Consider the following 56,011-nt stretch of genomic DNA (forward strand, 5'->3'; position numbering starts at 1 on the left):
GTCAGGCGCACCGCACGGCGCGCCGCGATGGCGGCGGCCAACTCGGAGCGCCGGCCCGGGTCGGTCGCGGCCACGGCCACCTGGACCCGCTGCCCCTCCCTTCCGACTGCGGCCTCGAGCTTGGCCAGGGCGGAACGGGCGGCGTCCGATTCCCCCGCCACCTCCACCACGAGGCGCAGCGCGGCAAGCAGGCCCGCTGCCTCGACGGGCCGGAGGCGCAGTGGTCGACGGAGGACCTCGGCGTTGCGGAAGTAGACGTGCCCCTCCTCCCGAGCGGCCTCGATGTCGACGTCGAACAGGTCGTCGTAGTAGCCCCCCGGCAGCCCGCAGAACTGCAACACCTCCAGGTCCCTGACCACCTGGGCGGGTGTCGTGCCGAAGACCCGTGCCACCTCCGCCACGGCCACGCCCTGGTGGGCGGACAGGTAGGGCACCATCCGCAGCATCCGCGCAACCTGCTCCTCGGCCCTCACGACGCCATCCTCCTCAGCCGCTCGATGACCTGGCGGCGCAGGTCCGGGGGCGCGAGCACGATCGCATCTGTCCCGGAGGCCGCCACCTCGTCGACGATGGCGCTCTCACTGCTCAGTCGAATCCGGTGGGCGCTGAAACCCGGCGGCAGTTCGGCAGGCCACTCGACCGGCTCGATCGCCTGCCAGGCGTGCGCGGCGTCATTCCGGAGGCCGATCACCGCGGTCACCTCAAAGGTGGGTTCGAGGCGGGCCGCCCTGTCGTCGACGTCGTCGGGCACGACGAAGGAGCCGGGTTTCCCCGTGCGGCCGGCCGGGGCCGTCATCCGGCCCAGCTTGAAGAAGCGGTCAGCCTGCCGATCCGGGTCCAAGCCGAAGACGTACCACTGTCCGCGCCGCTGGATCAGCTTCCAGGGTTGGAGCCGCCGCGGCGCCCCGCCGTACCCGAAACTCACCTCGGTACGGGTGAGGACCGCCTCGTAGACCTCGTCGAAGTTGGGGTCGCGGACCGCCACGCGCGGCGCCACAGTGGGGACCAGAGCCGGGTCCGGGGCCGCCCCGCCGGCCTGGAGAGTCTCGAACGCCTGCGCGGTGTGCTCCGCGGCGACGGAGTCCTGCCAGACCTGCCCCGCCACCCCCAGGGACGCCAGTTCCTCCGGGGTGAACGTCAGCGGGGGGAGCTCGAACTCGCTGCGGATGATCCGGTAGCCGCTCTCCTCGTCGGAGTCGGGGTTGTTCGAGCCCGTCTCGATGGGCACGCCCAATCCGCGCAGGTCCTCCTTGTCGCGTTCGAACTGGCGCTCGAAGCCCACCACCGTCCCGCCGCGGTAGCCCTCCACCATGTGACGCAACTCGCGTTTGGTCAGGTAACGGCGGGTGCTGAGCAGCGCGATGAGCAGGTTCAGCAACCGCTCGGATTTCCTCGCCGACATGACACCTCCGCCACCCAGGCTATCTGCACCGGGGTCTCGGAGGCGTCAACCCGCCTAGGGGTGGCAGCATGGACGACGTGCCCCACGTCGACCGCTACGCGCCCAGCCCCACCTCGGACCTGCACGTCGGCAACCTGCGCACAGCTCTGGCTGGATGGCTGCTGGCCCGTCACGCGGGCGGGTCATGGCTGATGCGGATCGAGGACCTCGACGCACAGCGGGTGCGGGCCGCCGACGGCGTGGAGGCCCGGCAGCTTGCCGACCTCCGTGTCCTGGGGCTCACCTGGGACGGAGAGGTGCTCCGCCAGTCGGAGCGCCTGGACCTGTACCGGGACGCGGTGGCGTCGCTGCCCACCTACGAGTGCTACTGCACTCGCCGCGAGATCGCGGAGGCGTCCTCGGCGCCGCACGGGGCCCATCGACCATATCCCGGCACCTGCAGGGGGCTCACCGCCGCTGAGCGGGCCGAGCGAAGGAGAGCCCGCCCGCCTGCCATCCGGCTGGACTCGCGCGGGGAGAGCTACACCGTCGAGGACGCCACGGCCGGATCTGTCACCGGCCTGGTCGACGACTTCGTCCTGGTCCGCAACGACGGGCAGTTCGCGTACAACCTCGCCTCGGTGGTCGACGACATCGGCTCTGCCGTCACGCACATCACCCGCGGCGAGGACCTGCTGGCGTCCGCGCCACGTCAGGCCTGGCTCACCGAACGCCTGGGTGCGCGCCCCGCACGGTACGCGCACGTGGGGTTGGTGACCAACGAGCAGGGCCGCCGTCTCGCCAAACGCGACGGTGCGGTGTCGTTGGCAGACCTGGGAGACCACACCCCGGCCGACGTGATGGCCCTTCTGTGCACATCGCTGGGGCTGGACGGCTGCCGCACGGCGCAGGAAGCGCTGGCCGCCATGCCAGGCGACCAGCGCTTCTTCTCGTCCGCTGTGTGGGGAGGCGGGATGCTCCGCCCACTCAGCCCTGCACGTTGAGGATGTCGATCACGTAGACCAGCGTCTGAGCGGGTGCGAGTGTGGGCGTCGCCTGCGGCAGTCCGTCCGGGTAGGCCATGGCCGGGGGCACCACCAGCATGACGCGGGAGCCGCCGGTCTGACCCAGCAGGCCCTCGGTCCAGCCGGGGATCAGATTGGCCAGGGGGCCCTCCTGTGGCTGCCAGGCATCCTGCCAGAGCTGTCCGTCCGCGTAGGTCCAGGCGCGGTAGCGCACCTGGATGGTGGAGGCCTCGGTGATGGCCGCCCCGGGACCCTTGATCAGGGGCGCGACGGTCAGCTCAGCCGGGGCCGCGACCCCGTCCACCACTGTCAGCTCCGGCTTGCCGTCGGTCATGGTGACGGTGGGCAGACCAGCGGCCGGGGTGACAGCCTCGCCGGTGGCGTCGTCGAAGTTGGCCGAGAGGATGTCCACGACGAAGACGATCGAATCACCGGCGGAGATGCTGCCGTCCTGGGTGCCGTCGGGGTAGCCGTCCTCGCTGGGCATCGCGATGAGCACTCGCGAACCCACCGCCTGTCCCTCGAGTCCCTTCTGGAAGCCCGCCACGACCCCCTCGAGGGAGAAGGTGGCGGCCTCGCCGCGCTCGTAGGAGCTGTCGAAGACCTCACCCGTGGTGCCGTTGACGCCCACATAGTTCAGCGTGACCACCGAGCTGGCGGACAGCTTCTGCGCGCCGCCCTCCCGCAGTACCTGCGACTGGGTGGAGGAGATGCCCCACGGGGCCGGCACGGTGATCTCCGGGACGTCCCCGTCGCTGACCTCGATCAGGCTGAGATCAGCCGACGGGCTCACCGACACGGCCGGGCTGGCGCTTGCGCTCGGAGAAGCGCTTGCGGAAGCCACCGACGGCGAAGCCGAGGGCGAGTCTGTGCCCTCCGGGCTGGTGCAGGCGGTGAGGGCGATCAGGGACGCCGTGGCCGTGGCCAGGACGGCGCGGCGCAGCGTGCGGGCGGAGAATGTCACGCCGGAATGTTAACCCAGCGCCCCAAACCTGTTCACATCCCCACCAGGTCGAGCAGCGCCCCCAGCTCCTCGCGGGTGACGTCGCGGGTCTCCCCCGGGCGCAGGTTGCCGAGCCTAATCGGGCCGATCTCGGTGCGTGAGAGCCTGTCGACCGGGTGGCCGACGGTGTCCATCATGCGGCGGACGATGCGGTTGCGGCCCTCGTGCAACGTGATGGCCAGGAGGGTGCGGTCCTGGCCACGGGAGATGAGTTTGACCTTGTCCGGGCGGACCGGGCCGTCCTCGAGGGTGACGCCCTTCTCGAGGCGCCGGATGATCCTGTTGTCCATCACGCCCGCGGCCTGCACCGTGTAGGTCTTGGGGACCTGGTAGCTCGGGTGGGCCAGGCGGTGCGCGAAGTCGCCGTCGTTGGTGAGGACGATCAGCCCTTCGGTGTCGGTGTCGAGGCGGCCCACGTGGAACAGCCGTTCCTTGGTGGCCGGCAGGTAGTCGCTCAGCGTGGGGCGACCTTCGGGGTCCTCCAGCGTGGAGACCACGCCTCTAGGCTTGTTCAGGACGAGGTAGAGGTGCCTGCGGGGCGGGGGGATCCGGGAGCCGTCGACGCGGATCTGGTCTGTTTCCGGGTTGACCCGACGGCCCTGTTCGGTGACCACCTTGCCGTTGACTTCGACGCGGCCCTCGTCGATGAGAATCTCACTGGCGCGGCGCGACGCGATTCCCGCCGCCGCCAGCACCTTCTGCAACCGCGTGCCCTCGGTCTCCTCAGTCATCGCTGCCCTCGCTCTCAGGCCCGGCCCCGGCGGCCTCAACGGCGGCCAGCTGACCAAGCTCAGCCTCCAAGGCTACGGCGTCCGGCAGCAGCGGCGCCAAGTCGGGCAGTTCTTTCAGCGAGTTGAGCCCCAACTTCTGCAGGAACAGCGGCGTGGTAGCGAAGGTCATGGCTCCGGTCAGGTGGTCCTCGCCCGACTCGCGGATGAGGCCGCGCACGAGCAGCGTCTTCACGACGCCGTCGACGTTGACGCCCCGCACAGCCGAGATCCGACCCCTGGAGACGGGCTGCAGATAGGCGATGACCGACAGCGTCTCCAGCGCGGCCTGCGTGAGGCGCGCCCGCTGATCCGAGACCAGCCATGCCTCCAGCACATCGGAGAGGTCCTCCCTGGTGGCGAACCGCCAGCCCCCGGCGACGGCACGCAGCTGGATCCCGCGACCGTGCAGCTCGTAGAACCGCGCGATGGCCTCCAACTCGCCCTGCACCTCCGCCGACGGCGCCTCCAGCGCGGCTGCCAGTTCGTCGGCCGGCACGGGTTCGGTGGCCATCAGCAACATGGCCTCCAGCGCGGCTGCGATACTCATGCGTCCTCCAGTTCGGGTTGTGGGCCGTAGTCGTCGGTGACCTCGACGGCGGCCTGATCGCCGGCTGTCCACCGGACGGTCAGTTCGCCCAGCGGTGACATCTGGTCCAGGGACACCTGCTGGGCCCGGAACAGCTCGAGGATCGCCAGGAAGCGGACCACGACGGTGAGTCGGTCGCAGCCGCCGACGAGCACCCGGAACGAGGCGGAACCGTCGCGGCGGAGCCGGTCGGCGAGGAGGTTGGCCTGCTCGGCCAGGCTCACCGTGGAGCCGTGGAGGTGGGCCAGCTCCACCACGGGCTCTGGCCTGGGCGCCATGGCCGCCGCGGCCAGCCGTGCCACGTCGGCGGGGCTGAGGCCAAGCTCAACCTCGGGCATCACGCCGCGGAACTTGTCTTCGAGGCCTCCCGGGCGCCAGTGGATGGAGTCGGCGGCCGTCATGGTTTCGGCCAGCCACGTCGCGATCTGTTTGAACGCCCGATACTGCAGGAGCCGGGCGAACAGGAGGTCCCGGGCCTCGAGCGCCGCGTAGTCCTCCGGGTCGGTCACCTCGCCGCCGGGCAGGAGCCGAGCCGCCTTGAGGTCCAACAGCGTCGAGGCCACGACGAGGAAGGCGCTGGTCTTCTCCAGGTCCCACACTGCGCCCCCCAGCTTCACGTGGGAGATGAACTCGTCGGTCACCTGTGACAGCGCCACCTCGGTGACGTCCAGCTCACGGCGCGAGATCAGGTGCAGGAGCAGGTCGAAGGGCCCTTCGAAGTTCCTCAGGTGCACCTCGAAGCCGTCCACCCCATCGTGGCGCTCCATCGCAGTGGCGCGGCTCACTGCTGTGTGAGCTCGCTCACCAGGAAGCTGTCGCCGCCGTTGGCAGTCAGGTCCGCGATGGCCCGCGAGACCGCCAGCCTGACGATCCGCCCCCGGTCCACCCGGATACCGTGCTCGCGGCGTAGCTGCCCGTTGGCATCCTCCAGGGCGATGAGTTCATCATCGCTGAAGTAAACCGTGATCTTCTGCGAGTGCCGGACCCGTCCAGTGGCACGGGGCGTGGCCTCGCCGTCGTCCCGGGCCTCAGGCTCGGCAGCGGCGTTCTGCTGCGTCTCCGCCTGCACTGGCTCGCGGGTGGGTCGGAACAGCTCGGATGCTCCGGGCAGTGAGGCGCGTCGCTTCACTGGTCCTGGCATCGCAGCAGCACCTCCCGGGCGAGTTGGCGGTAGGCTTCCGCTCCCGGCGAGGCCGTCGCATAGGTGGTGATGGGCTCTCCCGCGACTGTGGTCTCGGGGAACTTGATGGTGCGGCGGATGACCGTGTGGAACACCTCGTCGCCGAACGCCTGCACCACGCGCTCCAGCACCTCGCGACCATGCAGCGTGCGGGCGTCGTACATCGTGCCGAGGATGCCGAGCAGCTGGAGGTCTGGGTTCAGCCGATCCTGCACCTTGGAGATGGTGTCGGTGAGCAGGGCGATGCCGCGCAGCGCGAAGAACTCACACTCCAGCGGCATGATCACGTAGTCGCTGGCCGTGAGCGCGTTGATGGTGAGCAGCCCCAGGCTGGGCGCGCAGTCGATCAGGATGAAGTCGTAGTGGGGGCGCAATTTGGACAGCACGCGCAGCAGGGTCTGCTCGCGGGCCACCTCGCTGACGAGCTGCACCTCGGCCGCAGACAGGTCGATGTTGCTAGGGAGCACATCGAGGCCCTCGACGCTGGTCTGGGTGATCACGTCCATCGCGTCGATGCCCCGGGTGAGCAGCAGGTTGTAGATCGACAGATTGAGGGTGTGGGGGTTCACGCCGAGCCCGACCGACAGCGACCCCTGCGGATCGAAGTCCACCAGGAGCACCGAGCGGCCGAGCTCCGCCAGCGCCGCACCAAGGTTGATGGTGGTGGTGGTCTTCCCTACACCACCCTTCTGGTTGCACATCGACACGATGGTGGCGTGCTTGCGTCCCGGCGCCACCGGCAGTGGCTCAGGAAACACGGGAAGGGGGCGCCCGGTGGGTCCCATGGTCCCCGAATCCACCAGCGTTGAAGGCCCGGGCGCGTCCGGGACGTTGAATGTGGGCGCCTCGAACAGCCCGTCTTCAGCCACCTGTCGGCCTCCTCGTCTCAGTGTCCGATTCAGCCTAGTATGCCGTGCCCTGCATCCCTGACGTGGGTCGCACCGTCAGCGGGCCCGCGGATGCGCTGCGGCATGGACCTCGCGGAGGTGCTCGATGGTGACCAGGGTGTAGATCTGGGTCGTCGCCACCGAGGCGTGGCCCAACAACTCCTGCACCACGCGCAGGTCCGCCCCGCCGTCGAGCAGGTGGGTGGCGAAGGAGTGCCTGAGGGAGTGCGGCGAGACATCCACTGCGATCCCGGCCGCCGCGGCCGCGCGCTGAAGGACGGCCCAGGCCGATTGGCGGCTGAGCCGCTTCCCCTGCTGGTTCAGCAGCAGCGCCGGGTCGTGTCGTGACGCCGCACCCGCGAGGACCGGCCGTGACCTCACCAGGTACGCGTCAAGTGCCTGAGCCGCGTAGGACCCGAGGGGGACGGCCCGCTCCTTGCTGCCCTTGCCGCGCAGCCGCAGCCCGGCGTCCGGGGCAGCGAGGGCGGCCGTCGCCTCGTCGACGTCCATTCCGCATACTTCGGAGACGCGGGCGCCCGTGCCGTAGAGGAGCTCCAGAAGCGCCGCGTCCCGGAGTCCGACCACCTCCGACCGGTCCGGTGCGTCGAGGATCCGCGTCACCTCGTCGACGCTGAGTGCCTTGGGGAGGCGCTGCTCGAGCTTGGGCGGGGAGATATCGGCGGCGGGGTTGGTCTCGGCCATCCCCTCGTCGGCCGCGAACTGGTGCAGGGTGCGGATGCTGGCCACGTGCCTCGCCACGGACGACCTGGCCTGCACGGCGCTGAGCTCCCGGACATAGGCGCTCACCTCGACGGGGGTGACCTCGCCGATGGCCTCGATGCCACGCCCCGCCAGGAAGGCGGCGTAGCCGGTCAGGTCGCGGCGATAGGCGACGATCGTGTTGGCCGCCAGCCCCCGCTCCACCCGCGCGTGGTTGAGGTAATCGGCCACCGCGTCGGTGATGCTACTCACTCCCGGATCGGCCACGGGGCGCTGGGGGCCCGCAGCCGGTCCACCGATCCGGTCAGGCGCGCCACCTCGAGGGCCAAGACGCCGGCGACGAGCGTGGGGCTCTGACAGCGGCCCCCCATCACCGCGGCGACCAGCTCGGCGCGCGGCACCCACTCCCATGTCATGTGCGCCTCCTCGCCCTCCAGGACGAAGCCGACGGGGCGCTCCGCCGGGGCAAGGTCGCGGGCGAGGAAGATCCTCAGCGACTCCTCACAGGCGCCCGGCGTGGTGCACATGTCCACCAGGACGTCCCATCGCGACGCCTGAAGCTCCGCCTCCTCGGCGAGCTCGCGCTGGGCCGCAACCACCCACTCCTCCCCGTCGAGGTCGAGGAGCCCGGCGGGGATCTCCACCAGCTCCATCCGTACCGGGTGCCGGTACTGGCGCAGGACCGCGATGTCGTCGCTGTCCTGCCTCCATGCCACCACGGCCACCGCTCCGGGGTGGGTGAGGTACTGCCTGTCCATCACCTCGCCCGACGGCGTGGTCACCTGTTCGTCGACGAACGCGGACACCCGCCCCTCGCCCAGGACGGTGCGGGACCGGACCGGCCAGCTCATCGGCTCGTCAGTTCGCATCGGCGCTGGACTCCCGTCGGGCGAGGGCGGCCTCGATGAGCCCGACGAAGAGGGGGTGTGGCCGGGTGGGCCTGGATTTCAGTTCGGGGTGGGCCTGCGTGCCCACGTAGTAGGGATGGACCGCCTTCGGGAGCTCGACGAACTCGACGAGCCGCCCGTCCGGGGAGGTGCCGGAGATGACGAGCCCCGCCTCCTCCAGCTGACCGCGGTAGGCGTTGTTGACCTCGTAGCGGTGACGGTGCCGCTCCGTCACCCGCAGCGCGCCGTACGCCGACGCCACCACGCTGCCCTCGACGAGGACGGCCGGGTAGGAGCCGAGCCGCATGGTGCCGCCGAGGTCTCCCCCGCCGTCGACGATGCTGACCTGCTCGGCCATCGTGGCGATCACGGGGTGGTGGGTGTGGGGGTCGAACTCGCTGGAGGCCGCGTCACCGATGCCGGCGAGGCTACGGGCGGCCTCGATCACCATGCACTGGAGCCCGAGACACAGGCCGAGGGTGGGGATGCGGTGCTCACGGGCGTAGGTGAGCGCACCCAGCTTCCCCTCCACGCCGCGGATGCCGAATCCGCCCGGCACGCAGATGGCGTCGACATCGGAGAGCCGGCTCGCCGCCCCCTCGGGGGAGTCGCATTCATCGGAGGCGACCCACCGGATCTTCACGCTGGCCCAGTGGGCGAATCCGGCGGCCCGCAGCGCCTCGGACACCGACAGGTACGCGTCCGGCAGGTCGATGTACTTCCCGACGAGGGCCACCGTGAGCGCGTGCCGGGGATGCTCGACGCGCTCGAGAAGGTTGTTCCACGGCTTCCATTTCACATCCCGGAAGCTGAGGTTAAGGCGGCGGACCACATACGCGTCGAGGCCCTCGTCGTGGATGACCCTGGGGATGGCATAGATGCTGGGCGCATCAGGGCAGCTGACCACCGCCTCCTCGTCGACGTCGCACATGAGGGCGATCTTGCGCTTGAGCGGCTGCGAGATCTCCAACTCGGAGCGGCACACGATGGCATCGGGCTGGATGCCCACCTGGCGGAGCGCTGCGACCGAGTGCTGGGTGGGCTTTGTCTTCATCTCCCCCGAGGGCTTGATGTAGGGAACCAGGGAGACGTGCAGGAAGAACACGTTGCCGCGGCCGATCTCGTGACGGACCTGCCGGGCGGCCTCCAGGAAGGGCAGCGATTCGATGTCGCCGACGGTGCCACCGATTTCGTGGATCACGACGTCGACGCCCTCGGCCTCCATGGCCATCATGCGGTCGCGGATCTCGCCGGTGATGTGCGGGATGACCTGCACGGTGTCGCCCAGGTAGTCGCCGCGCCGCTCCTTCGCGATGACCGTCGAGTAGACCTTGCCGGTGGTCACGTTGGCATCGCCGGTGAGGTTGACGTCCAGGAACCGCTCGTAGTGGCCGATGTCCAGGTCCGTCTCGGCGCCGTCTTCGGTGACGAACACCTCGCCGTGCTGGAACGGGTTCATGGTCCCCGGGTCGACGTTGAGGTAGGGATCCAGCTTCTGCATCGTCACGCGGAGCCCACGTGCGACCAGGAGGTTGCCGAGGCTGGAGGCCGTGAGCCCCTTGCCGAGCGACGACACCACTCCGCCGGTCACAAAAATATGCTTGGTGATCTTCGAGTTCTCCACGGAACTTCAGCCTATGGGGTTGAGGGCGCCGAAGTACAGCCGCGCCGGGGGTCGAAACGAGAACGTAACACCTTGGGCGTTACCGGTGGCGGGCCCTCTCCAGCAGCTCCGCGGCGTGCTCCACGCCCTTCTCCGAGGAGGCCTGGCCGCCCATCATCCGGGCCAGCTCCGCGGCCCGCTCGTCCTCGTCGAGCCGCCTGACCCCTGAGGTGGTGACCTGACCGTCCGAGGACTTGTGGACCACGAAGTGTGCGTCGGCGAAGGCCGCCACCTGCGCCAGATGGGTGACGACGATCACCTGGGACCGCAAGGCAAGCCGCTGCAGCCGCCGACCGATCTCCAGACCCACGGCACCGCCCACCCCGGCATCCACCTCGTCGAAGACGAAGGTGTGGCCCTCCGCGCCCGAGGCGAGCACCACCTCCAGCGCCAGGCGGACCCGCGACAACTCACCGCCAGAGGCCACCTTGCCCAGCGGCGCGGGCGAGGAGCCCGGATTGGCTGAGAACAGGAGCTCGATCCGGTCCGCCCCGTGCGGTCCCAGCGGCGCCTCCCCCACTTCGAAGCGCAGCTCGGCGTGCGGCATGGCCAGCGCCGCGAGCTCGTCCCGGACCCGGGTGGACAGCTCGGTCGCGGCCCGTCGCCGGGCCTCGGAGATGGCGGCGGCATCGGCGGCCAGCTGCGCGTCCAGCTGGGTCAGGCGGGTGCGCAGCTCTGTGATTCGCTCGTCGCTCCCGACGAGCTGTCCAAGCCGATCCTCCGCCGCGTCGGCCCACTCCAGCACCTCCTCGACGGTGGCGCCGTACTTGCGGGTCAGACCGGCCAGCTGCGCGCGGCGCGCCCCCACCGCCTCCAGTCGCAGCGGGTCGGCCACCAGGTCGTCCAGGTAGCCCGCCACCTCGGCCGCCAGGTCGTTGGCCAGCATGCCCAGCTCCACCGCGCGCGCCGCGAGGGCGCCGGCCCGGTCGTCGCGGTCAGCCAGCTGCGCGAGCGCCTTGCGCGCCTCACCGAGGAGCGCGACGGCGCTGGGCGCGTCGTAGTCCGTCTCGGAGCCGCTGAGGTCCTGCTGGGCGAGGCTGCCGAGGCGTCGCAGGTCGTCGAGGTCCATGAGGAGCGATTGCTCCGCCGCCAGAGCCCGGTCCTCGCCCGGCTGCGGGTCGACGGACCTGATCTCCCCGAGCCCGAAGCGCAGCATGTCGGCTTCGCGTGCCCGGGCCATCGCCTCGTTCTCGAGCAGGTGCAGCTCGGAGGCGGCGTCGCGGCGCTCGGCGTAGGCGAGACGGTAGTGCGCCAGCTGAGGGGGACGTGCATGGGCGTCGAGCAGGTCGCGCTGGCGGTCAGGGGAGGACAGGCGTAGCTGCCCTGACTGGCCGTGGATGGTGGCGGCGTCGCTGATCAGGTCCGCGAGCGCGGCGACCGGGACGCCGGCGCCCCCCACCACGGCCCGTGACCGCCCGGTGGCCGACACCTGCCGGAGGGTGATCACCTCACCGTCGTCCGCGTCTCCGCCCAGCTCACGGACGCGCTCCACCATCCAGGGGGGAAGGACCCACCGGCCCTCCACGACGGCACGGTCGCGGCCGCGGCGCACGATGCCGGCATCGGCACGCGCCCCCAACAGGTGCCCGAGCCCGGCCACGACCATGGTTTTGCCTGCACCGGTCTCGCCGGTGAGTGCGGTCAGCCCGGGGCCGAGCTCCAGCTGGGCCTCGTCAACCACCCCGAATGCCGTCAACCGCAGCGCGGCAAGCATCAGCGATCGCTCCGCTTCCGCCATCCGTCGATGGGGAGGGCGAACTTCTTCACGAGCCGCGTGGTGAACGGCTGCTCTCCGATCCTCGCGATGCGCACCTGATGACGGTGTGAACGCACGCTCACCCACTCCCCTGGGGCCAGATCGTGGCTGCGTCGCCCGTCGCACCACAGCATGCCGAGGGTGTGGGAGTCATCAGGGAGTTCGAGTTTCACCACCGACGAGGGGCTGAGCACCATCGGCCGGTTGAAGAGTGCGTGCGCGGCCAGCGGCACCACCAGCATGGCCCGGACGTCCGGCCACACCACCGGACCGCCGGCCGAGAACGCGTAGGCGGTGGATCCGGTGGGCGTTGCCACAAGCACGCCGTCGCACCCCCACCGCGACAGTGGTCGCTCGTCGATGCTGACGAGCACGTTGAGCATGCGCTCCCGGGCCAGCTTCTCCAGCGACACCTCGTTGACGGCCATCGAGGACCATGTGAGGTCCCCCCCGGCGTCGCGCACCTCCACCTGCAGGGCAAGCCGCTCCTCCACCAGGTACAGCCGGTGGGCAACCACCCCTGGGAGTGCGTGGATGTCTGAGGGCTCCAGCTCGGCCAGGAATCCCACGTGCCCCAGATTCACGCCGAGCAGCGGCACGCCGAGCGGCAGCGCCCACTCGGCCGCTCGCAGGATGGTGCCGTCACCTCCGAAGACGACGGCCAGCTCTGCTGGGGTTCCGTCCAGCGGGTGGATCCGTGCGCTCGGCACCCTGCCCCGGAGCCGGTCGAGGTCGTTGGGGAAGACGATGAACCCGAAGCCCATGGCGTGAAGGTCTGAGATGAACTGCGCCGCCTTGTCGATGGCCTCATCGCGCTCCGGGTGGACGAGCACCGCCACAGTTCGTTGCATCACCCCTCCACCCTACCGAGTGAGATGCACGAAGTACTCCACGTTTCCGGACGCCCCTGGGAGGGCGCTGCGGGCACGCCAGCGCTCGCTCCACCCCAGCTCGTTGGCTGCCAGCACCACATCGTCGACGCAGCGGCGTCTCGCGTCGTCGTCGCGGACCAGTCCGCCGCTGCCCAGGAGTTCCCGTCCAACCTCGAATTGCGGCTTGACCAGCAGTAACGCCTCCCCATCGTGCGCCAGAACGGAGAGGAGCTGCGGCAACAGCAGGCGCAGGGAGATGAACGACACGTCGCCGACGACGAGGTCCACCGGCACACCGTCGATGTGGTCCAGGGTCAATGAGCGGAGGTTGAGTCCTTCGTGGACCCGCACCCGCGGATCGGCCCGCAGCGCGGGGGCCAGCTGCCCGTGACCCACGTCGACGGCGTAGACCAGCGACGCACCTCGCTCGAGGCAGACCTGGGTGAAGCCGCCCGTGGAGGCGCCGGCGTCGAGCACGCGCCCCTGCACGGAGATCCCCGCTCCGTCCAGCGCTCCGATCAGCTTGTGGGCCGCGCGGGAGACCCACGGCTCGGCGTCGGCGGTGAGGACATCGGCTGGGCCGACGGGTGTGGACGGTTTCCTCACCACGCGCCCGTTGACGGTGGCGCGCCCATCGGCGATCAGGAGGGAGGCGTGTGTCCGCGACCGGGCGAGCCGGCGGTCGACGAGCGCTAGATCAAGCCTCACGGCCCACGCCGGGGATACCCGGCTGGCCAACGCCGGGGTCGTTGTTGAGCACGCCCGCGAGGACTGCCTGTGCCTCGGTCAATCTCGCGGTCTGCTCCTCCACAGGCAGCTCCTCGACGCCCTCGAGGCCGGCCATGACGCTGACGACCACCTCGCTGCGGCGCACGTCCGACGGCGCGGCGGCGCGCGGCGTGGGGACGCTCACCTGAGTGTGTCGAGGGAGTTCAGCACGGCCGAGATGTCGACGCCGTAGCGCCATCTGGCCTGCAGCCCAGCCCAGAGGGCATCGAGCTGCTCGTCCCGGGTCACCGGCTTCGTCGAGAGGTAGCCGTGGTCGTCCATGAGGTCGACTTCCTGGTAGCCGCAGACAAACCGCTGCCCGATGATCTCCACCTCGCGCGGAGGCTCCAGCAGGGCGGAGGCGTCGTATCCGATGTAGGTGGGCCGGTACTCGGGTCGAGCATCGGCGAGGTCTGCCTTGCCGTGGGCACCGGTGAAGACGAACAGGGAGTCCATGGCCACCGTGTTGGCGCCGAGAATGTCCGTGTCGGTGCGATCCCCGACGAAGATCGGGCGGTCCGCGCCGATGCGCCGGACGGTTTCGTCAAGGAGTGGACGAAATGGCTTGCCTGCGATCTTGGGATCCACGTCCACGCAGACCCGCACCACGGCGAGCTGCGACCCGAGGCCGGGAACGATTCCGCGGTCCGACGGGCGGGTGAGATCCGGATTGGTGGCGTACCAGGCGGCCCCTCGCTGAACCGCCAGGGCGGCCTCTTCGAGCCGATGCCAGGCGATCGTCGGGCTGTACCCCTGCACGACGGCGACCGGGTCATCGTCGAGTGAGCCGACGACGGTGAACCCGGCCCCGCTCAACTGTTCCTCGAGCGCGTTGGTCCCGACGGCGAGGACGCGAGATCCGGCGGGGAGGTCCGCCTCCAGCATGCGCAGCGTCGCCTGCGTCGAGTTGACCACGTCGGCCTCCTCCGCGTGGATCCCGAGCTCCGTCAGGTGCTCTGCCACCGTCGCGGGGGTGCGTGCGGCGTTGTTGGTGACGAAGCCCAGGCGGGTGCCACGTGAGCGGAGCTCGTCGAGCGCCTCGGCAACCCCCTCGACGGCGTAGGGGCCCAGGTAGATCACCCCGTCGAGATCGAACAGCGCCGCGTCATAGGCGGCTGCCAAGGCCAGCATCAGTCCTGCTCCTGCTCCGCGACACCGCCGTCTTCGGCGGCCCGCTCCTCGTCCTCATCAGCGCCCGAAGGCTCATCCTCGCTGAGCTGCTCATCATCGACGCCCTCAGCCTCGACGTCACGCTCGGGCTCCGGCTCGACCTCCAGGTCGAGCTGCGGCTCCGGCTCGAAGTCGAGCTCCGGCTCAACCACCTGGAGTTCGGGTTCGTCGCCCTCGAGTTCGGGTTGCTGCGGCTCGGCCTCGGTGTCGCGAGACTCATCGTCCTCGTCACCCTCGGGTTCGTCGCCCTCGAGTTCCGAATCCTCTGGCTCGACCTCGGTGTCGCGAGACTCATCGCCCACATCACCCTCGGACTCGTCGTCATCCTCCTCGTCAGGCGTGAAGTCTGGCAGGACCACACCGTCGAGCTGAGCGATTCGATCCGAGGTGTCCAGCTCCGCGCCCTGATCGAGGGCCGCCGCAGAGCTGAACCACTCCCGGGCTCCCTCCACATCGCCCTCCTCCTCGAGAAGGTTGGCGTAGGCGTAGCGGAGACGTGCCTGGCCGAACGGGGGCCCGACCTTGCGGCTGATCGCGGCCTGCAGAAGTCGCATCGCCTCAGCCCGCTGGCCGAGATCGGCGCGGATGCCCGCCTCAACCAGGAGGCACTCCATCCTCAGCCATATGTCCTTGGTCTTCGGATCGAGCTCGGCCAGGACCTCGAGGGCATCGCGCGGCCGGCCGAGGGCGCGTTCACAGTCGGCGATGACGGGGATCAGCTGATCGCCCCCGGACATCCGACGAATCGCCCTGAATTCACGCAACGCGATCGCGTATTCACCGGCAGCGTAGGCGGTCTCCGCGGCCGCCTCGCGGACGATCGGGAGCCGGCCCGCTCTGCGCCTCGCGGCCTCAGCGTGCCGGAACGCGAGTTCGGGATCCTCGTCCACCAGCTGACCGGCTGCCCAGATGTGGGCTCCGACGATATCAGCCAGGTCCTTGGGCAGACCCTTCAGTTCGGCGCGCACGCCCACGGGCAACTCGGACTCCACGAAGCCCGACGGCGTCGCCGGTTCGTCGATCTTCGGTGCTGTCCCGGGGCGATAGGTGCGTTCTTCGCCGTCACGCTGAGTCCGCTGCGGGCGGTCACCACCCTCGGGGCGTGATCCACCACGGTTGTCATCCCGACGGGACCCACCACGGCTGTCGCCACGGTTGTCCCACTGACGACGCTCACCATCCGGACGCAACCCACCACGGTTGTCATCGCGACGAGGCCCGCCACGGTTATCGCTGCGGTTGTCCCACTGGCGACGCTCACCATCCGGGCGTGATCCGCCGCGGTTGTCGCTGCGGTTGTCCCACTGACGGCGTTCGCCATCCGGACGGGACCCACCACGGCTGTCGCCACGGTTGTCCCACTGACGACGCTCACCATCCGGACGCAACCCACCACGGTTGTCATCGCGACGAGGCCCGCCACGGTTATCGCTGCGGTTGTCCCACTGGCGACGCTCACCATCCGGGCGTGATCCGCCGCGGTTGTCGCTGCGGTTGTCCCACTGACGGCGTTCGCCCTCGGGGCGTGATCCGCCACGGTTGTCATCGCGACGGGGTCCGCCACGGTTGTCGCTGCGGTTGTCCCACTGGCGACGCTCACCATCCGGACGGGACCCACCACGGTTGTCGCCGCGGTTGTCCCACTGACGACGCTCACCATCCGGACGGGACCCACCACGGTTGTCGCCGCGGTTGTCCCACTGACGACGCTCACCATCCGGGCGTGATCCGCCGCGGTTGTCGCTGCGGTTGTCCCACTGGCGGCGTTCGCCCTCGGGGCGTGATCCGCCACGGTTGTCATCGCGACGGGGTCCGCCACGGTTGTCGCTGCGGTTGTCCCACTGGCGACGCTCACCCTCGGGGCGTGATCCGCCACGGTTGTCCCACTCACGCCCACCTTCGGGGCGTGATCCGCCACGGTTGTCCCACTCACGCCCACCTTCGGGGCGTGATCCGCCGCGGTTGTCGCTGCGGTTGTCCCACTGACGGCGTTCGCCCTCGGGGCGTGATCCGCCACGGTTGTCATCGCGACGGGGTCCGCCGCGGTTGTCCCACTGGCGACGTTCACCCTCGGGGCGTGATCCGCCACGGTTGTCATCGCGACGGGGTCCGCCACGGTTGTCGCTGCGGTTGTCCCACTGGCGACGCTCACCCTCGGGGCGTGATCCGCCACGGTTGTCCCACTCACGCCCACCATCCGGACGCGACCCACCACGATCGTCGTCCCGGCGCGGAGCCCCACGGTTCTCCCCGCCCTGGTGACCTCCGTGGTCGCGCTGTGGTCGGCCGTCGCCGGCGCCTCGGCGATCGTCACTCGGTGTGGAGTTATCAGTAGACATACATCCATCTTCTCAGGCAAGGCCAGTTCCGCCCAATCGCTCACAGCATGAGGCGCCAGAAGTCGGCCGTGAGTCCCAGGCGAACTCTGGGTGTGGAAAACAAAAAACCCCCTGACCGAAGTCAGGGGGTTTTTTAAGTCCGGCGGCGTCCTAGTCTCCCACAAGGTCCCCCTTGCAGTACCATCGGCGCTGAGAGGCTTAACTTCCGGGTTCGGGATGGGACCGGGTGTTTCCCTCTCGCTATGGCCACCGAAACACTATTGAAATAGTGTCGGTAATCCGCGACAGTTTCAGTTGTCGACGGTTCCCGACCGTATCTCGGGAACCTCACAGTGGACGCGTAGCATCTTTGTAGAACAAGCCCTCGGCCTATTAGTATCGGTCAGCTCCGTGCATTGCTGCACTTCCACATCCGACCTATCACCCCATGGTCTATAGGGGGCCTTACCAGATTATTCTGTGGGAGCCCTCATCTTGAAGCGTGCTTCCCGCTTAGATGCTTTCAGCGGTTATCACTTCCCAACGTAGCCAACCAGCCGTGCTCTTGGTAGAACAACTGGCACACCAGAGGTTAGTCCGTCCCGGTCCTCTCGTACTAAGGACAGCTCTTCTCAAGACTCCTACGCGCGCAGCGGATAGGGACCGAACTGTCTCACGACGTTCTAAACCCAGCTCGCGTGCCGCTTTAATGGGCGAACAGCCCAACCCTTGGGACCGACTCCAGCCCCAGGATGCGACGAGCCGACATCGAGGTGCCAAACCATGCCGTCGCTATGGACGCTCGGGCAAGATCAGCCTGTTATCCCCGGGGTACCTTTTATCCGTTGAGTCCTGGCGCTTCCATGTGCCACCAGAAGATCACTAGTCCCGACTTTCGTCCCTGCTTGAGATGTCTCTCTCGCAGTCAAGCTCCCTTGTGCACTTACACTCGAAACCTGATTGCCAACCAGGCTGAGGGAACCTTTGGGCGCCTCCGTTACCTTTTAGGAGGCGACCGCCCCAGTCAAACTACCCATCAGGCACTGTCCCTGATCCAGATAATGGACCTAGGTTAGATAACCAAAGTGACCAGAGTGGTATTTCAACGATGACTCCACCTGAACTGGCGTCCAAGCTTCAAAGTCTCCCACCTATCCTACACAAGTCACTCCGATCACCAATACCAAACTATAGTGAAGGTCCCGGGGTCTTTCCGTCCTGCTGCGCGTAACGAGCATCTTTACTCGTAGTGCAATTTCGCCGAGTCCATGGTGGAGACAGCGCCCAAGTCGTTACTCCATTCGTGCAGGTCGGAACTTACCCGACAAGGAATTTCGCTACCTTAGGATGGTTATAGTTACCACCGCCGTTTACTGGGGCTTAAGTTCAAGGCTTCGCCGAAGCTAACCCTTCCCCTTAACCTTCCAGCACCGGGCAGGAGTCAGTCCGTATACATCGTCTTACGACTTAGCACGGACCTGTGTTTTTAGTAAACAGTCGCTTGGGCCTGGTCTCTGCGACCCTCGACGCTTTCGAAGTAAATTCTAATACGTCTCAGGTCCCCCTTATTCCGAAGTTACGGGGGTATTTTGCCGAGTTCCTTCACCATGGTTATCTCGATCGCCTTAGTATTCTCTACCTATCCACCTGTGTCGGTTTGGGGTACGGGCGGCTAATATCTCGCTCACGAAGCTTTTCTAGGCAGCATAGGATCACTCTTACGATTACCAAAGTAATCGACCCATCATGTCTCAGGCACATGAAACGCGGATTTGCCTACGTTTCGCCCTACGCACTTAGCCCGGGGATATCCAAACCCGAGAAGAGCTACCTTCCTGCGTCCCTCCGCAGCTTGCCTAATACAAGTTTGGGTCGCAGACTCAGTCAACCTCGGTCCGAAGACCTCCGTTGACCTTGCGTGCTTAGCATTACTCGCCTCAGCATTGGCGATATTTCGCCGGTACGGGAATATCAACCCGTTGTCCATCGACTACGCCTGTCGGCCTCGCCTTAGGTCCCGACTTACCCAGGGCAGATTAGCTTGACCCTGGAACCCTTGGATATTCGGCGGACGGGTTTCTCACCCGTCATTCGCTACTCATGCCTGCATTCTCACTCGTGTGCTCTCCACGGCTGGGTTACCCCGCCGCTTCACTGTGCACACGACGCTCCCCTACCCATCCATACAACCTTACGGTCATGCGTATGAATGCCATAGCTTCGGCGGATAACTTGAGCCCCGCTAAATTGTCGGCGCAGAATCACTTGACCAGTGAGCTATTACGCACTCTTTCAAGGGTGGCTGCTTCCAAGCCAACCTCCTGGTTGTCTCCGCAACTCCACATCCTTTTCCACTTAGTTATCGCTTAGGGGCCTTAGCTGATGATCTGGGCTGTTTCCCTCTCGACTATGAAGCTTATCCCCCACAGTCTCACTGCCGCACTCTCACTTACCGGCATTCGGAGTTTGACTGATTTCGGTAAGCTTTTGGGCCCCCTAGACCATTCAGTGCTCTACCTCCGGTAAGAAACATGCGACGCTGCACCTAAATGCATTTCGGGGAGAACCAGCTATCACGGAGTTTGATTGGCCTTTCACCCCTATCCACAGCTCATCTCCTCGGTTTTCAACCCAAGTGAGTTCGGGCCTCCACGACGTCTTACCGTCGCTTCACCCTGGCCATGGATAGATCACTCCGCTTCGGGTCTAGAGCATGCGACTGAATCGCCCTATTAGGACTTGCTTTCGCTACGGCTTCCCCACACGGGTTAACCTCGCCACATACCACTAACTCGCAGGCTCATTCTTCAAAAGGCACGCCGTCACCCTTGCGGGCTCCGACGGATTGTATGCGATCGGTTTCAGGTACTATTTCACTCCCCTCCCGGGGTACTTTTCACCTTTCCCTCACGGTACTTGTCCGCTATCGGTCACCAAGGAGTATTTAGGCTTAGCGGATGGTCCCGCCAGATTCATGCGGAATTTCAGGGGTTCCGCATTACTTGGGGTTACGCTCGAGAGTGAATAACTTACGTCTACAGGAGTGTTACCTTCTTTGCTGTGGCCTTCGCAGCACACTTCGACTTCGTTAATCATTTTTTACTCTCTGACTGCTTGACAGCACAGTCTGAACGGCCCCACTACACCCCAATTGCAACGCCTGTCAGCTATCACACAATTGAGGTTTGGCCTCTTCCGCTTTCGCTCGCCACTACTCACGGAATCACGGTTGTTTTCTCTTCCTGCGGGTACTGAGATGTTTCACTTCCCCGCGTTCCCTCCAACTGCCCTATGTGTTCAGGCAGAGGTTGCCGGACATGACTCCGGTATTTCAAGGTTTCCCTATTCGGAAATCCTCGGATCAAAGCTCGTTTACCAGCTCCCCGAGGCTTATCGCAGGTTACAACGTCCTTCTTCGGCTCTTGGTGCCAAGGCATCCACCGATCGCACTTAGTAGCTTGTTAATCTACAAAGATGCTCGCGTCCACTGTGAAGTTCTCAAGATACGGGCGGGCCCAGGCTGGCCGGCATCATAGATGCCTTTCGACCTGGTCCGCGTTGAAAGGGGTTGCTTGCGCAACCGACCCTTCAGGACCCAACAGCGTGCTCAGGTGTCGCTTCGTCTGACTGACTTTCCACTCCTGATTGCTCAGGTTGTACTGACAGACCGACTCCACTTCACTTAATGGTCAATGTTCCACGATTCCGGTGCCTGCCTGACCGAAGACGAATGCTTCGGAATCAGACATTGGACTGAGACGCTATGCGCTCAGTCTGAGGCTCCTTAGAAAGGAGGTGATCCAGCCGCACCTTCCGGTACGGCTACCTTGTTACGACTTAGTCCTAATTACCGGTCCCACCTTCGACGGCTCCCTCCACAAGGGTTAGGCCACCGGCTTCGGGTGTTACCGACTTTCATGACTTGACGGGCGGTGTGTACAAGCCCCGGGAACGTATTCACCGCAGCGTTGCTGATCTGCGATTACTAGCGACTCCGACTTCATGGGGTCGAGTTGCAGACCCCAATCCGAACTGAGACCGGCTTTTTGAGATTCGCTTACCCTTGCAGGTTTGCAGCTCTTTGTACCGGCCATTGTAGCATGCGTGAAGCCCTGGACATAAGGGGCATGATGACTTGACGTCATCCCCACCTTCCTCCGAGTTGACCCCGGCGGTCTCCTATGAGTCCCCGGCATTATCCGCTGGCAACATAGGACGAGGGTTGCGCTCGTTGCGGGACTTAACCCAACATCTCACGACACGAGCTGACGACAGCCATGCACCACCTGTAAACCGACCATAAAGGGGCATCTATCTCTAGATGTTTCCGGCATATGTCAAACCCAGGTAAGGTTCTTCGCGTTGCATCGAATTAATCCGCATGCTCCGCCGCTTGTGCGGGGCCCCGTCAATTCCTTTGAGTTTTAGCCTTGCGGCCGTACTCCCCAGGCGGGGTACTTAATGCGTTAGCTGCGGCACGGAGAACGTGGAAGTCCCCCACACCTAGTACCCACCGTTTACGGCGTGGACTACCAGGGTATCTAAGCCTGTTTGCTCCCCACGCTTTCGCTTCTCAGCGTCAGGAAAGGTCCAGAGAACCGCCTTCGCCACTGGTGTTCCTCCTGATATCTACGCATTCCACCGCTTCACCAGGAATTCCATTCTCCCCTACCTTCCTCAAGTCTGCCCGTATCGGAAGCAGGCTCAGGGTTGAGCCCTGAGTTTTCACTCCCGACGTGACAAACCGCCTACAAGCTCTTTACGCCCAATAATTCCGGACAACGCTTGCGCCCTACGTATCACCGCGGCTGCTGGCACGTAGTTAGCCGGCGCTTCTTCTGCAGGTACCGTCACTTTCGCTTCGTCCCTGCTGAAAGCGGTTTACAACCCGAAGGCCGTCATCCCGCACGCGGCGTTGCTGCATCAGGCTTTCGCCCATTGTGCAATATTCCCCACTGCTGCCTCCCGTAGGAGTTTGGGCCGTATCTCAGTCCCAATGTGGCCGGTCGCCCTCTCAGGCCGGCTACCCGTCGAAGCCTTGGTGAGCCGTTACCTCACCAACAAGCTGATAGGCCGCGAGTCCATCCTTGACCGCCGGAGCTTTACAACCTCCTCGATGCCGAGGAAGTTCATATCCGGTATTAGCACCTGTTTCCAGGTGTTATCCCAGTGTCAAGGGCAGGTTACTCACGTGTTACTCACCCGTTCGCCACTCGTGTACCCCCGAAGGGGCCTTACCGTTCGACTTGCATGTGTTAAGCACGCCGCCAGCGTTCGTCCTGAGCCAGGATCAAACTCTCCATTGAAATTTATCGGTGCAGGCCGAGGCCTGTTTAACCGTCAATCTAATTTTGGTTTGAAACTGACAGGATCCATTGCTGGATCTATCAATATTCATTCAAAGGAATCCGTACGTGACCGAGGTCACGTGACGGGTTCGCAATTGCAAGGCAAGCCCTGCAATGTGCATTTTTGGCATTGACTTTAAGCACGCTGTTGAGTTCTCAAGTTTCGGGTGCGTCCCGCGCCTCTGTCTCTCGACTTCCGCTTGGGGCAACTCGATCAACTTTACTTTGGAATGTTTCGCCTGTCAAATCGGCGAGTTCCTCAGTTTAGTTGTTTGCCGCTAGGCGGCTCGTCCAACTTTACTCTCTTGCGTTCGGCCTGTCAAATCGTTCTGACAGCTTCGAGCTGCTTGCAAGTGGCTTGAAATCCCTATTGACTAGGGCTTTTAGCCTTGAACTCCGCTTTCGCGGCTTGTCCTACGTTACTCACTCTGCTCACCCCTGTCAAACCGCTTGGTTTGGGGCCGACCGCTATTGAGTTGTTGCCGGTTGCCGGAGCAACCTGTGGAACACTACCCGAGTCCCTCTGGCCGATCAAATCGACTTCTTCGGGGCCGCACTCGCCGCCCGGGCCTTGAGCGGGTTCTTGTTGAACACACACTCGCCCGACCTTGTGAGTTTGGGTGGTGGCTTCGGGTCCGTCCTGATCGTCCGGTGCACCGTCGAAGCTTGATGAACCTTACACACCCCGCAGCGGCCGTGCAACTCGACGCTGGTGAGCCTTTGGGAGTGCCTCAAGGCGCGGCGTAGCCTTGCGCCATGAAGACGCTCCGTTCCCCTTGGCCGGTCCTGGCGATCCTGCTGGCTACGGGCTGTGCGCCCATGGGGTTGTCCCCCGCCGGACCTGATGAGCCACAAGCCACACAGTCCACCGTCTCGCAGGACGGACAAACCCCGCAGGCCAGTGGGAGCGCGTCCCCGTCCCCGAGCGCGGCGCCGTCGACCACCGTCCCCCCTCGGACGGTGACGATCAACGTCAGCGGCGACCTGCTGTGGCACAACTCCCTCTGGAACAGTGCGGAGGTGGACGCCAAGGTCACAGGCGCCCCTCGTTTCGATTTTCTCCCCCAGCTGGAATCGCTCCAGAGCTACGTCTCGGCGGCGGACATGGCCATCTGCCACTCGGAGGTTCCCTTCGCCGCCGTCGACGGGCCCTTCCGGAACTATCCCCTGTTCGCGGCACCCCAGGAGATCGCTCCCGCGATCAAGGCCGTGGGCTGGGATCTCTGCACCACGGCGTCGAACCACACCATGGACGCGGGATGGGAAGGCCTCGTGCGCACGATCGACGTGCACCAGGCTGCGGGCATCATGACCGCCGGCTCGTACGCCACCGAGGCCGCGGCCAACACCCCCGTCGTCTACACCACAGCCTCGGGCGTCAAGGTAGCCGTCATCAGCCAGACGTACGGCCTCAACGGGATTCCGAAGGCCGAGGGCAAACCGTGGTCGGTCGAACTGCTCGACGCTGACCTGGCCATCGCCCAGGCTCAGCGTGCCCGTGAGGCAGGCGCCGACCTCGTCGCGGTGCACATCCACGCAGGCGACGAGTACTCCAGCAGCATCAACGAACAGCAGCGCCTGTATGCGGAACAGGTCACCGCCTCGCCCTACGTGGACTTCCTCTTCGGTCAACACGCCCACGTCGTCCAGCCCATCGATCGGGTGAACGACAAATGGGTGGTCTACGGAGCGGGAAACCTCATCGCCTCAAGTGGACCGGCCCAGCCGCTCACCTACGACGGCTACGTGGCCCAGGTCACCTTCACCGAGCAGGGCGGAGGAGGCTTCGCCGCCACCGCAGCCGAGTATGCGCCCACCATGATCACCAAGCACAGCAGCAGCAATCCCGCGCGCGTCTACCTGATCCCCGACGAGCTGGCCGCGGGCACCTCACTGGAGGACGAGATGCAGGCCTCCGCCGCGCGCACCCGCGCCACCGTGAACTCACTCGGCGTGGAGGGCTTGACGGAACGCGGGTGACTCAGGAGCGGTAAACCCCGCTCACCGTCTTGCGCCCTCGTCGGAGGACTGCGAAACGCCCGTGCAGGAGGGTTGAGGGCGTGAGCATGAGCTCCGGGTCCTCCACCTTCACGTTGTTGAGGTAGGCGCCGCCCTCGGCGATGGCGCGCCGCGCGGCGCCCTTCGACTCGACCACGCCGGACAGCGCCAGCGCGTCGACGATGGATACGTCCGCGTCGACGCTCTTGGCGCCCACCTCACTCAGCACCGTCTCCAGCGTCTGTGGCGTCAGGTCTTCCAGCTGCCCCCGCCCGAAGAGCGCTCCCGCGGCGTGCACCGCGGCCTGCCGCTCGTCGACTCCGTGCACAAGGTCCGTCACGTCGTCTGCCAGGGCGCGCTGCGCCTCCCGCTTGAACGGAGCCTCGACCGCGGAGCGCTCGAGAGCCTCGATCTCCTCCCGTGAGCGGAACGAGAACACCTTGAGGTAGTCGATGACCTTGGCATCCTCTGCGTTGAGGAAGAACTGATGGAACGCGTACGGCGAGGTCAACGTCGGATCGAGCCAGACGGTGCCGGCCTCGGTCTTGCCGAACTTGGTGCCATCGGCCTTCGTCAGCAGTGGCGTGGCCATGGCATGGACGTGCCCCTGGTCGCTGCGCCGGATGAGCTCGACCCCGGCGGTCAGGTTGCCCCACTGGTCCGAGCCGCCCGTCTGCAGCGTCACGCCGTGACGCCTGTGCAGCTCGCGGTAGTCCATCGACTGCAGCAGCACGTAGGAAAACTCCGTGTACGAGATGCCGGACTCCAGCCGCCGGGCGACGACGTCGCGCGCGAGCATCCTGTTGACGGGGAAGTGCTTGCCCACGTCGCGGAGGAAGTCCAGGACCGACATCTGGCTGGTCCAGTCGAAGTTGTTGACCATGGTGGCGGCGTTGGGCCCCTCGAACAGGACGTAGCGCTCGACCTGGGCCCGGATCCGCTCCACCCAACCCGCCACGACGTCGGCTGAGTTCATCACACGCTCGCCGGACTGCTTCGGATCCCCGATGAGGCCCGTAGCACCGCCTACCAGCAGGAACGGCTGGTGCCCCGCATCCTGAAGCCTTCGGGCCAGCAGAAGCTGGACCAGGTTGCCGGTGTGCACGCTCTGCGCGGTGGGATCGAACCCCACGTAGAACCTCACCGGGCCGTCGTCCAGATGCGCCGCCAGCGCATCGGGGTCCGTCGAGTGGGCAATCAGGCCACGCCAGCGAAGGTCGTCGAGCAGTGCGTTCACGCCGGTCAGCATAGCCCGAGGGCTCCTCGGGGCTCAGCCTGCGTGGAACCCGGCGAGCTCCACCTGGGCCGCGCGCAGCTCCTCGAGCTGCTCACCCACGCGATCCGGCGCCGTGCCACCCCGCCCATTCCTGGAGGCGACGGATCCCTCCACCGTCAGGACCGCCAGCACCGACCCGTCGAGATGGGGCGAGATGGCGGGAAGGTCCTCGGCGGTGAGCTCCTGCAGCGTGATGCCCCTCGCCTCGCAGTAGCGCACCGTCTCCCCCGCTACCTCGTGGGCGACGGCGAACGGTACATGGGCGCGGACGAGGTGATCCGCCACATCCGTGGCCAACGAGAAGCCCTTCGGCGCCACCTCGGCCATCCGGTCCGGATGGAAGGTCAAGGTCCCCACCATGCCCGCGACGGCGGGCAGCAGCACGTGAAGCTGGTCCACGCCGTCGAAGATGGGCTCCTTGTCCTCCTGGAGGTCCCGGTTGTACGCCAGAGGAAGCCCCTTCAGGGTCGCGAGCAGCCCCGCCAGGTTGCCGATCAGGCGCCCCGCCTTCCCGCGCGCGAGCTCCGCCACATCCGGATTCTTCTTCTGCGGCATGATCGAACTGCCCGTGGACCAGGCGTCGTCCAGGCTGGCGAATCCGAACTCGGCGGTGCACCAGATGATCACGTCCTCCGCCAGGCGGGACAGGTCCACACCGATCTGGGCCAGCACGTAGGCGGCCTCGGCGATCAGGTCCCGTGCCGCGGTGCCGTCGATCGAGTTGGGCACGGAGGAGCCGAATCCGAGCTCGCGGGCGACCAGCTCGGGGTCCAGCCCCAGGGAGGTGCCGGCGAGCGCCGCGGAGCCGTACGGGCTCACCGCCAGTCGGCGGTCGAGGTCGCGCAGGCGGTCGATGTCGCGGACGAGCGGCCAGGCATGCGCCAGTAGGTGGTGGCTCAGCAGGATGGGCTGCGCGGACTGGAGGTGTGTGCGGCCGGGCATCACCACGCCCAGATGCCGGTGGGCTTGCGCGGCAAGCGCGTCGATGACCTGATCCACGTCCTGGGCGATCAGCCGGGCCTCCTCGCGCAGATAGCTGCGGATGAGGGTGGCGATCTGGTCGTTGCGGGAGCGTCCCGCCCGCAACCGGCCTCCAAGCTCCGCGCCGACGATCTCCTTCAACCCGCGCTCCAGGGCGCCGTGGACGTCCTCGTCGCTCTCGGCGGCGACGAACTCGCGCGCCTCGACCCGACGGGATAGCTCCGCGAGACCCTCGTCCATGGCGGCCGCCTGCTGATCGTCCAGCAGTCCCGCGGCGTGCAGGGCCTTGGCATGGGCCCGGGACCCGGCCACATCGTGGAGCGCCAACCGCCAGTCGAACTGCGTGGACTTGCTCAACGCGAACATGGCCTCGCTGGGTCCCCCCGCGAATCGACCGCCCCAGAGTCGTCCCTGCTCAGTGCTCATCGAGAAGCCCTCTTCCTGGTCGTCCGCTCTTGGTCATCTCGGAGATCCGCAGCACCACGCCGTCGGCCGCCTCCTCGTCTGCGGCGATGACGAGGATGGTGTCATCCCCGGCGATCGTACCCATCACGCCCGCCATCGCGGCGGCGTCGAGGCTGGCGGCGAGATACTGAGCGGCCCCCGGGGGCACCTTCAGCACGATCTGATTGCCGGCCGCACGCAGCGACTGGAGCATCTCCGCGCACAGGCGGGCCAGCTTGTCCATCGTCGCTCCGTGCCCTTCATCGGAGCCCGCGGCGTAGACGAGGGAGCCGTCATCCGCCCGCTGCCTGATGGCGCCGAGCGCCAGAAGGTCCTTGGACAGTGTGGGCTGGCTCACGCTGATGCCTTCCGCGGCCAAGGCCTCGATCAGATCCGCCTGCGAGGCGTAACGCGCCTCGTTGACCAGCTGGCGCAGCGTGGCCAGCCGTCCCGCCCTCGTCACTTCAGGCATGCGGCGCCAGGAGGCCCGGCAGCGCGTCGACGAAGGGCTGCAGTTCTGCTGGCGTGGAGATGAGCGGCGGCGCCACCCGCAGGACGTTCGGGCGCGGCGCATTGATGATGAATCCCGCGTCCAGCGCGTCGTCTGCCACCCGCGCCGCCACCTCATCGGTCAGGACCACCCCGAGGAGCAGGCCCCGCCCCCTGACTCCCCTGATCAGGGGATGACCCAGATCCCGCATGGCGTCGGCGAGCCAACGCCCGGTGGTGCGGGCGTTGTCCAGGACGCCGCCCTCCAACGCATCGAGGACGGCATGTCCGGCGGCCGCAGCGACCGGGTTGCCGCCGAAGGTGGTGCCGTGCTGCCCCGGCTGCAGCAGGGACGCCGCAGAACCTGTGGCGAGGCAGGCACCCACCGGAAAACCGTTGCCGAGCCCCTTGGCCAGCGTGACCAGGTCCGCCACCACGCCCTCAGCGCGGTGCGCCAGGTACTCGCCGCACCGGCCGAGCCCCGTCTGCACCTCGTCGATCCACAGCAGCGCGCCCGCCGCGGTGGCGATCTCGCGCGCCGCGGCCAGGAACCCCTCCGGCGCCGGGACCACGCCGTTCTCCCCCTGGATGGTCTCCACCACCACTGCCGCCGTCGTGTCGTCCACCGCCTCGCGCAGCGCGGCGACATCGCCGAAGGGCACGAAGGTCACCTCGCCGGGGAGAGGTTCGAAAGGCTCGCGGTACTTGGGATTGTGGGTGAGCGCCAGGGCCCCCATGGTGCGGCCGTGGAAGGAGCCCTCCATGGCCACCAGCTTGGTACGGCCCGTGAGCCGCGTCAGCTTGAAGGCCGCCTCGTTGGCCTCCGTTCCGGAGTTGGTGAAGAACACGCGTGCCTCGGGCGCGCCCGTGAAGGCAGCCAACCGCTCGGCGAGGCGGATCTGCTGCTCGCTGGCGAAGAAGTTGGACACGTGGCCGAGGTGGCCCAGCTGGCGCGTGATGGCCGCGGTGACGCCTGGATGGTTGTGGCCGAGGCCGTTGACCGCGAGCCCGGAGAGGAGGTCGAGATAGCGGGCGCCGTCGGCGTCGTAGAGGTGCACCCCTTCACCGCGCTCGAACACCCGTTTCGGGGGGCCGAACGCGTTGATCATCACAGCGCCGTACCGCGCCTGGAGATCTGCCTGGCTCATGCCGCTGCCCCCTCGTTGGTGACCATGGTGCCCACGCCCTCGTCGGTGAATATCTCCAGCAGGAGGCAGTGCGGGATCCGCCCGTCGATGACGGTGGCGGACGTGACGCCTCCCTCGACGGCGCGGATGCAGGCCTCCATCTTGGGGATCATGCCCGCGTCGAGTCGCGGGAGCATTCCGCGCACCTCGGGCGTGGAGATCTGCGTGATCACCGACTCCTCGTCCGGGTAGTTGGCATAGACACCTGCCACATTGGTGAGCATCACCAGTCGCTTGGCCCCCAGCGCCACCGCCAGCGCGGCTGCCGCCGTGTCGCCGTTGACGTTGTGCACCTGCCCCTCGACGTCCGGGGCGACGGTGGCCACCACCGGGATGCGGCCAGCCTGGATCAGGTCGAGGATGGCCGCCGGATCAACCGACTCCACGTCGCCGACGAGCCCCAGGTCTATCTCCTCGTCATCGATCATCAGGCCGCGACGCTTGGCGGTGAACAGTCCGCCGTCCTCGCCCGACATGCCCACGGCGAACGCCCCGTGCTGGTTGATGAGATTGACCAACTCGCGCCCCACCTGCCCGACGAGCACCATCCGTACCACGTCCATCGCCTCGGGGGTGGTGACGCGGAGCCCGCCGCGGAACTCCGAGGCGATGTCGAGGCGCGCCAGCATTGAGGAGATCTGGGGTCCGCCGCCGTGCACCACGACCGGCTTCACGCCAACGCGCCGCAGGAACACAATGTCTTCGGCGAAGGCGCGCTTGAGCGCGTCGTCGGTCATGGCGTTCCCGCCGTACTTGATCACGACGGTCTGCCCGGCGTACTCCGCCAGCCAGGGCAGCGCCTCGATGAGGGTGCCCGCCTTGGCGATGAGCTCGGGCTGCTGCTGGATACGGGTCTTGGTCATCATGGGAGGTCCCTCGGGTTGCGGAGCGTGAAGGCGGAGGTGCGGCGGAGCGCCGCGGTCAGGTGGAGTACTCCGCGTTCTCCTTGACGTAGTCGTAGGTGAGGTCGTTGGTGAGGATCGTCGCTGTGTCGCGGCCGGCATGCAGGTCCACCTGGACGTGGACCTGACGGCCCGACAGGTCCACCAGGCCGCGGTCGTCGCCGATCTGGCCCGCCCGGCACACCATGATGCCGTTGAAGGAGACGTCCAGGGCGTCCGGGTCGAACGTGGCGTGGGTGACGCCGATGGCAGAGAGCACCCTCCCCCAGTTGGGATCGCCGCCGAAGATGGCGCACTTGAACAGGTTGGACCTGGCGATCTCCCGGCCGACCGTCAACGCGTCACTCTCGGACGCTGCACCGACCACCTCGATGGAGATCTCGTGGGCCGCGCCCTCGGCGTCGGCGATCAACTGCCGGGCGAGGTCCTGGCAGATCGCGGTCAGCGCCACCTGGAACTCGGTGGGCTCCGGCGCTGTCCCGGAGGCGCCGCTGGCCATCAGCAGCACCGTGTCGTTGGTGGACATGCAGCCATCGGAATCTGCCCGATCGAAGCTCAGCCGGGTGGCCTCCCGCAGGGCGGCGTCGAGGCTTCCCGCGTCGAGGACGGCGTCGGTGGTGAGCACCACCAGCATGGTCGCGAGGCCTGGGGCGAGCATGCCCGCTCCCTTGGCCATCCCTCCGATCGACCACGGCCCAACCCGAATGCCTGCCTGCTTCGGGACCGAGTCGGTGGTCATGATGGCGACGGCCGCGGCGGGGCCCCCGTCATCCGACAGGTGTGCGCACGCGTCGTCGACCCCCGGCAGCAGGAGGTCCATCGGCAGCCGGAGCCCGATCAGCCCGGTGGAGCACACCGCGACGTTGTCAGTGATGAGCCCGAGCTGCCCCGCGACCCGCGACGCCGTCGCAGCCGAATCAGCGAAACCGTCCGCTCCCGTGCACGCGTTTGCGCCGCCCGAGTTGAGCACCACGGCCTGCAACTGTCCGTCCTCGACCGCCTGCCTCGACCACTTCACCGGGGCCGCGACGACGCGGTTCGAGGTGAAGACGCCGGCCGCCGCCATGCTCGGCCCGGTGTTCCGGACGACGGCGAGGTCTGGGCGGCCGCTCGCCTTGAGGCCGGCCGTGACGCCCGAGGCGAGGAATCCCTGCGGGAGGGTCACTCCGGTAGGTGTGCTCATGACTGTGTCTCTTCCTTATCTGAGATATGCGTTGCCTGGATCAGGGCGCGACGCCCACCGCGGGCAACCCGAGTGACTCCGGAAGACCCAGGGCCAGGTTCATCGACTGGACCGCACCGCCGGCGGTGCCTTTGGTGAGGTTGTCGATGGCCGAGATGGCGATCAGCCGACCCGCCGACTCGTCGACCGTCACCTGGACAGTCGTGACGTTGGACCCCGCGACCGAGGCTGTCTGAGGCCACACCCCCGGCGGCAGGACGTGCACGAACGGTTCGTCTGCGTAGAACTCCCGATAGGCCTGCTGCGCGTCCTCGGAGGTGACACCCTCGGCGACTGGCGCGGAGCAGGTGGAGAGGATTCCCCTGGGCATCGGGGCCAGCAGCGGGGTGAACGAGACGTTGACCGCGGCGCTGGTCACAGACGAGAGGTTCTGAACGATCTCAGGGGTGTGCCGGTGAATCCCGCCCACTCCATAGGGGCTCATGTTGCCCATCACCTCGGAGGCGAGGAGGTTCGGCTTGAGTGACTTCCCGGCGCCGGAGGCCCCGCTGGCCGCGACGATGACGATCTGGCCCGGATCTATCAGGCCGTTGGCCACGGCGGGGAGAAGGGCGAGCGTGCAGGCCGTCGGGTAGCAGCCCGGGACCGCGATGCGCCTGGCCCCGGCCAAGCGCTCCCGTTGGCCCGGCAGCTCGGGCAGGCCGTACGGCCACGTCCCGGCATGCGCCGACCCGTAGAACCGCTCCCAGGCTGCCGGATCCTGAAGCCGGAAATCCGCCCCGGCGTCCACCACCAGGGTGTCGTCTCCCAACTGTGCCGCGATCGCGGCCGAAGTGCCGTGCGGAAGCGCGAGGAAGACCACGTCGTGGCCGGCCAACTCGGCCGCGGTGGTGGGCGCGACCATACGGTCCGCCAAGGCGAACAGGTGGGGCTGGTGGACCCCCAACCTGTCGCCGACGCTCGAGTTGCCGGTGAGGGCGCCGATCTCGACCTCAGGATGCTGGAGCAGGAGGCGAAGGAGCTCACCGCCCGCGTAGCCCGTGCAGCCCGCGACCGCCACTGAATACGTCATAGGCTTGAGTATGCCATGGGTTCGATACATATTCCACTGGGGGCGGGATACCCTTGACTCCCACATCTGAGGAGGCGCCGGTGGCCGGCTTCGTCCGCACGACGATCTCGCTCGTGCTCCTGCTCGCGGCCGTTGGCGCGGCGATGGCCGGGCTCGGGGCCCACTGGCTCGACCGGGTCGCCCGCACCCCGGCCCCCCTGCACGCGATAGCGGGGCCCCTGGCCTCCGATCAGCGCGTGATGGACGCGATCGCCGTCGAACTGAGCGCGGCCGCGGTCACACGGCTCCCCGCCGCCGTCGACCTTCTGCCCGGAGTCCGAGCGCAGCTGGAGGACCTGATCGCTCGCGCCGTCGACGCCGCGCTCACCGATGAAGGCGTGACCGAGGCTTGGCACGAGGCGATCGACCTCTCGCGCGCGGACTTCGTCACCGGCCTGGACGCCATGCGCACCGAGGGCGCCGACGCGCCGACGCTGTGGCTGCCCCTGGCGCCCTTCGTCGAGATGGGTCAGGCCAGGCTGCTGGAGATGACGCCGGAACTCCTGCGGCCCCTCGTCACGGAGCCTGACATCCCCGACGAGGAGCTGCGCATCGCGCTCGGCCGACCCGACACCGTGCAGGCGGGATATGCCGCCGACGGGTTGGCGGTGGCCAGGCACTGGATCTGGTTCTATGCGGCCGCAGCCCTGTTGGCTGTCCTCGGGCTCGCCGTCGGTTCACGACGAGGGCGCTGGGTGGCCTGGACCCTGGCTGCGGGGGCTGGGACGGTCGCGGTGATCCTCGGGCGGCGCACCCTCACCGCGGTTTCCATTCCTGAGGGGGATTCCATCGCGGCGGCGGTTCAGGCGGGCCTGGTGGAGGGCACGATGTCCTCCCTGCTGGACTGGACCGCACCCGCCGTCGCGGTGGGATGGGCGCTCCTGGCACTCGGGCTCCTCGGCCTTGCCGTCTCCTCAGCGCGGGCGAGAAGACGCGTTAGCTGACTTCGCCGGTGCTGCGGCCGGGACCGCGCGATAGGTTGACCCGAGTTCGCCGCGTCGAAGGGAAGACATGTCTGAGGAGACTTACCAGGGCATCGCGATGGTCGTGTACTTCGTCGCGATGATCGGCATCGGCGTCTGGGCCTACTACCGCACGACCACGGTCAACGACTACATGCTGGCGGGACGGGCGCTCGGCCCAGTGGCCGCCGCCCTGTCCGCGGGAGCCTCCGACATGTCGGGGTGGCTGCTCATGGGACTGCCCGGGGCGCTGTACCTCTCAGGCATGGTGGAGTTCTGGATCGCCATCGGGCTGAGCATCGGCGCTTGGCTCAACTGGAAGTTCGTCGCCCCCCGCCTGCGCGCCTACACCGAACTGGCGGGCGACGCGATCACCATCCCCAGCTTCTTCGGCAACCGCCTCAGGGACTCGACGAGAGCGCTACGCCTCACCGCCGGCGTGATCATCCTGGTGTTCTTCACCTTCTATGTCTCGAGCGGAATGGTGGCCGGGGGCAAGTTCTTCGACGCCTCGTTCGGCATGGACTACCGCCTGGGCATGGTCCTGGTGGCCGGGGTTGTGGTGCTCTACACCCTGGTGGGTGGCTTCCTGGCCGTGTCCTACACCGACCTCGTCCAGGGAATCATGATGCTGGCGGCGCTGGTCGCGGTCCCGCTCGCAGGGGTGGTCTATGTCGGCGGGCCGGTCGCGCTGTACGACATCGTCGTGACGCTGGACCCGGACGCCTTCAAGCTCTGGGGGGCCACGACCACCGTGATGGGCGTGGTGTCGTCTGCCGCGTGGGGGCTGGGCTACTTCGGCCAGCCGCACATCGTCGTGCGGTTCATGGCGCTGCGCACACCTCAGGAGGCCGTGCCCGCCCGACGCATCGGCATGGGCTGGATGATCCTGTCCTGCCTCGGCGCCGCAGGCACCGCACTCGTGGGCATCGCTGTCTTCAAGCGTGACGAGGGCCTCCTCCCGGACCAGGAGACGGTGTTCATCGCCTTGGGACAACTGCTGTTCCACCCCCTGATCGCCGGGTTCATGCTGGCGGCGATCCTCGCCGCCATCATGTCCACCATCTCGTCGCAACTCCTGGTCACGGCGTCGGCCCTCGTCGAGGACCTGTACGCGACGTTCTTCCCCGCAGGGCTGACCGCCGCACGCGGCGTGCTGTTGAGCAGGGGGGCGGTGCTGGCCGTGGCCATCGTCGCCGCTGCGCTGGCCTGGGAGCAGAACGACACCATCCTGGGCCTGGTCGCCTTCGCCTGGGCCGGCTTCGGCGCCGCCTTCGGGCCGACGGTGCTGCTGAGCCTCTACTGGCGCGGGCTCAGCAGTTGGGGAGCCCTCGCGGGCATGGTGGTGGGCGCGGTGACCGTCGGCGTCTGGGGGACGTTGGAGGGCGGCATCTTCGACGTCTACGAGATCCTGCCCGGCTTCCTGCTCAACCTCCTCACGGCGCTCACTGTGTCGTCGGTGACCTACCGTCGGAACCCGGAGATCGAGGCCGAGTTCGACGAGCAGGTCCGCCTGCTGGCCCGGGCGTGATCTGAGGCATCAACCACCACGCCCACACCGCTCCCGCCCAGCACAGACCCCCGATCACGGCCCCGGCCGCCGCGATCGGCCACGCCACCGTCACCAGTGCCACGATGCCGGGCGCCAGCAGCCAACCCGTGCCGTTGACGGTGTTCCACCTGGCCAGGTGCCTGGTCCGGTGGGCCTCGGGCGACAGGTCGATGCCCAGCGTCATCACGATCCCGGCCCCGAACCCGTTCCCGAATGCCACCAGGGCCGCCGACGCCGCAAGGGCCCAGAAGGCCCCGGTCCGCGAACCCTCTGGGATTGTCGCGGAGAGCACCACCAGAAGCACGTATCCGGCGCCGGAGAAGATGAGGCACGGCACCAGGACGGCGGCCCGCCCATGTCGGTCCATCAGGGTCCCCGCCGGAACGAACATCCCCAACTCGACCACGGCGGCGATGGCGAAGATGAGCGAGATCTCGTCACCGCGGAGCCCGAGCATCGCGCCCAGCAGCGGGAAGATGAGCGGGCGGGAGATCCGGGACATGGTGAGCGGCACCGTGGCGAATCCGGCGAGGACCATGGTCACGCCGGCGGTCCGGTCCGGCGCCTGCGGCGAGGGCGCCACCGGGATTCTTCCCACTGCCTGGCGCATGGTGGGTCGCTTCGCGGCGTGCTCCCCGGGGAGCATCGTGAGCGCCACCATGAGCGTAGCGGCGGCCATCGCCACCGCGTCGAGACCGATCACCCAACCCTCGTAACCCAGGGCGATGATGCCTGCCCCGAGCAGTGGCCCGATCACCTGGCCGATGCGCATCATGCCTCCGAAGGTGCTCATCCCCCGGGCCCGCAGTTCTGGTGGCAGAGCGGTTCCGAGGTAGGCCTGCCGCCCGATGATCCACACCTCCCGGGACAGTGACGACACCACGAGGGAGGCGACAAGGCCCGCCTGGTGCCAGTGCGTGGGGCCGGTGATGCGTGCATGCTCCACCATCACCAGCGTGCCGATCTGGGTGCAGGTCACCGCCACCCCGGTGACGATCATGGCCCGCCGCTCCCCCAGCGCCGTCATCAGCGCCCCCAAAGGGATGGGGCCGAGAACACCCACGACACCGGTGATGAGGGTCAGCGCTGCTGCCGCCGGTACCGAGAACCCCAACGCCAGGGCGATGAGCGGGATCACAGGCAGAGTGGCCATCATTCCGACGGCCTGAGCCAGCGTGGGCGCGTACACCGGTCCGATCAGCGAACGCAGGACGAGGCGCGCACTCGCGCTCATCGCATCGCGCCGGGTCCGACCCCGATCCGCACCGTGGACGAGTCCACCCCTGAGATGAAGAGCGCAAGCCCCCACTCGAAGGTGCGGGTCGCGTCGGCGGCATCGAAGTGGCTGACCACGCCCAACTGATGCATCTGCGCCCGCGTCTGCTCCTCCATGACGTGCCCGAGCACGAAGTGCAGGAGCGCCGCCATGGTGGCGGCCGGCTCATGCGCCAGGGCGGCCTCCAACCGCGCCTGACCGGCGGCACATGGATCCACCGCGCCGAGTCCGAGCGCGTGCGCCGAGGAGACCAGCTCGGCGGCATCGCGGTGCTGGAGCAGCGCCCGACGCAGCCCTCGCGCCCACTCCGACAGCCAATCGGCGACGGCGCCTGGACCCGGGGCCCCGTCGGCCACAGCGGCGGCGAGGATCTCGTCGGCGACGGCGGCGAGCAGCGACTGCTTGTTGGGAACGTGATAGTACAGCGCCCCGGCCTGGACCCCGAGTGCGTCGGCAACCCGCCGCATCGACAGGTCGCCGAGGCCGTACTCGTCGAGAATGCCTAGCCCTGCCTCAACGATGGACCGACGGGACAGCGCCACGCGCCTCAGCCCCGCATCCGGTGCTCGAACCAACCCGACGCCGCGATCGGGCGATACCCCAGACGCCGGTTGATGGCCAACATGTAGTCATTCTCCGACGCGTTGCCCGTGACCAGCCGCCCGGCCAGTGGCCACTGTGCGCGCACCGAGGCGTGACTGTGCGTCTTGGCGAACCAGCCCAGGCCGCGACCGCGGTGGTCTCCCACGACGAGGGTCTCCCACTGGTCCACCACCGGCCGGCCGGACTCGTAGATGAATCGGGTGAAGCCGACGAGGCGCCCCGTCGGGATGTGCCGGACGGCGGTGTAGAGCCACTCGCAGCCACCCCTGGCCAGCGCCTCATCGTGGCTGAGCACCCGGGCGGCGTCGATCAGCTCAGGCTCAAGAGCCGCCTCGCCCATCGGCACGTCCGTGCTCATCACCACCATCAGGCGGGCCATCTCGTCGAGCCATTCAGCCGGGGTGGTTCCAGACCACTGCACCAGGTCGTACTCGGGCGCGGTGGCCGCCCGAGCCGCAGCGGCATCGGCGTCCAGCAGGCCCTGCTCCGGGAGGGTCATCCCTGAGATGGTCTCCACCTGCACGAGCCGGTAGCCACTGCTCAGCAGGAAGCGCGCCGGTGCCCCTTCCGGGTCGATGGCCCCCTCCCCCTCAGCGGCGCTGAGCCGGCGCGAGCCGCGGGGAGTGGCCGGCTCCCACGTCCAGGCCTGCAGAGTGTCGCGGCCGGCGGAGCGCGCCTCCGCGACCGCTGCGTCATAGAGCGCCGCGCCTATGCCACGGCCGCGGTGAGCCTCCGCCACGACAACGCTGAGGAAGGCCACGTGCCTGTTGTCACGCTGCGGCAGCTCAACGAACGCGACACCCACGGGCGTGCCGTCCTCGAACGCGACGAACGGCACCTGGAGGCTGTACTGGGGCCTGGTCCCTTCGGCCCAGCGGCGCAGCGCCGAGTGCGACAGGTCCTCGTTGCCGAACAGCCCGCGCACCACGTCGCCCCAGAGACGCTCGTCGAGTTCGAAGATCCAGAAGCCTGGATCCTCAGGGAACGAGGGGTAGTCCATCCGCGTGATCTGCACCTGAGCAGCCTACTCGGGACGCCGGGGAACCGGCGTGAGCGTCAGGCGCGCTGCACCGCCCCGAACCGTTCGACGGCGACCGCCACGGCCGCCTGCCTCGCGGCTGCGGCTTCCGCGTCGGTGAGCGTCCTGTCGGATCGGAAGCGCAGCGCGAACGCCAACGACTTGCGTCCCTCGCCCACCTGATCGCCCGAGTACACGTCGAACAGGGAGATGGACTCCAGCAGTTCCCCGGCACCCTCAGCCAACGCGGACTCGACCTCAGCGGCAGGGACGTCGCGATCGACGATCAGCGCCACGTCCTCCTTGGCGAGCGGGAACGGCGACAGAGTCCCGATGGCGCCCCCCGAGACGGCCTGGCTCAGCAGGAGGTCCAGGTTGAACTCGACAGCTGCGGTTCGCTCGGGGAGCCGCAGAGCCGCGACCACCGCTGGGTGCACCTCGCCGGCGTAGCCCAGGACGATCCCGTTGAGCGACAGCTCAGCGCAGCGACCCGGATGCCATGGCGCCCGCTCCACGTTGCGCCGCGACAGCCGCGCACCCACGGCCGCGGCGGCGTGCTCCGCGAGGGCCACCACGTGGGTCCAGTCCGCCGCGACAGCCGGGCCGGCCCATCCCGCGGGCCTCCAGTTGCCGGTGACGACCGCGGCCACCGTGTGCGGCTGCGCTGGGATGGCCGCGTCGATGTCGGCGATCTCCTCATCGGACGGTCGGTGCGCCACACCGGGACGCGGTGCGGCGGGCTCGCCACCCTCGAAGAACGCCTTGCCCTGCTCGAACAGCGCGAGGTCCGTGAGGCTGCGGGAGGTGTTGCGCGCCACGGCGGCGAACAGCCCCGGCAGCAGGGAGGTCCGCAGGTAGGGATGGGTCTCGGACAGCGGGTTGGCCAACCGGATGAGCCGCCGGGTCGGGTCGTCGGCCGGGATCTGCAGCTGATCGAGCTCCTCGACCGAGGCGAAGGGCAGCGACAGCACCTCGGTGAACCCGAGGGCCGCGATGGCCCGCAGCACGGCCCGCCGATGGAGCAGGCGCGGCGCCAGCCCGCGGCTCACGGGCGGGATGGGGAGCTTGAGTCCGATGCGGTCGTAGCCGATGTGGCGTCCGACCTCCTCGACGATGTCGTAGGGGTCAACGAGGTCGCCGCGCCAGCTCGGCACCTCCAGCGTCAGGGAATCGCCCAGCGAAGTCACGGACACCCCGCTTGCCGCCAGCAGCCGGACGCTCTCGTCCTGATCCACGCGCGTCCCCAGCACGGCGGGGATGAGTCCGGAGCGCAACGACACCCTGTGGGGCGATGGCGCCGACCCGACGACGGTCTCGGCTGTCATCGCGCCCCCGCCGTGGGTGGTGAGCAGTTGGGCGGCGCGCCGGGCGGCGGCGTAGGGCACCTGCGGGTCGACGCCGCGCTCGAACCGCTTGGACGCCTCCGAGGGAAGTCCGTGGCGGCGGAAGGTCCGCGACACGGAGACCGGCTGGAAGTGCGCTGCCTCGAGCACGATGGTGGTTGTCGATCCGGACACCTCGGTGTCTTCGCCGCCCATGACGCCCGCGAGCCCGATCGGGCCTGAGTCGTCGGTGATCAGCAGGTCGTCTGCGTCCAGCTGCCGGTCCTGCCCGTCCAGGGTCCGCAACTTCTCCCCTGCTGCGGCCGCACGGACCCGGATCGGGCCTTGGAGCTTTCGCGCGTCGTAGGCGTGGAGGGGCTGACCGGACTCCAGCATCACGTAGTTGGTCACGTCCACCGCCAGCGAGATCGAGCGGACTCCCGCCCCCTTCAGCCTGTCCGCCATCCACCCCGGGGTGGCGGCAGCCGGGTCGAGGCCGTCAATCGTAAGGGCTACGAACGCCGTGCAGCGGGGGTCCTCCAACACGACGCGGTGTCCGCCGTCGGTGGGCTCAGGCAGGTGCTGCCGGTACGGATCCTCGAAGGAGACCCCGTTGACGATCGAGGCCTCCCGCGCCAGGCCCCGGAGGGACAGGCAGTAGCTCAGATCCGGGGTGACGTCGATGTCCAGCACCTCATCGGCGGTCCACAGGAGGGCGACTGCGTCGTCGCCCGGCTCACCTGCGTCGGAGGGCAGCACGATGATGCCGTCGTGATCCTCGCCCAGCCCGAGCTCGAGCTGGGAGCAGATCATGCCGTCGGAGACGTGTCCGTAGGTCTTTCGGGCGGCGATCTGGAAGTCGCCGGGCAGCACGGTGCCGGGGAGCGCCACCACCACCAGGTCGCCTTCGGCGAAGTTGTGGGCTCCGCAGACGATGCCGCGGCTCGCGGGGTACTCGTCAGTGGCCTCGTCGTTGTGGGCGCCGACATCCACCCGGCAGTAGCGGATGGTCTTGCCGTTCTTCTGCGGCTCATCCACCGACGTGAGCACGCGCCCCACGGTGAGGGGACCGGTGACGGGCGACTCGGTGGACTCGATGTGTTCGACGGTGAGGCCCAACGCTGTGAACTGGTCTGCGAGCTGGGCGGTGGTGACGCCGGCGGGCAGCGTGACGAGGTCTCGCAGCCAGGAAACGGGGGCCTTCATCGGGATCCTCCCAGGATTGAACGGCTGAATCGGATGTCGCCCTCGACGAAGTCGCGGAGGTCCGGCGCGCCGGTGCGGAACATCACCGTGCGGTCCACGCCCATCCCGAAGGCGAAGCCCGAGTAGACGTCGGCGTCAATGCCGCAGGCCGTGAGGACGCGCGGGTTGACGACGCCACAGCCGCCCCACTCGATCCAGCCTTCGGACCGGCAGGTGCGGCAGGGGCGCTCCGGGTTGCCGACGGACTCACCGTGGCAGACGAAGCACTGCAGGTCCACCTCGGCGCTCGGCTCGGTGAACGGGAAGTAGTGGGGCCGCATCCGGGTCTGCACGTCGCCGAACATTGCCCGCGCCAGGTGGTCCAGAGTCCCCCGCAGGTCAGCCATCGAGATGCCCTTGTCCACGACGAGGCCCTCCAACTGATGGAACACGGGCAGGTGGGTGGAGTCGTACTCATCGGCCCGGAAGACCTTCCCGGGGCTGATCACATACAGCGGGACGCCACGCTCGAGTAGAGACCGGACCTGCACAGGCGAGGTCTGGGTGCGCAGCAGCTTGCCCTCCGACGGCGGGTCCACCCACAGGGTGTCCTGTTGGGCCCGTGCGGGGTGGTCCGGCGCCAGGTTGAGTGCGTCGAAGTTGTACCATTCGGCCTCGAGTTCGGGACCGTCGGCCACCTCCCAGCCCATGCCCACGAATACGTCGATCATCTCGTCGATGAGGGACGTGACGGGGTGCAGAGCCCCGCGGGGGCCCATCTCCACAGGCAGCGTCATGTCAAGGCGTTCGGCCACGAGCGCCTCCTCGAGTTCGGAGGCCGCAAGGCCGGCCCGGCGATCCGCGAAGGCCCGCGCGACGGTAGCGCGCGCCTGCCCCACCCGTTGCCCGGCCTCCTTGCGGGCCTGAGGCGGAAGGGCGCCGATCTCACGGTTCGCCAACGCCAGCGGCGAGGCGTCGCCCGCGTGGTCCAGGCGGGCCTGCTTCAGCTCGGCGGTGGTGGTGGCCGCGTCGATCGCCGCCAGGGCGGCCGCCACGGCGGAGTCGATGGCATCCGGATTGAGGGCAGCGACCTGCTTGGGATCAAAGTTGTCATTGGGCCCGGACATCGTCGGGTCCTCCTTCTTCACCGGTTCGACGTTGCGCAGATGCGGTGGCGTAGAGGCACACCGCAGCCGCGCTGGAGAGGTTGAGGCTCTCCGCTTGCCCCCACATTGGCACGGCGACCACCTCGTCCGCCAGCCGGGCATCCTCCGGCGGCAGTCCCCACGCCTCATTGCCCATGATCCAGGCGATGGGACCGCTGAGCTCACCGGCGGCGGCCTTGAGGTCCAGTGGTGCCCCGTCGCCGTCGGCCGCGAGGACCTTCAGCCCCATCGCCTTGACCCGCGCGACGGCCTCGGACAGGGGAACGCCGGTGAGGATGGGCATGTGGAAGAGGCTGCCCACCGTGGACCTGACGGTCTTGGGGTTGTAGATCTCGACGCTTCCGGCGGTGAGGATCACGGCGTCGGCGCCGAAGGCGTCGGCGCACCGGATGACGGTGCCCGCGTTGCCGGGGTCCCGCACCTGTGCGCAGATCACCACCAGCCGGGCGCCCTCCAGGGCGTCCCAGCCGTAGCTCAGCTGCCGGCAGACCGCGACGATGCCCTGCGGGGTGACCGTGTCGCTGAGCTGCCTCATGGCGTGCTCGTCGGCCTGCCACACCGGCACGGCGATCCCCTCCAGGAGATCAGCGTGCTTGGCGGGATCGTCGACGATCACCTCCTCGACGACATCCGCCGCGGCCAGCGCCTCCCGGACCGCCTGGCGACCCTCGACGAGAAAGGTCCCCGACAGGTCCCGGCCCCTCCTCTGCGTCAAACGACGAACCGAACGCAGCACCGAGGCGGGAAGGCCAGGGGCAACGTTCGGTTCCATCGTCACTGAGGAGTTCTCAGGCTGCTGCGGGCTGGTGATCCTTGGCGACCGCGACCAGGGCGTTGAACGTGGCGGTGTCGTTGACGGCCAGCTCGGCCAGGATCTTGCGATCCACCTCGACACCAGCGTTCTTCAGGCCGTTGATGAAGCGGTTGTAGGTCATGCCCTCCGCGCGGACGGCGGCGTTGATGCGCTGGATCCACAGGCGGCGGAAGTCGCCCTTCTTGGCGCGACGATCGCGGTAGGCGTAGGTGGCCGAGTGCAGGAGCTGCTCCTTGGCCTTGCGGTACAGGCGCGAGCGCTGACCGCGGTAGCCGGAGGCCTGCTCGAGAATTTCACGACGCTTCTTATGCGCGTTCACAGAACGCTTCACGCGTGCCATGGGGGATCTCCTTGGATGTGGTCGGCAGCGCCGACGAATGGTCTAGGTGGGAGGTGGCGGTGGCGCCGGGGGAATCGCTCAGCGACCCTTGTGCTTGCCGAGGAGCTTGCGCATCTTCTTGGCGTCAGGAGCCGAGACCACCTCGACGCCGGCCAAGCGGCGGGTGCGGGTGGATGACTTGTGCTCGTTGAGGTGGCCGAGGTTGGCCTGACGGCGCAGCAGCTTGCCGGTCCCCGTCGTCTTGAACCGCTTCTTCGCGCCGGAGTGCGACTTCATCTTCGGCATGGTTGGCTCGCTTTCTTCTTCTGTTCGATCTCGTCAGAGATCGATGTCTGGGTCCATGTTGTCTGCCGGGCCGCGATGCTTCTTCGGCGAGGGAGACGCCTGGGCGCGCAGCTCTGCCTCCATCTTGCGTTCCTGCTCGGCATGCTCGAGGCGCTCGGCGATGCGACGGTCGCGATCTGCGGCCTGCTCCACCTTGGCTTCTGTCTTCTTCTTCGTGGGGCCGAGCACCATCAGCATGTTGCGGCCGTCCTGCTTGGCGGAAGACTCCACGTAGCCGTACTCGGCCACATCAGCGGCGAGCCGCTTCAGGAGATCCATTCCGAGCTCGGGGCGGGACTGCTCGCGCCCCCGGAACATGATGGTGATCTTGACCTTGTCTCCGGCCTTGAGGAACCGGACGACGTGGCCCTTCTTCGTCTCGTAGTCGTGCGAATCGATCTTGAGCCGGAGCTTCATCTCCTTGGTGCTCACGTTCGACTGGTTCCGTCGGGCGTCGCGTTCCTTCTGCGCAGCCTCGAACTTGAACTTGCCGTAGTCCATCAGCTTGGCGACGGGCGGACGGGCCATCGGCGCCACTTCGACAAGATCCAGATCGTTCTCCGCCGCCAGACGCAAGGCGTCCTCGACGCGCACGATGCCTACCTGCTCGCCTTTGGGGCCGACGAGCCGGACTTCGGGTACTCGGATGCGATCATTGATCCGCGGTTCAGTGCTGATGGGTCCTCCAGTGAGAGATGGTGTGGGCACCGACGAAAAAGGCCTCCGCGCATGCGGAGGCCACGACGCCGACGCACGGTCCACGACCGTTCGCCTGGGGCGACCCGGCCACCAGGGCGGCTCGGGTGGGAGTGACCACTCCACTTGTGCGCGGCAGCAGAAGCCGCCGGATAACTCGCAGCAGTCTACGCCGCGGCCCAGAAAAACTCCAAAAGCACCCGGTCAGGCGGTTCTGGCCCAGGCGAAGTCTCCGTTGTCGAGCTCCACAAGCGCGTTTCCGTCCGCCAGCGAGGCCAGCGTGTCGCCTTCGATCACGAATGGGACCGGGCCCGCCGGATCCAGCAGCAGCCGCGTGGCACCGGCGGGGATCACTGTGGCGGCCAGCTCGTCGAGCAGGCACAGCACCGGACGGGCCTCGTCGTTCCAGGCGCGGAGGGAATCGTATCCGGTGAAGGCGATCAGGTAGGCGCCCGAGTCGTCGCTGAGCGTCACGGCCGCCATCTCGGCATGGCGGTCCGGATCCGGATGGTCGGTCTCATCCCCGGTCGCGATCACCGGGAGCAACAGCCGGCTGGAGCACAGTGCGACGAGGGCGCGCGCGTAGCCCGCCTGCTCGGTGGCACGCGCGATGGCGGACCGCACGAGGGGGTCGGGCGCGCCGTCGTCGCCTGCGAAACGGGCACTTGGCTGGGCTAGGGATCTCAGCTCGGGCATGGTCCGAGCCTATCGCTCACGACGCAGCCAGGGCCGTGTGCCAGACTGGTGGGCATGCCACTGTCGCTGCTCCTCACCATCGGGTTGACCATCGTGATCCTCGCCATCGCCGCGGGCGTGACGGCGCGCTCCCGCCGCGCACGGCCCGCCGTCATGGGTGTCGGTTGGGCGCTCCTTCCCGTTGGCCTTTACCTGACGGGGCTGACCCAGGTGATCGTCGACGGCGTCCGCGCGTTCATCGACTGGCTGATGCGCACGCCCTGGACCGTGGTGACGAGCTGGGGCCTGGGCCTGTTCGTCGGCGGCGTGCTCTTGATCGTGATCGCGGCGTTCCTGCCGCGGACACGCAAGACCACCGCCCCGTCGGCGCCCCAGCAGCCGGCCGCGCAGGGCAAGCGCCCGCAGGTGGCCTCCCCCGCCCCGGCCGCCAAGCCGGCCGCGCAGGCTCCCCAGCCCGCGGCTCAGAAGGGCGTGGACCCCGAGGACGCTGAGATCGAGGCCCTGCTGCGCAAGCGCGGCATCATGTGACTCAGGCCGGATCCGGTGGGGAACCGGGGTCGTCGAGGAGGCTGGGATCCACGTCGCGGCTGGTTGCCCCATGATCCACGAGCCAACGGCGAAGCTCCACGACCTTGCGCTGAGCGGCCTCGCCCTCGAGGAACTGGATGGCCAGGACCGGGCGGCGGCGGATCTCGTGCCCGCCCTTGATCAGCAGTGACGACCAGGCATCTCCCGGACGCAACCGGACTCCCGCCACCTCGTCGATCCGGTAGCGACGCAGGAACAGCCCGTTCCGGACGGTCACCCCATCCTCGTTGGCCCACAGGCGCGAATAGCCGATGGACAGCATGAGGCCCACCATGAGCAGCACGAAGAAGAGCAGCGTGCCTGCCTGCGGCCAGGTGACCCGGTCCCGGATCTCCTTGCCCAGCGCCCACCACCCGAACAGCGCTGAGGACATCAGGATGACCGACAGCACCACCCCGGTCATCAACGCCGGGGGGCTGGTGTAGGACAACCGCTCCGGAAGCGGCCGCTCGGTCACAGGCGACACGCCGCGAGCTCGGTCAGCAGGATGCCGCGAGCGCCGGCCTCGTAGAGGCGATCCATGAGCAGGTGTGCCCCTTCACGGGGGACAAGCACCCGCACGGCGCACCAGCCGTCCTTGGCAAGCGCCGACACTGTGGGTCCCTCAACACCAGGCGCCAGTGCGGTGGTGGCGGCCAGATCCTCCTGCGCCACGTTGTAGTCCATCATCAGGTAGTTCTGCGCAACGAGCACGGACGTGAGGCGCGTCTCGAGGCCGGCCACACCGGGGGGCAGCTTCCCGCCGGCCCGACGGATGAGAACGGCCTCCGACGTGCAGATCGAGTCCCCGAAGAGCTCGAGGCCGGCGCGCTTCAGCGTGGTGCCGGTGTCCACCACATCAGCCACCACGTCCGCGACCCCGAGCCGGATCGCCGACTCCACGGCGCCGTCGAGCTTGACCATCTCCGCGTGGATGCCGAGGTCGTCGAGGTAGACCTGCAGGAGACCCGGATAGGAGGTGGCCACCCGCTTGCCGTGAACGTCCGCGACAGTCATCGACGAGCCTCCGAGCGCCGCGAACCGGAAGCGGGAGCCGCCGAAGCCCAGCGACATCATCTCGGTGGCGGCGGCCGCCGAATCCAGCAGCATGTCGCGGCCGGTGATGCCGACATCGAGGTCCCCTCGGCCGATGTAGACAGCAATGTCGCGGGGGCGCAGGTAGTAGAACTCGACGCCGTGGTCCGCATCGATGAGCGTGAGGTCCTTGGCGTCGGTGCGCTGGCGGTAGCCGGCGGCGCGCAACATGGCGGCGGCCGGCTCGGCGAGGGCGCCCTTGTTGGGGACGGCGATGCGGAGGAGGCGGTCTGTGCTCACGTGGGTGCCTTCGTCAGAGGTAGCGGTAGATGTCGTCGAGGTCCAGATCGAGCGCCAGCATCATCACCTGAAGGTGGTAGAGCAGTTGGCTGATCTCTTCGGCGGCCTGTTCCTTCGACTCGTACTCGGCGGCCATCCACACCTCGGCGGCCTCCTCGACGATCTTCTTGCCGATGCCGTGGACCCCGGCCTCCAGCCGGGCCACCGTCCCCGACCCCTCGGGTCTGGTGCGGGCGGTCTCGGTCAGCTGCTCGAAGAGTTGGTCGAAGGACTTCACGACGCGCAGCCTACCGCCTACAGGCGGATGCCCAGGAGGGCGTCGATGGCGGTGGTCATCTGGCCGATCGCCTCGGTGTCATCGCCCTCCACCGCGAGGCTGGCGGCCACCCAGGTGTCCACGGCGCTGAGCGCCGCGGGGGTGTCCAGGTCCGAGCGGAGTGCGATCCGCATCGCGTCGATGGTCTCCTGCGCCGGCAGGGCGGCGGCGTTGTTGAGGACCCCGCGCCACCTCTCCAGGCGGGAGGTGGCCGAATCCAGCTGGTCGCGGGTCCAGTCCCAGTTGGTGCGGTAGTGGTGGTCGAGCAGCGCGAGACGGATGGCCATCGGGTCCGCTCCGCTGTGGCGCAGTCGGCTGACCAGCTCGAGGTTGCCCTTCGACTTGCTCATCTTCTCTCCGTCGAGGCCCACCATGCCGGAGTGCACGAACGCCTCGGCCATGGGTTCCCGTGAGGCGGTGATCGATTCGGCCGCACACATCTCGTGATGAGGGAACACGAGGTCCGACCCGCCACCCTGCACGTCGAAGGCGGGGCCGAGAAAGCGCAGCGCGATGGCGGTGCACTCGATGTGCCATCCTGGGCGCCCTGCTCCCAACGATGAGGTCCAGCTGGGCTCGTCGGGGCGCGCGAAGCGCCAGACGAGACAGTCCAAGGGGTGTCGCTTCCCGGTGCGGTCGGGGTCGCCGCCGTTGTCCCGGAAGACCTCGATCATGGTGGCCTCGTCGAGGTGGCTGACTCCTCCGAAGCCCTCAGCGGCCACTGTGTTGAAGTACCAGTCGGGGTGTTCGGGGTCCTCGACCTGATAGACCAGCCCGCTCGGCAGCAGCTGCTCGATCAGCTCGATCACGCACGAGATGGACTCCACCGCACCGATGTAGTTGCCTGGGGGGACGACGCGGAGGTCCTCCATGTCGCTGCGGAACAGCTCGATCTGGTCCTCCGCCAGTTCCTCCCACTCCTGGCCGGTGGCGGCGGCGCGCTCGAGCAGCGGGTCGTCGACGTCGGTCACGTTCTGCGTGTAGTCGACGGTGAGTCCCAGGTCGCGCCAGACGCGGTTGACCAGGTCGAACGCCACGTAGGTGTTGGCGTGCCCGAGGTGGGTGGCGTCGTAGGGTGTGATGCCGCAGACGTACATCCGAGCAGTGCCCTCAGTAGGCCCCACTGGCACGAGCTTCCTGGTGGCGGTGTCATACAGGTTGAGCGACTCGGGGACGGTGCCCTCGGACTTCGGGAGACTGGGGACGGCGACGGGGGCCCACGCATACATGGCGCCCAACTTACCGCCTTGGTTGAGAGTTGGTTGAGTGCTAAAGCGGTGGCCAGGGGATGCCCGGCCAGCGCCCACCGGGCACTGGCATACTGCCGGAGGCCAGCAGCGCCTCGGCTCGTGCGACGAGCGCCTCCCACTCCTCGTCGGCCAGCCCGGGCGCGAGAGGGCCGGCCACGGCCGCGGCCCTGGCCACCAGGTCCAGCTCCTCAGGGCTGAGTGGATCCCCCGCCCACCCCCAGATCACCGTGCGGAGTTTCCCCTCCGCATGGAGGCTCACCCCGTGGTCCACACCGGCCAGCGAGCCGCCGCGGTCGATGAGGTGGCTGGCCTTCCTGTCGGCGTTGTTGAGGAGCGCGTCGAAGAGGGCCACCGCCCTCAGCCTGGGGTCGTCGCGGTGGGCCAGCACCACTGGCTGGTCGTCCTCGGTGACGGCGCTGAGGATGGGGAGCCAGGCCTCGGTCAGGTCTTCGGGGCGGAGCAGGTCGATCAGATCGGTCGCCCCGCCCTCCACCCAATGCTGCGCGGATCCCTCCCCGAGGGGGCCGTCCACCCAGACGGTCAGGGGAATCAGGTCCACGGCGAGCTCACGCGCCAGGGAGTAGGCGGCCACCTCGCGGCGGCCGAGCGTCCCCGTCGGGAAGTCCCACAGCGGGGCCTCTCCCGCGACAGGTTTGTACACCCAGCGCGTGTCCTGCCCGTCCACGGCGAGGAACGTGGCGTTGGAGGCGTCAACAAGCCGCCCCACAAGGCGCAGGTCACCCACCGGCCCGGTCATGTGAAGAGTGGTCCCCGATAACCGTTGGAGCGGGGGCAGATGTGACCCTCGGGGTCCACCGGTTGACCGCACGCCGGGCAGGCAGGACGGCCTGAGGCCACCACCAGCTCGGCCCGCGAGGCGAACTCTCTGGCCATGGAGGGGGTGAGCAGGACCTGCAGCAGCGAACTCTCGCCGGACTCGTCGGCCTCTTCGGAGAACAACTCCAGCACCAGCCTGCCGCGCTCCTGGTCCCAGGCCAGGCCGATCGCCGCCGCACGGAAGGCCACCGTCACGGGAGCGTCGAGGGGGCCCATGTCCGCCGAGGCGCCCGCCTCGGGGACGTCGTGGCCCAGCTCGGCCAGCCTGTCCAGCACCTCGCCCACCCGCACGCCCAGCAGCCGTGCCTGCTGCTTCTCGAGCGCAACCGCCGCGAGGCGGCTGCCCTGCGCCACCTGGATGAGGAACAGTCGGTTGCCCGGCTGCCCGATGGTGCCCACGACGCAGCGATCCGGTCTGTTGAACTCCATCAGCATGACGCCCAGCCTAGCCGCGGTGCGCTGGAGGGGGGTCGACGTCGCCGCCACCGACGACGGGGGCCGCGTGCATGGCCAGGAGCCCTGCGAGACTTCCGCCGGCGTTGACACAGAGGACGGTGGGTCTGTGCGCCAGGTACTCCACGACGCTGACCCCGGCGGGACCCACGTGCACCCGCTGGAAGTCGTCGAGCCGCATGCCGAACGCGTGGGCAAGGATGGCCTTGATGGGGTCCCCATGGGAGAACACGACGACCGTGTCTTCATCCGGGTGGCGCTCCGCCAGTTCGGCCACGGCCTCGGTGGTCCGAGCGAACATCTCCATCATCGACTCACCACCCGGGAACGACACCGCCGACGGTGTGGCCTGGATGTCCGCCCACAGCATCTCGTCCTTCAGCGCCGCGAGCTTCGCACCGGTCCACACCCCGTAGTCGCACTCGCTCACGCCGTCGAGGACGGTCGCGTCGGGGAAACCCGCCAGGGCGGCCGTCTCGCGGCAGCGCTGGATGGGTGAGGTGTAGGCCGCCGCGATCCGGGCCTCGGACAGGAGTTCCCCGAGGGCGCGCGCCTGGCCGCGACCCACCTCGTCGAGGGAGACCCCGGGCATCCGGCCCGCCAGCACCCCGTCCGCGTTGGCCGTGGATCGTGCGTGCCGGATCAGGACAACCTTCGTCATGGGCGCCAGCGTAGTCGGCGGTGGGAGCCGCCCCGACGGTACAGTGGCGCCGTCGTTGACGAAGGGACTGTGACGTGGAGTGGTTCGAGGCGATCGTATTGGGCATCGTGCAGGGCCTGACGGAGTTCCTGCCCATCTCCTCCAGCGCCCACGTGTCGATCGTCGGTCAGCTGCTGTTCGACGGCCGAGATCCAGGGGCTGCGTTCACGGCTGTCACCCAGCTCGGCACCGAGACGGCAGTACTGGTCTACTTCCGCCACGACATCTGGCGGATCATCAAGGCCTGGGTCGGCAGCCTGCGCGGCACCGTCGAGAGATCGGACCCCGACGCCCGCATGGGCTGGATGGTCATCCTCGGTTCGGTCCCGATCGTCGTCCTCGGGCTGCTCTTCCAGGACGCCATCGACACCTCTCTACGCAACCTGTGGATCACGGTGGCGATGCTGGCCGGGGTGGCAATCTTCCTGGCCGTCGCCGACACGATGGGGGCGCAGAATACCCGCGAGCTCCGGCAGCTGACCTGGCGCGACGGTGTGCTGTTCGGACTGTTCCAGGCCGCGGCCCTCATCCCGGGGGTGTCGCGATCGGGCGCGACGATCTCCGGTGGCCTCTTCATGGGCTACACGCGTGAGGCCGCCACCCGATACGCCTTCCTCCTGGCAATTCCCGCTGTGTTCGGCTCCGGGCTCTACAAGCTGAAGGACATCGGGACGGACCAGACCACGGCCTGGGGCCCGACCATCGCAGCCACGGTGCTGGCATTCTTCATCGGCTACGCCGTCATCGCCTGGCTGCTGCGCTACATCTCGACGCACAACTTCCGGATCTTCGTGCTCTACCGCCTCATCCTGGCCGCAGTGGTCTCGGTGCTGATCCTCACCGGCGTCCTCTCCGCGTAGGGTCGGGCCTCATGCAGCTCAGACCACTTGGCGCCTCAGGCCTTCACGTCTCCCGCCTCGGGCTCGGCACCATGGCCTGGGGCCGGGACGTGGAGTGGCCCGCGGCCCGTGACCTGCTGGCGGACTTCGTCGACGGCGGCGGCAATCTCGTCGACACCGCGCCCGCATACGGCGCCGGGGTGGCCGAGAAGATGATCGGCAAGGCCCTGGCGGCGGGCCTCGCGCGCGATTCGCTGGTGATCGCCACCAAGGCCGGCTTCGTCATCCGCGACGGGCGGCGCATCATCGACACCTCGCGAGGCGCGCTGCTGAGCGACCTCGAGCAGTCACTGCGGCGGCTCCAGACCGATCACGTGGATCTCTGGCAGGTGCACGCCTGGGGGGAGGCGCCTCTTGATGAGACGCTTTCTGCCCTGGATTCCGCCGTGAGCCGGGGCATGGCGCGCTACGTCGGGGTGTCCAACTTCGTGGGCTGGCAATCGGCGACCGCGGCCACCTGGCAGGCAGCGGACCGGGCGCGCACGCCGATCTCGAGCGTCCAGGTGGAGTATTCGCTGCTGGCCCGGCGAGCCGAGGTGGAGGTGGTGGGCGCGGCCGAACACCACAGGATGGGTGTCCTGGCCTGGTCCGCACTCGGCCGCGGCACGCTCACGGGGAAGTATCGCGGCGGACGGCTTCCGCGCGACTCACGGGCGGCGTCGGACCACTTCGGGTGGTTCCTCGAACCGTATCTCCAGCCGCGCTCGGCGGCCATCGTCGACGCAGTCGCCCACGCCGCGCAGGGGCTCGGCCTCACCGCCACCCAGGTTGCGCTGCTGTGGGTACGCGACGCCCCCCAGGTGGCCTCGGCCCTTGTCGGGCCCCGCACGACGGATCAATTGGCGGAACTGTTGGACGCCGAGGACAAAGTGCTGGTTGCGCCGATCGTGTCAGCCCTCGACGACATCTCGGGTGGGCCGAACGCCTACCGGTGAGGCCCGCTCAGACGAGGTCGAAGGCGACGTGGTGCACGCCCTCGGCGTCGATCTCCAAGGTGAGGATGCCGACGGCGCCGGCCAAGTCCCCTGTGCCGGACCCGGGCACCAATTCGTAGCGCACCTGCTGGTCCCCGTCACGCATCGAACCGAACTGCTGGAACGCCACGCTTCCGGTGCGCCCGCCGATGCGTCCCTCGAACACTTCAAGCGCCACGTAGCCGGCCGTGCCGTCTGCAGGGTTGCCGGCCGACAACATGATCCCCCTGCTGGCGCCCTCTGCCTCACCGGTCCACACCTTGGCGAACTCGAAGCGTCGCGTGCCGGGCAGCAGACCTTCCTCCGGCGTGATCTCGATCTCGAACGTTGCGTTGACGATCATGGTGGCGCCCTCCTCTCCCCCAGCCTAGGCGGATTTGTGCAACCACGGCGGGCGCCTGCTAGAGTTCCTTGTCGCTCCCCCTTGGGGGATCACCACTCGTCCGGGTGGCGGAATAGGTAGACGCGCTAGCTTGAGGTGCTAGTGCCCGTAAAGGGCGTGGAGGTTCAAGTCCTCTCTCGGACACCATTCGAAACCCCCAGTCAATCCGGCAAAAGCCGCTCTGACTGCGGGTTTTGTGTTGCACGATGATCAGACGAGGCTCGGATGACCGCACAGATCTGGCCGACAGCCGGATGTCGCCAGATCGCTGAGTCCGGGTCAGGGGCGCCCTGCGGGAGTCGTCGGCGGCTCATCGGCAGGTCTGGTGCCGCAGTCGACACTAGAGCTGCCAGTTAGCCCTTCGACGCCGAACCAGTCGGACGCCCCGCGTCCCTCCACTGCGGGTAACCGCCCTCCAGCCGAGCGGCTTCACGGCCCGCTTCGCGGAGGCGGGTGACGGCGGTCGACGCCATCACGCAGTAGGGTCCGCGACAATAGGCCACCACGGTGGCGTCGTCGGGCAGTTCGGACAGGCGGTTGGCCAGGTCTGCCAGCGGGATGTTGAGGGCACCGTCGACGTGGCCGGCCGCGAACTCGCTGGAGGGGCGGACGTCGACGAGCACGACCTCGCCGGAGCGACTCAGCTCGTCGAGTTCGTCGAACGCGATCGGGCGGGTGCCATCGGCATCGGCGAAGAAGGCCTCAGTCAGTGCTGATACCTCGGCGATGTGGTTCTCAGCGAGCGTGACCAGAGTGCGGTAGGCGCTCTCCACGCCGGGGTCTGCCAGCCGGTACACCCGGGCGGTGCCCTCGACGCGGCGGCTGACCAGCCCGGCCCCCGACAGGATCTGCAGGTGCCGAGAGGTGTTGGCCACGCTGGCCGAGATCTGCTCGGCCAGTGACTCGACGTTCCGCTCGCCTTGGGCCAGCACGTCGATGATCTCGACCCGTTTCGCGTGCCCGAAGGCCGCCCCCATACGCGCGAAGTGCCTGAACGCCTCGTCCTTGAACTGTCGATCGTCCAAACCCCACACCTCCTCAATCATTCAGGTGAATAGTAGTGCAAGGAACGCGTGGTGGTGCTAGGCCCATTATTCAACCCGATCCTTGAATAAGGAGTTAGAGCGTGAGACTCAACAACCTGGACCTTGACGTCCTGTCCGGCGTGATGGAACGCGGCCGAACTGATCCGTCGGTGTACCGGCTGCACAAGCGCGTCGAGGGCCGATGGAGCTTCACGCCGGGCGAGCCCGCCTACACCGCATCTGTGCAGCACGGGACGGCGTCGACCGACCTGCACGTCGACATCGCGCCCGGCTTTGGCGGGCAGGGGCTGGCGCCGGATCCGCTGCAGTACCTGCTGGCCGGGTTGGGCGCCTGCTACGCCTCCACCCTGGTGACGATCGCCGCCACCGAAGGAATCGCCCTGGACGCGGTCAGCGTGGTCGCCCAGCAGGACGTGAACGTCGCCGCCGTGTACGACGTCGGAGATGCGCCCCTGATGGAGCAGATCAGCGTGACGATGCAGGTCGCCGCGGACGTCGATGACGCCATCCTGACCCGCTGGCAGGACGCCGCACGCGTCAAGTGCCCCTTCGTCTACACGATCCTCAACCCGATCACCCTGACCACCACCGTCGAACGCGCCTGAGACCACCGACCGAGAGGAAACACTCATGAAGGCCCTGATGATCATCAACGGTTCCGCCTACGGGCTGGACTCCACCTTCAACGCCATCCGCCTGGCGGCCGCCATGGCCAAGCGGGACGGCGTCGACATGACCGTCTTCCTGATGGGCGACGGCGTGACCGCCGCCATGGCCGGGCAGAAAACGGCCGACGGCTACTACAAACTCGACCGGATGCTCGGCGGGATCGTGCGCAGCAGTGGGGAGATCCTGTGCTGCGGCACCTGCATGGACGCCCGCGGCATGACCCCCGAGATGCTCGTCCCCGGCGCCCGCCGTTCCACCATGGAAGAACTCGCCGACCACACCCTGGCCGCAGACAAGGTCCTGGTCTTCTGACCAGGAACCCATTGGACGCCGCGGCCACACGGTCCGCGGCGTCCACCCCAGCCACTCCTGACGGCAGGAACGCCAGGGAGTCGTCTCTTTCCGACGCCCGACAGCGGCGGGCATTCCGAATCGCACGGGAGGAACACCGGACATGACCGATCAGCATCCGATTTCGAACGACCACCCGCTCTACCTGGACTACAACGCAACCACGTCCGTGGACCCGCAAGTGTTCACCGCGATGGCTCCGTACCTGACGAGCGAGGGGGGCAACCCCTCGAGCAACCACGCATACGGGGTACGCGCGCGCGCCGCGATGGAGGACGCCCGCGCCAGGGTGGCCGCCCTGATCGGCGCCGACCCGTCCGAGATCGTGTTCACCGGGAGTGGCTCGGAGGCGGACGCCCTCGCCGTCCGCGGCGCGGTCCTGGCCGCGATGACGTCTGATCCGCGGTTCGCCGACGGGGCACGCCCGCACCTCATCACCCAGGCCACCGAGCACCCAGCCGTCCTCGCCGCCTGCCAGGACCTGGCCGAACTGCACGGGGTGGACGTCACCGTGCTCCCAGTGGACGCCGCCGGCCGGGTGGACCCTCACACCGTCGAGGCCGCCATGACCCCCGCCACCGTGCTGGTCACGGTCATGCACGCCAACAACGAGACCGGGACCATGCAGCCCATCCGCGAGATCGCGGAGATCACTCGCGCCCGCGGGGTTCTGCTGCACACCGACGCCGCCCAGTCCGTCGGGAAGGTTCCGGTGAACGTGGGCGAGTTGGGGGTCGACCTGCTCACCGTGGTCGGGCACAAGATGTATGCGCCCAAGGGGGTGGCCGCGCTGTACGTGCGCGACGGCGTCGCCCTCCGCCCGCTCATCGGCGGAGGCGGGCAGGAGCACGGACTGCGGGCGGGAACGGAGAACGTGGCCTACGCCGTCGGGCTCGGACGGGCGGCGGACCTCGCCGCAGAGGCGCTGGCCGGCGGGGAAACCGCCCGACTGGAAGGCCTGAGGGACCACCTCGAGGCGCGGCTGCGGGAACTCCTCCCCGGACGGGTGTGGCTGAACGGGCCTAGGGCGGAGCGGCTCCCTAACACCCTCAACGTGCGGATCGACGGCCTACGCGCGCTTTCGCTGCTCGCGGCGGTGCCGTCGGTGGCGGCGTCGGCAGGGTCGGCGTGCCACTCGGGGCAGGACCGACCCTCCCCTGTGCTGACCGCGATGGGGATCGGGGAGGCGGAGGCGCTCACGGCCGTCCGACTGAGCGTTGGGCGGTGGACCACCGACACCGACATCGACACAGCGGCCGAGGTCATCGCTCGCGCAGCACGCTCTCCAGCGTGATCGGCACAACCCTTCCAGGGTTGAAGACCAGGACCCGACGCATGCGCGTCGGCAAGGAGGGCCGCTGCAGACGGACGGCTGTCAGGTTCGTCCCTGCTGACCTCGGCGCAGGGACGCCCGCAATGCCAGCCGCGCCAGTTGCTCAGTCGGTTGGGCAAGGTGCCGGCCGAGGGTGGAGCCGACGGAGCTACCGAGGGCCAGCATGACCCCCGTCACAGCGGCGAGAAGAAACAGCTCTCCGGCCGTGTCACCGGGCTCCACCGCGGGCATCCCGACGACAAGGTGGAATAGGCCGCGGTAGAGGATCAGGCCGGGCATGAGGGGCACGATGCCGACGGTCACGATCGCGATGGCGGGCAGGCGCATCCATCGCCCGACGGGGTGGGCGAACACCGCCACGACGGCGGCCGCACCCCCGGCCGCGACCGCATAGTCGCCGCCGACGAGCGGCAACAGCAGCAAGTACACCATCCACCCCAGGCCGCCCCCCATGCCGGCTACCAGGGCCCCACGAGGGCCGAACCTTCCGAACAGACCCACGGCGGTGGCGAAGATCGAGGCCGCGGCGACCTGCACGGCGGGGTGGTGCGGCGGTATGGACTCCGGCGCCAGGTATGCGGGCACCCCCAGCCGCACGCCGAGCCACAGCACGGCTACGACGCCGAGGATGAGCCCGCCCGTGCGCATCACCAGGTCGACGATGCGCGCGGCGGCGGTGATGTAGTAGCCGTCCAGTGCGTCCTGCGCGGCCCCGACGACGCCCAGGCCGGCCAGCATCGTGACCATGCCGGCGGCCACCACCAGCGACGGCGACAGTGCCCACAGGTCGGTGACGCCCTGGGACCGCAGGAACATGAGGGCGATGGCCAGCATCATCGGGATCGCCCCCGCCACGACCTGGGCATAGAAGTAGGACGCGTTCGTCCGCGCGAGCCGCGCGGTGACTTCGTGCACCAGCAGGGTGGCGAGCCCCGCCACCCCGATCTCCAGTGGCACACCACCCAGGAGTGCCGTGATGCTGGCGCCTTGGGTGAAGGCAACCAGTGCGGTCACCCAGCGCCGGTAGACGCCGGCTCGCG

Annotated in this window: 55 protein-coding genes, 1 tRNA gene and 3 rRNA genes (2 of these 59 only partly in view); 11 read left to right on the forward strand and 48 right to left on the reverse strand. The window is 68.0% G+C overall.

The features are described from left to right. On the reverse strand, positions 1–473 hold the 5' portion of the coding sequence (locus ACX1D1_RS11440) for a WYL domain-containing transcriptional regulator (protein WP_182783927.1). It extends 460 nt beyond the left edge of the window; only the first 473 of its 933 coding nucleotides appear in the window; it begins with the start codon at positions 471–473; its stop codon lies off the left edge, out of view. Then, complete coding sequence (locus ACX1D1_RS11445) at positions 470–1,402, reverse strand: helix-turn-helix transcriptional regulator (RefSeq protein ID WP_182783925.1); 933 nt, start codon at positions 1,400–1,402, stop codon at positions 470–472. Before ACX1D1_RS11445 ends, ACX1D1_RS11440 begins: the two co-directional genes overlap by 4 nt. 68 nt (positions 1,403–1,470) lie before the next feature. Between ACX1D1_RS11445 and gluQRS the strand changes: the two genes are divergently transcribed. Next, positions 1,471–2,385, forward strand: coding sequence for a tRNA glutamyl-Q(34) synthetase GluQRS (gluQRS, locus tag ACX1D1_RS11450; protein WP_182783922.1), 915 nt, complete (start codon positions 1,471–1,473; stop codon positions 2,383–2,385). Here the strand turns inward: gluQRS and ACX1D1_RS11455 are convergent. The 19 genes from ACX1D1_RS11455 to ACX1D1_RS11545 form a co-directional block, all read right to left on the reverse strand. Then, positions 2,369–3,370: an FKBP-type peptidyl-prolyl cis-trans isomerase gene (locus ACX1D1_RS11455; protein ID WP_182783920.1), complete on the reverse strand. Its 1,002-nt coding sequence runs from the start codon at positions 3,368–3,370 to the stop codon at positions 2,369–2,371. The genes gluQRS and ACX1D1_RS11455 overlap by 17 nt on opposite strands. A 32-nt stretch (positions 3,371–3,402) precedes the next feature. Further along, entirely contained in the window at positions 3,403–4,140 is a 738-nt protein-coding gene (locus tag ACX1D1_RS11460; RefSeq protein ID WP_182783918.1) for a pseudouridine synthase, read from the reverse strand. Further along, positions 4,133–4,726, reverse strand: a complete 594-nt coding sequence (scpB, locus tag ACX1D1_RS11465; RefSeq protein WP_182783916.1) for an SMC-Scp complex subunit ScpB — start codon at positions 4,724–4,726, stop codon at positions 4,133–4,135. The genes ACX1D1_RS11460 and scpB overlap by 8 nt, the downstream gene beginning before the upstream one ends. Next, positions 4,723–5,550 carry a segregation and condensation protein A gene (locus tag ACX1D1_RS11470; RefSeq protein ID WP_370585789.1) on the reverse strand — a complete coding sequence of 276 codons (828 nt, stop codon included), beginning with the start codon at positions 5,548–5,550 and terminating at the stop codon, positions 4,723–4,725. The genes scpB and ACX1D1_RS11470 overlap by 4 nt, the downstream gene beginning before the upstream one ends. Next, positions 5,547–5,894, reverse strand: coding sequence for a hypothetical protein (locus ACX1D1_RS11475; protein ID WP_182784042.1), 348 nt, complete (start codon positions 5,892–5,894; stop codon positions 5,547–5,549). The genes ACX1D1_RS11470 and ACX1D1_RS11475 overlap by 4 nt, the downstream gene beginning before the upstream one ends. Continuing rightward, positions 5,891–6,814 carry a ParA family protein gene (locus ACX1D1_RS11480; protein ID WP_370585788.1) on the reverse strand — a complete coding sequence of 308 codons (924 nt, stop codon included), beginning with the start codon at positions 6,812–6,814 and terminating at the stop codon, positions 5,891–5,893. Before ACX1D1_RS11480 ends, ACX1D1_RS11475 begins: the two co-directional genes overlap by 4 nt. A gap of 75 nt (positions 6,815–6,889) precedes the next feature. Further along, complete coding sequence (gene xerD, locus ACX1D1_RS11485; RefSeq protein WP_459054639.1) at positions 6,890–7,804, reverse strand: site-specific tyrosine recombinase XerD; 915 nt, start codon at positions 7,802–7,804, stop codon at positions 6,890–6,892. Further along, complete coding sequence (locus ACX1D1_RS11490; protein ID WP_255422340.1) at positions 7,801–8,421, reverse strand: NUDIX domain-containing protein; 621 nt, start codon at positions 8,419–8,421, stop codon at positions 7,801–7,803. Before ACX1D1_RS11490 ends, xerD begins: the two co-directional genes overlap by 4 nt. Beyond that, entirely contained in the window at positions 8,411–10,063 is a 1,653-nt protein-coding gene (gene pyrG / locus ACX1D1_RS11495) for a CTP synthase (protein ID WP_370585786.1), read from the reverse strand. Before pyrG ends, ACX1D1_RS11490 begins: the two co-directional genes overlap by 11 nt. A gap of 79 nt (positions 10,064–10,142) precedes the next feature. Further along, positions 10,143–11,840: a DNA repair protein RecN gene (recN, locus tag ACX1D1_RS11500; RefSeq protein WP_459054640.1), complete on the reverse strand. Its 1,698-nt coding sequence runs from the start codon at positions 11,838–11,840 to the stop codon at positions 10,143–10,145. After that, a complete protein-coding gene (locus ACX1D1_RS11505; protein ID WP_182799567.1) occupies positions 11,816–12,709 on the reverse strand; it encodes an NAD kinase in 894 nt (297 codons plus the stop codon). The genes recN and ACX1D1_RS11505 overlap by 25 nt, the downstream gene beginning before the upstream one ends. Before the next feature lie 12 nt (positions 12,710–12,721). Next, a complete protein-coding gene (locus ACX1D1_RS11510; RefSeq protein WP_459054641.1) occupies positions 12,722–13,438 on the reverse strand; it encodes a TlyA family RNA methyltransferase in 717 nt (238 codons plus the stop codon). Beyond that, positions 13,428–13,643 (reverse strand): hypothetical protein, encoded by a 216-nt coding sequence (locus ACX1D1_RS11515; protein ID WP_182783910.1) that lies wholly within the window; start codon positions 13,641–13,643, stop codon positions 13,428–13,430. Before ACX1D1_RS11515 ends, ACX1D1_RS11510 begins: the two co-directional genes overlap by 11 nt. Beyond that, the gene (locus ACX1D1_RS11520) at positions 13,640–14,629 is read right to left on the reverse strand and encodes an HAD-IIA family hydrolase (protein WP_182783908.1); all 990 of its coding nucleotides are present in this window, start codon (positions 14,627–14,629) and stop codon (positions 13,640–13,642) included. Before ACX1D1_RS11520 ends, ACX1D1_RS11515 begins: the two co-directional genes overlap by 4 nt. After that, positions 14,629–15,636 (reverse strand): hypothetical protein, encoded by a 1,008-nt coding sequence (locus ACX1D1_RS11525; RefSeq protein WP_459054642.1) that lies wholly within the window; start codon positions 15,634–15,636, stop codon positions 14,629–14,631. Before ACX1D1_RS11525 ends, ACX1D1_RS11520 begins: the two co-directional genes overlap by 1 nt. Beyond that, the gene (locus ACX1D1_RS11530; protein ID WP_459054643.1) at positions 15,621–16,982 is read right to left on the reverse strand and encodes a hypothetical protein; all 1,362 of its coding nucleotides are present in this window, start codon (positions 16,980–16,982) and stop codon (positions 15,621–15,623) included. The genes ACX1D1_RS11525 and ACX1D1_RS11530 overlap by 16 nt, the downstream gene beginning before the upstream one ends. Positions 16,983–17,144: 162 nt before the next feature. Further along, positions 17,145–17,261 (reverse strand): 5S ribosomal RNA (gene rrf, locus ACX1D1_RS11535). Between the two features lie 98 nt (positions 17,262–17,359). Then, positions 17,360–20,450 (reverse strand): 23S ribosomal RNA (locus tag ACX1D1_RS11540). A 324-nt stretch (positions 20,451–20,774) separates the two neighbouring features. After that, positions 20,775–22,292 (reverse strand): 16S ribosomal RNA (locus tag ACX1D1_RS11545). Together the 16S, 23S and 5S rRNA genes form the textbook arrangement of a ribosomal RNA operon. Before the next feature lie 1,002 nt (positions 22,293–23,294). On the opposite strand from ACX1D1_RS11545, the gene ACX1D1_RS11550 reads away from it, so the two are divergent. Beyond that, positions 23,295–24,314 carry a CapA family protein gene (locus tag ACX1D1_RS11550; RefSeq protein ID WP_182783902.1) on the forward strand — a complete coding sequence of 340 codons (1,020 nt, stop codon included), beginning with the start codon at positions 23,295–23,297 and terminating at the stop codon, positions 24,312–24,314. 1 nt (position 24,315) lies between these two features. Here the strand turns inward: ACX1D1_RS11550 and tyrS are convergent, their stop codons facing one another. From tyrS to argC, 7 genes are read right to left on the reverse strand one after another with little or no spacing between them, the layout of a single operon-like run. Then, positions 24,316–25,569 (reverse strand): tyrosine--tRNA ligase, encoded by a 1,254-nt coding sequence (gene tyrS, locus ACX1D1_RS11555; RefSeq protein ID WP_459054644.1) that lies wholly within the window; start codon positions 25,567–25,569, stop codon positions 24,316–24,318. A 33-nt stretch (positions 25,570–25,602) separates the two neighbouring features. Next, positions 25,603–27,015: an argininosuccinate lyase gene (gene argH / locus ACX1D1_RS11560; RefSeq protein ID WP_459054645.1), complete on the reverse strand. Its 1,413-nt coding sequence runs from the start codon at positions 27,013–27,015 to the stop codon at positions 25,603–25,605. Beyond that, entirely contained in the window at positions 27,005–27,505 is a 501-nt protein-coding gene (locus ACX1D1_RS11565) for an arginine repressor (protein WP_182783896.1), read from the reverse strand. The genes argH and ACX1D1_RS11565 overlap by 11 nt, the downstream gene beginning before the upstream one ends. Then, positions 27,498–28,670: an acetylornithine transaminase gene (locus ACX1D1_RS11570; RefSeq protein ID WP_459054646.1), complete on the reverse strand. Its 1,173-nt coding sequence runs from the start codon at positions 28,668–28,670 to the stop codon at positions 27,498–27,500. The genes ACX1D1_RS11565 and ACX1D1_RS11570 overlap by 8 nt, the downstream gene beginning before the upstream one ends. Next, positions 28,667–29,572: an acetylglutamate kinase gene (argB, locus tag ACX1D1_RS11575; protein WP_182784032.1), complete on the reverse strand. Its 906-nt coding sequence runs from the start codon at positions 29,570–29,572 to the stop codon at positions 28,667–28,669. The genes ACX1D1_RS11570 and argB overlap by 4 nt, the downstream gene beginning before the upstream one ends. Before the next feature lie 58 nt (positions 29,573–29,630). Beyond that, positions 29,631–30,794, reverse strand: a complete 1,164-nt coding sequence (gene argJ, locus ACX1D1_RS11580) for a bifunctional glutamate N-acetyltransferase/amino-acid acetyltransferase ArgJ (RefSeq protein WP_182783892.1) — start codon at positions 30,792–30,794, stop codon at positions 29,631–29,633. Between the two features lie 40 nt (positions 30,795–30,834). Further along, on the reverse strand, positions 30,835–31,866 hold the full coding sequence (argC, locus tag ACX1D1_RS11585) for an N-acetyl-gamma-glutamyl-phosphate reductase (protein ID WP_459054647.1): 1,032 nt from the start codon (positions 31,864–31,866) through the stop codon (positions 30,835–30,837). 80 nt (positions 31,867–31,946) lie between these two features. Here argC and ACX1D1_RS11590 point away from each other — a divergent pair, with 80 nt between their 5' ends. Beyond that, the gene (locus tag ACX1D1_RS11590) at positions 31,947–32,849 is read left to right on the forward strand and encodes a hypothetical protein (RefSeq protein ID WP_459054648.1); all 903 of its coding nucleotides are present in this window, start codon (positions 31,947–31,949) and stop codon (positions 32,847–32,849) included. Positions 32,850–32,916: 67 nt separating this feature from the next. Then, a complete protein-coding gene (gene putP / locus ACX1D1_RS11595; RefSeq protein ID WP_459054649.1) occupies positions 32,917–34,398 on the forward strand; it encodes a sodium/proline symporter PutP in 1,482 nt (493 codons plus the stop codon). On the opposite strand, the gene ACX1D1_RS11600 is transcribed toward putP, so the two are convergent. The 10 genes from ACX1D1_RS11600 to ACX1D1_RS11645 all read right to left on the reverse strand — a co-directional run bounded on the left by ACX1D1_RS11600 (position 34,313) and on the right by ACX1D1_RS11645 (position 43,859). Beyond that, on the reverse strand, positions 34,313–35,653 hold the full coding sequence (locus tag ACX1D1_RS11600) for an MFS transporter (protein ID WP_182799471.1): 1,341 nt from the start codon (positions 35,651–35,653) through the stop codon (positions 34,313–34,315). The genes putP and ACX1D1_RS11600 overlap by 86 nt on opposite strands. Continuing rightward, a complete protein-coding gene (locus ACX1D1_RS11605; RefSeq protein ID WP_459054650.1) occupies positions 35,650–36,237 on the reverse strand; it encodes a TetR/AcrR family transcriptional regulator C-terminal domain-containing protein in 588 nt (195 codons plus the stop codon). Before ACX1D1_RS11605 ends, ACX1D1_RS11600 begins: the two co-directional genes overlap by 4 nt. Positions 36,238–36,242: 5 nt before the next feature. Beyond that, on the reverse strand, positions 36,243–37,313 hold the full coding sequence (locus ACX1D1_RS11610) for a GNAT family N-acetyltransferase (protein WP_459054651.1): 1,071 nt from the start codon (positions 37,311–37,313) through the stop codon (positions 36,243–36,245). Positions 37,314–37,354: 41 nt separating this feature from the next. After that, a complete protein-coding gene (gene pheT, locus ACX1D1_RS11615) occupies positions 37,355–39,844 on the reverse strand; it encodes a phenylalanine--tRNA ligase subunit beta (RefSeq protein WP_459054652.1) in 2,490 nt (829 codons plus the stop codon). Continuing rightward, positions 39,841–40,950 (reverse strand): phenylalanine--tRNA ligase subunit alpha, encoded by a 1,110-nt coding sequence (pheS, locus tag ACX1D1_RS11620; protein WP_459054653.1) that lies wholly within the window; start codon positions 40,948–40,950, stop codon positions 39,841–39,843. Before pheS ends, pheT begins: the two co-directional genes overlap by 4 nt. After that, positions 40,934–41,761, reverse strand: coding sequence for a TrmH family RNA methyltransferase (locus ACX1D1_RS11625; protein ID WP_182784030.1), 828 nt, complete (start codon positions 41,759–41,761; stop codon positions 40,934–40,936). The genes pheS and ACX1D1_RS11625 overlap by 17 nt, the downstream gene beginning before the upstream one ends. 16 nt (positions 41,762–41,777) lie before the next feature. After that, positions 41,778–42,143 (reverse strand): 50S ribosomal protein L20, encoded by a 366-nt coding sequence (gene rplT, locus ACX1D1_RS11630; RefSeq protein ID WP_182783874.1) that lies wholly within the window; start codon positions 42,141–42,143, stop codon positions 41,778–41,780. Between the two features lie 78 nt (positions 42,144–42,221). Continuing rightward, entirely contained in the window at positions 42,222–42,428 is a 207-nt protein-coding gene (rpmI, locus tag ACX1D1_RS11635) for a 50S ribosomal protein L35 (protein ID WP_182783872.1), read from the reverse strand. A gap of 33 nt (positions 42,429–42,461) precedes the next feature. After that, positions 42,462–43,229, reverse strand: a complete 768-nt coding sequence (infC, locus tag ACX1D1_RS11640; protein WP_459054654.1) for a translation initiation factor IF-3 — start codon at positions 43,227–43,229, stop codon at positions 42,462–42,464. A 138-nt stretch (positions 43,230–43,367) separates the two neighbouring features. Continuing rightward, a complete protein-coding gene (locus ACX1D1_RS11645) occupies positions 43,368–43,859 on the reverse strand; it encodes an SseB family protein (protein WP_459054655.1) in 492 nt (163 codons plus the stop codon). 54 nt (positions 43,860–43,913) lie between these two features. Between ACX1D1_RS11645 and ACX1D1_RS11650 the strand changes: the two genes are divergently transcribed. Continuing rightward, on the forward strand, positions 43,914–44,387 hold the full coding sequence (locus ACX1D1_RS11650) for a hypothetical protein (protein WP_459054656.1): 474 nt from the start codon (positions 43,914–43,916) through the stop codon (positions 44,385–44,387). Between the two features lies 1 nt (position 44,388). Here the strand turns inward: ACX1D1_RS11650 and ACX1D1_RS11655 are convergent, their stop codons facing one another. From ACX1D1_RS11655 to ACX1D1_RS11685, 7 genes are all read right to left on the reverse strand, one after another. Continuing rightward, positions 44,389–44,913, reverse strand: a complete 525-nt coding sequence (locus ACX1D1_RS11655) for a PH domain-containing protein (protein ID WP_459054657.1) — start codon at positions 44,911–44,913, stop codon at positions 44,389–44,391. After that, the gene (gene hisG / locus ACX1D1_RS11660) at positions 44,901–45,692 is read right to left on the reverse strand and encodes an ATP phosphoribosyltransferase (protein ID WP_459056582.1); all 792 of its coding nucleotides are present in this window, start codon (positions 45,690–45,692) and stop codon (positions 44,901–44,903) included. The genes ACX1D1_RS11655 and hisG overlap by 13 nt, the downstream gene beginning before the upstream one ends. A gap of 82 nt (positions 45,693–45,774) precedes the next feature. Beyond that, positions 45,775–46,038 (reverse strand): phosphoribosyl-ATP diphosphatase, encoded by a 264-nt coding sequence (locus ACX1D1_RS11665; protein WP_459054658.1) that lies wholly within the window; start codon positions 46,036–46,038, stop codon positions 45,775–45,777. A gap of 17 nt (positions 46,039–46,055) precedes the next feature. Beyond that, positions 46,056–47,306: a cysteine--1-D-myo-inosityl 2-amino-2-deoxy-alpha-D-glucopyranoside ligase gene (gene mshC, locus ACX1D1_RS11670; protein ID WP_459056583.1), complete on the reverse strand. Its 1,251-nt coding sequence runs from the start codon at positions 47,304–47,306 to the stop codon at positions 46,056–46,058. A 40-nt stretch (positions 47,307–47,346) separates the two neighbouring features. Further along, positions 47,347–48,084: an Rv2133c family protein gene (locus ACX1D1_RS11675; protein ID WP_459054659.1), complete on the reverse strand. Its 738-nt coding sequence runs from the start codon at positions 48,082–48,084 to the stop codon at positions 47,347–47,349. Continuing rightward, the gene (locus ACX1D1_RS11680; protein WP_459054660.1) at positions 48,081–48,599 is read right to left on the reverse strand and encodes an Rv2134c family protein; all 519 of its coding nucleotides are present in this window, start codon (positions 48,597–48,599) and stop codon (positions 48,081–48,083) included. The genes ACX1D1_RS11675 and ACX1D1_RS11680 overlap by 4 nt, the downstream gene beginning before the upstream one ends. A gap of 10 nt (positions 48,600–48,609) precedes the next feature. After that, complete coding sequence (locus tag ACX1D1_RS11685; RefSeq protein WP_459054661.1) at positions 48,610–49,278, reverse strand: Rv2135c family putative phosphatase; 669 nt, start codon at positions 49,276–49,278, stop codon at positions 48,610–48,612. A 74-nt stretch (positions 49,279–49,352) separates the two neighbouring features. Here ACX1D1_RS11685 and ACX1D1_RS11690 point away from each other — a divergent pair, with 74 nt between their 5' ends. Continuing rightward, positions 49,353–50,177: an undecaprenyl-diphosphate phosphatase gene (locus ACX1D1_RS11690; protein ID WP_459054662.1), complete on the forward strand. Its 825-nt coding sequence runs from the start codon at positions 49,353–49,355 to the stop codon at positions 50,175–50,177. A gap of 11 nt (positions 50,178–50,188) precedes the next feature. Beyond that, positions 50,189–51,151, forward strand: coding sequence for an aldo/keto reductase (locus ACX1D1_RS11695; RefSeq protein ID WP_459054663.1), 963 nt, complete (start codon positions 50,189–50,191; stop codon positions 51,149–51,151). A 7-nt stretch (positions 51,152–51,158) separates the two neighbouring features. Here ACX1D1_RS11695 and ACX1D1_RS11700 read toward each other — a convergent pair whose 3' ends face one another. Then, positions 51,159–51,533 (reverse strand): DUF3224 domain-containing protein, encoded by a 375-nt coding sequence (locus ACX1D1_RS11700; RefSeq protein ID WP_182783848.1) that lies wholly within the window; start codon positions 51,531–51,533, stop codon positions 51,159–51,161. A gap of 98 nt (positions 51,534–51,631) precedes the next feature. On the opposite strand from ACX1D1_RS11700, the gene ACX1D1_RS11705 reads away from it, so the two are divergent. Next, positions 51,632–51,719: transfer RNA gene (locus tag ACX1D1_RS11705), tRNA-Leu, on the forward strand. Between the two features lie 206 nt (positions 51,720–51,925). On the opposite strand, the gene ACX1D1_RS11710 is transcribed toward ACX1D1_RS11705, so the two are convergent. Then, a complete protein-coding gene (locus ACX1D1_RS11710) occupies positions 51,926–52,618 on the reverse strand; it encodes a metalloregulator ArsR/SmtB family transcription factor (RefSeq protein ID WP_459054664.1) in 693 nt (230 codons plus the stop codon). Positions 52,619–52,698: 80 nt separating this feature from the next. Between ACX1D1_RS11710 and ACX1D1_RS11715 the strand changes: the two genes are divergently transcribed. The 3 genes from ACX1D1_RS11715 to ACX1D1_RS11725 all read left to right on the forward strand — a co-directional run bounded on the left by ACX1D1_RS11715 (position 52,699) and on the right by ACX1D1_RS11725 (position 54,932). Beyond that, complete coding sequence (locus tag ACX1D1_RS11715; RefSeq protein ID WP_459054665.1) at positions 52,699–53,223, forward strand: OsmC family protein; 525 nt, start codon at positions 52,699–52,701, stop codon at positions 53,221–53,223. Between the two features lie 25 nt (positions 53,224–53,248). Then, on the forward strand, positions 53,249–53,599 hold the full coding sequence (locus ACX1D1_RS11720) for a DsrE/DsrF/TusD sulfur relay family protein (protein ID WP_459054666.1): 351 nt from the start codon (positions 53,249–53,251) through the stop codon (positions 53,597–53,599). A 142-nt stretch (positions 53,600–53,741) separates the two neighbouring features. After that, a complete protein-coding gene (locus tag ACX1D1_RS11725) occupies positions 53,742–54,932 on the forward strand; it encodes a cysteine desulfurase family protein (RefSeq protein WP_459054667.1) in 1,191 nt (396 codons plus the stop codon). 81 nt (positions 54,933–55,013) lie between these two features. Here the strand turns inward: ACX1D1_RS11725 and ACX1D1_RS11730 are convergent, their stop codons facing one another. Then, positions 55,014–56,011, reverse strand: partial view of a threonine/serine exporter family protein gene (locus tag ACX1D1_RS11730; RefSeq protein ID WP_459054668.1) — the 3' portion only. The gene runs 451 nt beyond the window's last position; 998 of the gene's 1,449 nt are visible here — the last part of the coding sequence; its start codon lies beyond the right edge, outside the window — the gene reads right to left on this strand; its stop codon occupies positions 55,014–55,016.

This window comes from Tessaracoccus luoxuelianae (assembly GCF_054483915.1).

Excerpts from the sequence above, each read along its gene's own strand:
- ACX1D1_RS11645 (WP_459054655.1), bottom strand. The coding sequence starts at position 43,859 with ATGCCCGAGCTGAGATCCCTAGCCCAGCCAAGTGCCCGTTTCGCAGGC.
- hisG (WP_459056582.1), bottom strand. The coding sequence starts at position 45,692 with ATGTTGCGCGCCGCCGGCTACCGCCAGCGCACCGACGCCAAGGACCTC.
- ACX1D1_RS11625 (WP_182784030.1), bottom strand. The coding sequence starts at position 41,761 with ATGGAACCGAACGTTGCCCCTGGCCTTCCCGCCTCGGTGCTGCGTTCG.
- ACX1D1_RS11710 (WP_459054664.1), bottom strand. The coding sequence starts at position 52,618 with ATGATTGAGGAGGTGTGGGGTTTGGACGATCGACAGTTCAAGGACGAG.
- ACX1D1_RS11650 (WP_459054656.1), top strand. The coding sequence starts at position 43,914 with ATGCCACTGTCGCTGCTCCTCACCATCGGGTTGACCATCGTGATCCTC.
- ACX1D1_RS11490 (WP_255422340.1), bottom strand. The coding sequence starts at position 8,421 with ATGCGAACTGACGAGCCGATGAGCTGGCCGGTCCGGTCCCGCACCGTC.
- rpmI (WP_182783872.1), bottom strand. The coding sequence starts at position 42,428 with ATGCCGAAGATGAAGTCGCACTCCGGCGCGAAGAAGCGGTTCAAGACG.
- scpB (WP_182783916.1), bottom strand. The coding sequence starts at position 4,726 with ATGAGTATCGCAGCCGCGCTGGAGGCCATGTTGCTGATGGCCACCGAA.
- ACX1D1_RS11700 (WP_182783848.1), bottom strand. The coding sequence starts at position 51,533 with ATGATCGTCAACGCAACGTTCGAGATCGAGATCACGCCGGAGGAAGGT.
- ACX1D1_RS11505 (WP_182799567.1), bottom strand. The coding sequence starts at position 12,709 with ATGCAACGAACTGTGGCGGTGCTCGTCCACCCGGAGCGCGATGAGGCC.
- argB (WP_182784032.1), bottom strand. The coding sequence starts at position 29,572 with ATGACCAAGACCCGTATCCAGCAGCAGCCCGAGCTCATCGCCAAGGCG.
- ACX1D1_RS11675 (WP_459054659.1), bottom strand. The coding sequence starts at position 48,084 with ATGACCGGGCCGGTGGGTGACCTGCGCCTTGTGGGGCGGCTTGTTGAC.
- mshC (WP_459056583.1), bottom strand. The coding sequence starts at position 47,306 with ATGTATGCGTGGGCCCCCGTCGCCGTCCCCAGTCTCCCGAAGTCCGAG.
- recN (WP_459054640.1), bottom strand. The coding sequence starts at position 11,840 with ATGGCGGAAGCGGAGCGATCGCTGATGCTTGCCGCGCTGCGGTTGACG.
- argJ (WP_182783892.1), bottom strand. The coding sequence starts at position 30,794 with ATGAGCACACCTACCGGAGTGACCCTCCCGCAGGGATTCCTCGCCTCG.
- argH (WP_459054645.1), bottom strand. The coding sequence starts at position 27,015 with ATGAGCACTGAGCAGGGACGACTCTGGGGCGGTCGATTCGCGGGGGGA.
- ACX1D1_RS11695 (WP_459054663.1), top strand. The coding sequence starts at position 50,189 with ATGCAGCTCAGACCACTTGGCGCCTCAGGCCTTCACGTCTCCCGCCTC.
- pheT (WP_459054652.1), bottom strand. The coding sequence starts at position 39,844 with ATGAAGGCCCCCGTTTCCTGGCTGCGAGACCTCGTCACGCTGCCCGCC.
- argC (WP_459054647.1), bottom strand. The coding sequence starts at position 31,866 with ATGACGTATTCAGTGGCGGTCGCGGGCTGCACGGGCTACGCGGGCGGT.
- ACX1D1_RS11600 (WP_182799471.1), bottom strand. The coding sequence starts at position 35,653 with ATGAGCGCGAGTGCGCGCCTCGTCCTGCGTTCGCTGATCGGACCGGTG.
- ACX1D1_RS11460 (WP_182783918.1), bottom strand. The coding sequence starts at position 4,140 with ATGACTGAGGAGACCGAGGGCACGCGGTTGCAGAAGGTGCTGGCGGCG.
- ACX1D1_RS11570 (WP_459054646.1), bottom strand. The coding sequence starts at position 28,670 with ATGAGCCAGGCAGATCTCCAGGCGCGGTACGGCGCTGTGATGATCAAC.
- ACX1D1_RS11520 (WP_182783908.1), bottom strand. The coding sequence starts at position 14,629 with ATGCTGGCCTTGGCAGCCGCCTATGACGCGGCGCTGTTCGATCTCGAC.
- gluQRS (WP_182783922.1), top strand. The coding sequence starts at position 1,471 with ATGGACGACGTGCCCCACGTCGACCGCTACGCGCCCAGCCCCACCTCG.
- putP (WP_459054649.1), top strand. The coding sequence starts at position 32,917 with ATGTCTGAGGAGACTTACCAGGGCATCGCGATGGTCGTGTACTTCGTC.
- rplT (WP_182783874.1), bottom strand. The coding sequence starts at position 42,143 with ATGGCACGCGTGAAGCGTTCTGTGAACGCGCATAAGAAGCGTCGTGAA.
- ACX1D1_RS11445 (WP_182783925.1), bottom strand. The coding sequence starts at position 1,402 with ATGTCGGCGAGGAAATCCGAGCGGTTGCTGAACCTGCTCATCGCGCTG.
- ACX1D1_RS11685 (WP_459054661.1), bottom strand. The coding sequence starts at position 49,278 with ATGACGAAGGTTGTCCTGATCCGGCACGCACGATCCACGGCCAACGCG.
- ACX1D1_RS11725 (WP_459054667.1), top strand. The coding sequence starts at position 53,742 with ATGACCGATCAGCATCCGATTTCGAACGACCACCCGCTCTACCTGGAC.
- ACX1D1_RS11565 (WP_182783896.1), bottom strand. The coding sequence starts at position 27,505 with ATGCCTGAAGTGACGAGGGCGGGACGGCTGGCCACGCTGCGCCAGCTG.
- ACX1D1_RS11720 (WP_459054666.1), top strand. The coding sequence starts at position 53,249 with ATGAAGGCCCTGATGATCATCAACGGTTCCGCCTACGGGCTGGACTCC.
- pheS (WP_459054653.1), bottom strand. The coding sequence starts at position 40,950 with ATGTCCGGGCCCAATGACAACTTTGATCCCAAGCAGGTCGCTGCCCTC.
- ACX1D1_RS11680 (WP_459054660.1), bottom strand. The coding sequence starts at position 48,599 with ATGCTGATGGAGTTCAACAGACCGGATCGCTGCGTCGTGGGCACCATC.